The organism is Allobosea sp. P4_E12, from assembly GCF_056401655.1.
This window is the reverse complement of record NZ_JBFUIY010000042.1, coordinates 1-47940: the sequence shown is the minus strand read 5'-3', so window position 1 is coordinate 47940 and position 47940 is coordinate 1. Positions and strand designations below refer to the sequence as shown.

Genomic DNA, 47940 nt, shown 5'->3' with positions numbered 1-47940 from the left:
CCGGAGGACTGCTCGGTCGAGACGTTGGCAAGGGTCCAGGCGCTTTCCGTGGATGCAAGCCATCTTGCGAAGGAACTCCGGGAACTCGTTCCCGCCAAAGTGCTCACTCCGAGCAGCTCGTTGGGTGAGCGATCCTGGATCACGGTGCAGGATACTCTTGAACAGATTGCAGAGGGTAAGCTCTGCTCCATGGAAGGTTGGTGCTGGCCGGACGTTCACCCCTTCTGGATCGATGAGCACCTGCACGAGATTCTTGGATGGGCGCTGGGCCAGGAAATCCCGGAACTCGCGGGCCGAAAGCGTCCCGTGCCGAACGGTGGCGTCGCACTCGATCGCCATCCACTCAGTTCCGCATCACGGCCATCTGCTCCCTATCGGTATTCGGTACTCGAACTCTGCGCCGGTGCGGGTGGTCAGGCGATCGGGCTGCATGCAGCCGGTTTCCGCCACGTCGGCATTGTCGAGAGAAACCCGGAGGCTGCTTCGACCCTGCGCGCCAATCGCCCCAGATGGCCCGTCATCGAAGAGGATATGAACACGATTGATATCGGGCGTTTCGAAGGTGTCGATCTCATTGCCGGCGGGCTGCCTTGCCAGCCTTATTCGCAGGCCGGGGAACGCCGTGGCTCGGCCGACGAGCGGGATCTGTTCGATCGCGCTCTTGAGATCGTCCAGCAGATCCGTCCGAAGGCGGTGATGATCGAGAATGTTGTCGGGATCACTCAGGTCACTCACGCTGTCCGCAGGCTCAACGTCTTCTCCACGCTCGAACGACTCGGTTACGATACGGATTGGCGTGTCATCGAAGGGCCTGTGTTCGGCCTCGGGCAGAATCGCCGTCGCGCGATCCTCGTCGCGATGCGGCGCGGGATGATGCATCGCTTCCGGTGGCCGCTTCCGCCAGAGATGGCTCCGACAACGGTGGGGACTTTGCTGAAGGATCTGATGGGGGCCCGCGATTGGAAGGGCCTCGATGAGTGGGTGGCCCGAGCCGACGGCCTCGCGCCCACGCTGATCGGCGGCAGCGCCAAGAAGCTGGGAATGGATCTCGCTCAGCCGAATTCGCGCAAAGCCTGGCTCGACATCGGCGTGAATCCTCGATCCGTTGGCAAACAGGCGCCCGATCCGGATTATCTCGGCATTCCCTATCTTACGTTGCCGATGCTTGCCCAACTCCAGGATTTTCCAGCCGATTGGATCTTCTCCGGATCGCGCCAGGCGCAATTCCGGCAAGTTGCGAACGCCTTCCCTCCAAGGCTGTCCCGCGTCATGGGCCTCGCTATCCAGCGCGCCCTCTCAGGCGAAGAAATCAGCGTAAAGACTGCCATCCAAGCACCGCTTTTCAAACGAATCGATTTGGCGGAGCTGAACCTGCACATGCGTGAAGCTGCGGAGTGATATTGTGAGGCTTCGACGGCCTTGGGTGATGGGAAGCCCGGCATTGGGGTGGCACTGCCGTCCTTCCGGCTCGCGGACGGAGGGTCTTACCTAGTCGCAGCCCTCCTAAAGGTCGCAGATGGGGTCGAAAACGGAAGTTCAAGTGATGAAGTTCGCATTCGACTTGGTGAGCGAAGGAGACGTCCTCGATCATCCGATCATTGCCAGTCGAACGGGCAAGAAATCCTTGCACGGGGGTTCGATTCCCTCCGAGGCCTCCAACGGATTCCCCCATGAAATCAGGGGCTTAGGAAGGGGTGTCGTCGCCCCGACCGTGTCGCAGAGGCCCGGAGCCGCGTAACGGCTAATCCCTTGTAATTCCACGCTTTCCCAAATCGTCACACTTAGTCCTTGCGACACGGATGCGACACGATGTTCGACGTTGGGGCTCCTGGCGCGCCGCGGGTTAGCGGCGCTGCGAAAGGCGTGAGAGCGTTGGCGCAGCTTCAGGCTGACCGCAGGCGCTTGACGTCCGCAGCCGGCAAGGCAACCCGCCGGGCCGCGCCCAGCAGCGACAGCAGGATCAGCACCCGCTCGGACGGCGCCTGGCCGGCATACAGCCCAGCCAACCCTGCGAAGGGCCCGCGCTCGACCCGCACCCGATCGCCAGGCAAGAAGCGCGGCGGTAGCTCGATCAGGCCGTCGACCTCGCGCCCGCGCAGCTCCCCGATGACGTCATCGGCGACCCGCGCAGGCCCGCTGCCGTTCATGATCAGCGACCTGATGCCCGGCGACCAGCGCGCTCCATGCCATTGCGCCGTGATCCCGACGAAGATGTAGCTCGGAAAAAGCAGTGGCGTCGCTTCGACGACCCGGCGGCGCAAGAAACGGCGCTCGACGATGCGCGGCGCATAGACCTCGAAGCCGCTGCGCTTCAGTTCGGCGAGCGCCAGCGCCTCACGGCTGACCCGGGCCACGACCCACATTCAGCGGGTGCCGTAAGCGCGGCCGGCGTGCGGCATGAGGCTGGGCATGGGTTCCCCGAGGCAAGGGATGCCGGGCATGTGACCGCGAAGGCCGCCCCGCCGCAAGGCTGGTCTTCCCAGCAGTGGCAAAACCACGGGCCGATGATGTGCCCCACCTCGCCCCGGTCCATTTTCATGGACGGATCCCACGGCTCGCCGACGTCGAGCTTGTTGGCGCTGACCCAAGGGTCTTGGCTGAACTTTACGGCGCGACGCTCGCGAATGCGCGGCGCATGGATCAGCCGGTTCAGATTAGGTGACTTCGCCCCGGGTAGTGAGCCCCCCCAAGGGACGACGGGGACTGTGGCTGCGAACGCCGCCACGCCGCAAGCGGCATCGTCTCGGTAATGGATTGACGGTCAGGGGGCATTACTACAGTTGTAGGTCGCTACCGTAGAGATAGGATCATTGGCGCAAGTAAGCGGCATCAAGAGCCGCATTGCATCGCGCGGAAACCACGCGCCTTGCCGTTGTAAGGCATGCGAGAATATTGCCCTGACCCGCCACGATTCCTTTACAACGTTGATTGGCATCCGCGTTGCAGCTCTTCAAAACATTAGCCGCGCGTGCCGCACATTTTTTTGCTAACTTGTCTTTTTCTTGGGAAAGGCAACTAAGGAGGTCTGTTTTGACCCACCCAGCCGCGTCTGTTTGTACCGGCACTCCTTTGCCACTGCACCGCTCTTGTAGTTCTTTGCCGCAAGCAAGATCCTCCGCCCGCGCCTTCTGTGCCTCAGCAACGTTGAAGTGGGCATCAGAGATAAACATTGCAGCAGAGAACGCGATAGCTGTGATGACACCACAACGGCGGAAAGCACCTCGCAGCATTTTCATTTTCCTTCTCCCGATTTTGCGAGCGTAGCACGTATCGGCGCACTGCGCATCTCGTCGCCCGCCGTCGAGCCACGCGCCCTTCATAAGATATAGGGCGCGTCCCGCTTGATCCGATCGGACACCGCTGCGACGCGCACTGTGCCCGCTCCAGCCGACCAGCCAGCTTACGATACAACTTGAGGCGGTCACTGCGGGTGAGGATGGGCGTCCATTTCCTAGCATTCCGGCCCTCGGAGCCCTAATCCCAAGCCTCACAAGACGCGCCGGCCAAACTCAAACGGCCGCCACGGGCCTCCTGAGGCTCGACGGGGCCTCCAGGCCCAACCTTCGCTTTCAGGGGCCAGGGGGGCATTCCTAAAACAAGGCTTCTCTCCGGGGCCGGGCGCGGCGGCGCTCGAAAAGGCACATAGTCGTTCAAAAATTTCCAAATCAAATCAATGGCTTAGCTGGTGATCTGGGGGTATGGGAGGCAGCCGGGATCCCTGGGGTCAGCCCCTTGGAATTGTTGCATAATTTGACTAGTCGCGCGGTCCTGCCGTGCAGGAATGTCGTCTTGCCCCGCCTCGATCGCACAACCGGGACGCGCTAAGGAAAGCGAGGGTTATCAAGGGGTTACGCGGGGTGAGGGGGAGGTGGCGGGCGGTCGGCCGGGGTTTAGGCGGGGTCGCCACGGGGTCGGGCAGGCGTCGAAGCTCGGCGGATCCCGCCTGTCCGCACCTATCCCCGCCGATTTGATGCGGACGGATCCCGGGACGGCTTTACTGGAGGGTGTGCGCGGCCTCGACCGTGATCTTCGCGCCCCTGCCGCCGTCCGGGGTGATGAGGGTGACCGTGATCGGCGTCGCAAGGCCACCGTCGACGATGTGGTCGCACAGGGGCTCGACGTCCCGGTCCGCCGCATGGCGGGCGACCGTGACCGAACCATTCGAGCCGATCATGACGACGTGAAACGGCGGATCGACCGCGCAGTCGCTGACGAACTCGGCGATGGAGGTCCGGACGCGCGCCTGATCGTGCGGCGTCATGAATTCAACTGCTGAGATGTGGCAGCGGCCGGTCATCGAAGTGCTCGAAAGAGCGCTGCAAGGTGCGCTCCAGCTTGTCCGCCAGCGTGTCGATCCGGTCGAGCCCGCGCTCGATGCCGGTCAAGTTGTCGACCGGCCTTTGCTCCAGCGCGTCGAGTCGCCTCGTGAGATCGGCGACGGCTTCGCGGAGTCCGGTGTTCTCCTGACCCAGGTCCGAGATGGCGCGCGCGCAGGCTTCCAGGGCGAGCTGCACATCGTCAGCCGGAAGGGTCTCGGCGAGGCGCTTGCGCTCGGCCTCTTGCTCGCGCTGGGCGGCCCGCTTGGCCTCCTGCGCGGCGATCTCGCGCCGGTCGCGGTCCGTCGGGTGCTCGATCTCGCGCGCCAGCGCCAGGGCGAGAGGACCGGGCTCGACGTGGGCAGGGCGCGCGAGCGTCTCGCGTGCCGCCGCCATGATCCCCCGGGCTCGATCATTCATCGCCGTACGCCTCCCCGTCGTCTCGGTGGCGGCTCCTGGTCGTATTCGTCGGCTTCGTCGGCGGCGTCTCTGGTGGCCGCTGGTGCGCCGCCCCAGGTCGCGCCCGAGATGACCTGCGCGCCGCCCGGGGCAGCGACCGCCCACGTCAGCTTTGCGGCGGCTTTGATCGCGATCACGTCGTGCTGGAAGGCGTTTCGGGTCGGGGCCGCGACGGTGGCCGGTGAGCCCGGCGAGCCGATCGGCAACGGCGCTGCGTCCTCATAGTGCAGCGCAACATGCTTCGACGTTTCGACCTCGGGCGCGCCTTCGAAGGCGGCGGCGATCGCGTCCGGCACAAAGGCTGCGATCGTCCCGGCGGGCAGCGCGCTCGTCGAGAGAACCGGGAGGGAAGACACTCTTGGCCGTGTCGTCCAGGCCGCTGTCGCGGAAGCGCTCGCCAGTGAGGGAGCGCTGAGCCGCGCGGTCGAGGCCGCGGTCGCAAAAGCGCTCGCCAAAACGAAGCTCACAGTCACCGGCCGGGCGGAAGCGGAATAATCAAATGGCAACGGTTCAGAAGCGGAAGCTGCCCTCTGGCGCGATTACTTGGCGGGCGACGTACAATGATCAGAGAGGCACCCGGCGTAGCCGCCATTTCCTTCGGAAGTCAGACGCCGACGCCTTCCTCGTGCAAGTCCGGCACGATGTTTCGCGCGGGCTGCACGTCGCCGACTCGCAGTCGATTACCGTGGCTGAAGCTGGCAAGCTCTGGATCGAGCGAGCCGAACGGGACGGGCTCGAGCGCTCCACGGTCAACCAATACCTTGCTCACCTGAAGCATCACATCGTCCCCGAGATCGGGATCGTAAAGCTGAGCGCCCTCACGGCGCCAAGGGTCAACCAGTTCATCGATACGCTCCTGGAGACGCGCTCTCGCGTGCTGGCTCGCAAAGTGCTCACGTCGCTCGGCTCTCTCGTCGACGAAGCGATGCGGCGAGGCCTTGCGGCTCACAATCCCGCCCGTGCGGTGAAGATCCGGAACTCGACTCGCGACGAGGATGGGGGAGCGATTGAGATGCCAACCCGTGCCGAGCTGCGCGCGATCCTCGCCACAGCCGCGGGGCGCTGGCGGCCGCTGATCGTGACGGCGACGTTTACCGGCTTGCGCGGCAGCGAGCTCCGAGGCCTGACCTGGTCAGACGTGGACCTGAAGGCAGGAATGTTGAGGGTCCGCCGTCGTGCCGATCAGTGGGGCCGCTTCGGGCCACCCAAGAGCAAGGCGGGGAAACGGGATATCCCCATGGCACCGATGGTCCTGAAGGCCCTCCGGGAATGGAAGCTGGCCTGTCCGGTCACGAAGGACGGCCTGGTCTTCCCGGCGCCGTCTGGGCGCGTTCTCTCTCACGCCTGCATCCTGAAGGACGGCTTCGGCCCGCTCCAGGTCGTCGCTGGCGTGGTGACGGGAGCGGGCGCGGCGAAGTATGGCCTGCATGCGCTCCGACACGCCGCCGCGGCGATGTTCATCGAACAAGGATTCGGCCCGAAGAAGGTGCAGGCCCTCATGGGTCATGCATCGATCCGGCTCACCTTCGATACCTACGGCTATCTGTTCAAGACCGACGAAGAGGACCTGGCGGGTATGGCGCAGATCGAGGCGCGCCTGCTGAGCTAGTTGCGACACGAGCGCGACACATCGGGCCTAAGTCCCTGATTTCTAAGGGGCTGCCGTGGACTGCAAATATCGCCACCGCCGAATTCAGAATGCCCAAAAGAAAACGGCCGGTCGAACCGGCCGTTTTCTGTCTCATTGGCGCTAGGTGTCAGCCCTTGGTAACGATCGGCGTAGCCACGGGCGGAGGCGCCTTGCCCTTGCCCTTGCCGAAGCCATAGTCAGCACACCCACCGACGCCAACCAACGCCACAGAAACAGCCAAGACCAGCAGTTTTTTCATCGTTTAGCCCTCGTTGAGAACGCGCCCACTATGGATGACCGCAGATCGGCGGCCAGTGCAGATGGGCAACACTGGGCGTATTTCCGCGCTCTGAATTAACGTTTGGTCAGGGATCGACGCAAAATCTTCCAGAGATACTGGGAATATAGGCTTCCCGTTTCATATAGAGGGTGTTGTTCCCAGATTCTGAGCGGGATCAATCTGGATCACTACTGGATATATCGAACCACGAATCGCAGCGGTGGGGGAACCAGCGTACGGCTCGCGCGGCCCGACGAGAGGGATCACGGCGACCGACCAAACAGTATTGATCGTTGATCGGGACAATTTAACCGAAACGCCCGCAACGGGCCCATTTATCAGCAGCGGGTCGATTAGGCTCCTTCCTTCCAGGCTCATAAGCTGACATTCGATCACGTTAGCGGATTACGTACGGTGCTTCAGACGCCGACACGCCCAATCCGCAATAAGGCCCCGCCGAAACGGGGCCTTTCGATGTGAACGTTACTATTCCCAAGTTTGACGGCCGTACCAGGTGTCCACATCGGTCTTCACCTGATCCTTCGCCAGACCATAGCGCTCCTGGATCTTGCCCTCGAGCTGATCACGCTTTCCGGCGATCACGTCCAGATCATCGTCAGTGAGTTTACCCCACTGCTCCTTGACCTTGCCCTTGAACTGCTTCCAGTTTCCTTCGACGCGGTTCCAATCCATCGGACATCCCCTGCGGTTGCGTGATTTTCAACCAACGCACGCAACACCGGATTGTTCGGGATCTGTCTGCTGCCAGTTGCGATCGCCGCTTGGCAGGACATCGATGGCCTGATCCTACCTAAGATCGCCGCGCTTCGCGTTGGAAACGACGCCAGTGTTGGAAACCCCAATGAATAAAGCAGAGGATTCTATACTCCGGCTCGCTCGCGAGCACGGTGTAAAGCGCGAGAGCTGAAACAGGGGAACATGATGACGCTTCAGCCGTATATATCGTGACCTCACCGGAGCCCAAATCGATGAAGCCCGTTGGTTTGATGACTGCCTTGGTAGTCCTCCTCGGCGTCGGTGCGGCGCCGGCGTCGGCTCTTACCGCCGAGCAGATCAACACGGCGACATTCGCGGCGCGACCCCCGCAGAAAGCGAGTGGGCCCAATCCCTTGATCGTGAAGGCCCAGGTCTTGCTCAGCCGGCGCAGCATCTCACCGGGTGTGATCGATGGCGTCGATGGGGAGAACTTCCGCAAAGCCGTGGCGCAGCTCCGGCGCCAGGAAAAACTTAGTGAAAGCGACGAATTGGATGAGGTCGCTTGGCGCGGTCTTGGCGGCGATACCGTTCAGGATGTCGTGGTCGAATACAAGCTGTCCGACAAGGACGCGGATTACGACTTCGCTGACGATATTCCCCGCGACTACGCGAAGCAGGCCAAGATGAAGCGCCTCTCCTATACCAGCCCGCAGGAGATGCTCGGCGAACGCTTTCACATGAGCGAAAAGCTCTTGATGGAGCTTAACCCAGGGCAGCCCTTCACCGAGGCCGGCAGCAGAATTTACATCGTGTCTGGCGGCCGCTCGCTTCAGAAGGGGGGCGCCAAACGGGTCGATGCCGTCAAGAGTACCGGGATGGTCGTTGTCTATGGCGAAGGCGACACTATCCTGGCGAGTTATCCGGCAACGATCGGGAGCAAAAACACGCCATCGCTGTCCGGCCAATACACGGTCACGCGCATCGCGCGGAACCCGAACTACACCTACGACCCCGAGAAGAACTTCCAGCAGGGCAAGAACGACGAAACCCTCGTCCTGCCGCCCGGGCCTAATAACCCGGTCGGAACCGTCTGGATTGCACTGTCTGAGCCAACATTCGGGATTCACGGAACGCCCGAACCCTCTCAGGTCAGCAAAACGACGTCGCATGGCTGCGTGAGATTGACGAACTGGGATGTGGAGGAGCTTGCCGACGTCGTGCGCCCGGGCGTGCCGGTGCACTTCCTGGATTAGAAACCGGGAGGGGCAGAATCGGCAAGAACTTGCAGGGGGCGCGCTTTCCCACCTTGCCCGGGCACAGGCTCGCACCGCTCCAAGTAGAATACCGTCCGGCCTTCGGTGAGCACCACGGTCTTCCCGACGCAGGCAGTGACCAGCGCGGGGAGTTCCTGACACGTCTGAACGACCCCATCGCCAATATAATGCGGAGTGAATCTGATGGGGCGTCTACGAGTTCTCCTTCTCGGGGCGCTGATCGGATGGGCCGGCGTCCACCTGTTCTACGCTCTCAAGCTGTATGTGGGGTTCTGACCGTGCCCAAGGCTGATCTCCCGGCGCAACTGCGCTAGCTCGATCACATTCCGACTGAGCCATCTTTATCCTGCTGTCCGAGGCTGCCGACGCCCTCGATGTCGCCCTCGATGCGATGCGCAAGGCTCAGGACGCCATCGAGATCCGCGCCGCGAGGGTTGTGCAGGCGCACGATGAGGGAGGGCCGCAACGGTCGCCCATCTGCCACCCACCAGCATCGCCAACCGCCGTTTCATCGGCCAACGCCGCGAGCCCGTAATCACCAGAACTGACAGCATGGTCGGAACTAATCCGGCTGCCACCTGTTTGAAGTTTAAGAGATATGCTTGGTTGAGATTGAACAAAAGGGAACGGGCACGATGAATTTCTTCGGATCGGCAGTAACGCTAACGTTCGTTGCGTTTATGCCCCTAGCCGTCACGGCGTCAGAGCCAAAATCTACTCAATCCGACGCACTATCGATCGTTGAATCTGGCACCTCGTTGAAGCCGCAGCGTGGGAGTGACAATGTCAGCTCGTCACCGGAGGCCTCACCGCCAGCGGTCGAGCCAACTGCACACGCCCCGAGGAAGGTTCGCGTCGTCTATCCAGCCCCTCTTACAAAAAATAACGGCAGTTAAGCGCCGCGGTGTTGGCTCTTCAAAATCCGGTTGGCCCTCAATTCGCTCCAGGGGCCGCCCACTGCACTATCGAGACATGGCGCGGTGCGGTCATGAGCAACGCCGCTCATTCGGCTGCGTTTTGGTCACCGTCTTGCTGGCACATGCTATTTAATGGGCCCCTTACTGCGCTTTCATCTCGTTTTGGGAACCGCGCGGCTGCGTCTTGCGTTTAATTGCATCGGCTCCAGCGGGGATTGGTTCTCAGGAATTGCCCCATCCTGGCCATCACAGCACGAGGTGGAGGGTGCCATGAGGAGACTTGCATCCTTGGCCACTGCCGCTTTGATCATGACCGGCAGTGTCGGAACCGCCGACGCGCAGTATTGGCGCGGCGGCGGCTATCACGGCGGATATTATCGTCATCATCACGGGTGGGGCGGCGGGGCCGTCGCTGCCGGGCTGGTCGGCGGGGCGCTGCTGGGAGGACTGGTTGCCTCGGCTGCTACGGCCCCTGCCTATGGCTACGGGTATCCTGCCTATAGCTACGGATATGGCTATCCCGCCTATGGCCCGCCGGTTTATTATCGGCCTCGCTATTATTATGCACGGCCCGTCTATTATGCGCCTCGCTATTACGGCTGGAACCGGGGTTATTACGGCCACCGCTACCCACATGCGGTTTATCGGGGATGGCGAAGATAGTCGTACCGGCAGTTGTCCTCCCCGAATCACTGGTGAACGGGAGCACGGTGGCGACCAACATCGCCACAGCGGGTCTTTGAAGGGGGCATCTGTCGCAGGTCGTCCGCCGGCCAAACGACGGAGTTCTTCAGCGCCTCGGAGCCAGGGCCAGGCCAAAACACGTCGCGCGCGCACAACGGCTATTCCGCCACGCGGTTAGAACGGAGACGAAGTAGATCGTTCCGAAGCTGCGGAACACGCAGGCATCGGATTCGGTTGGAGCCAGGCATCACTATTACGGTGTCACAATGGGTTCGTTGCCGAGACCCTATCATCCGAGATGGAGACCGAGCCGGTCGTCGGATCGCAGGGCGCCGGCAGGGGCGGGCCCGGTCGACCGAGAAATATCTCACTTGAATAGATTGCGGACTTGATGCGACCTGAAGCAAAACGTCAGCTCATTACTCTTGTGCTGAGGTTTGAAGCGGTCGCTCGATCAACGACCGTGCTTTCCGGATTTCTTCCTGGCGCTCGCTAACGATGCCGCTTCCGACTCCAGTGAGGTTGCCAGCGCCTCGTATTCCACAATCCGCTCAGCGCGCTTGGGCGCGTCCGAACTGATCCAGAATGCGAGCCCGTTGCATGTCAATTCGTACGCCTCGAAGAGATCTAGAAACGCTGGATCGAGGGCCTGATCAAAAACGACACGCCAGTGAGGCAACCGCACCATTAAACGCGCGCGTCCGCCCCGCACGCAGATCATGGGGAGTCCAGCGAACTGCGAGCGTGGAACAGCCTCGGGCACCAAGTCCTCAGGCGTCCTCGTTGCCCGGGCCGATAGGCATCTGTTGCTCGCGCGCCTCTGGCTCGCGTCTGCACACGCCTCGCGTATGAGTCTCGATCGCGGCGAGCGCCGCGTCTAACGAGCAATATGGCCCCGGCGAGAGTGTTGCCATCGTAGCCACAGCTCGGGCCGCCGGAAGTATGCGAAAGCTTCCGGACAAGGCCAGCTCGACATGCCCCGCGTTACGGCCGAGCAAGTCGATCAGGTCCCACCTTGTCGAGCTCGATTGCTTAATGATGAGATCCATGAAGGCTTTCCCCTCCAACGGTCGCTACAGATAACAATCCCACCTCGAACAGGTTGCGCGGAGGCGACCGGGACACCGTCTTCCCGCTGCCTCATGGCCACGGGGACGAGGTCCACCATGGTTCGCCTTCGCCTGACCCGAGAGGCCTTCCGCCAAAGGGCCTTCGAACTCCCGACATCTACATTCCTGACCTGCATCTTGATACGATCAAGGTGAAGACGCGCGATTTCCGCTGAGCCAGATGATGCCCTCGGAAGCCAAAACACGGCAGGCGTCAGCGGTGCGTGGGACCGCGTTTAACCCCGAGCTACTAGTGAGTTTTCGTGTTCAAAGTCCGTTATAACGATAAGTCAGGAGAGATTTAGATTGTTTTGGAGGGAGGGCATACAGTAATAAAAAGAAAGAAGAAAGCCAAAATGATTTAATTCTGTTATGGTCGTGTAAAAATAAATGTTTGATGATAGATATAATATTATGAAATCGATTTCTTTTCCCTGAAATTACATTCAAATAAATTTTTTGTTGAAGTATAAATAGATTTGATATTACTTCAACCGAATTTCGTTCGCCCATAGTTTTTAGTATGATGTTGAGATGATCGATGCGTTGAACGTACCGATTAAGCCCTCTATTGATCTTATCTTTGTCTATCGCGGTATTGAACCCCGAATCATTTCTATCATGGACTCGATATAAGCCAAGGGGCTTCGAAATACTGATGATGTCGCCATAAAAAGGAGCGGCAAACAAGATAATTCCATCGACCGCGGTATCATAATCAGCATCTTCGACAAGACTGCAGAGGTCGCGTCTAAATACATTCCCAGATGTCGGGGGCGTCGTATAGACTCCGCTGCATAAAATCTGTTCCTTTATCTTCTCGCGTCCCCTCCAATCGCCCAACTTCGGAAATGCGTCTCCAATCCGATTTCCGGCGGAGTCGATCTTGACCAGCGGATATTGAATCTTGGCGATTGAATTATCCAGCTTGCTTATGAGAGTCTCTATCGAGTGCGGGCAAAGCTCATCGTCGGCGTCGAGAAACAATATGAAGGGGGAGCTTGTCTTTTCCAGCGCAAAGGCGCACGCGCGCCTCTGCCCCGAGTTCTCGATCCTGTAGGCGCGGACCCCCTTGCTCAGGATGACATTCCAACTGTCGTCGATCGATCCGTCATCCACGACGACCAGTTCGCAGTTCGGAACATTCTGGGACAGGACGCTGTCAATGGCCAGCCCCACGAACTCAGCATAGTTCCAGCACGTAATGATGACCGCAAGGCTGAACGGAGCCGTCTGCGCGACAGGCGGCTCATTCTCAGCGATCACCAACGGTCGGCGAGCGGATCGCCTTTCCACGTCAGGCTACTCCTATTTTGCAGTGCAGCACTATGAAGTACCTTCCCACGCACGGCAATCGCGATCGCCCTGAAGGATCGGGCTAGCGCCTTCCACGCATCCTTGGATACGCATGCTTTCCGGCCTCCCGGCAGAGCGATGGGCGCCGTCCGATGCGCCATTTTACTGGCGCAGGTTGGTAAGCCTACGCGGTGCCTGTCGCCAGCGGCACGGCCGCACGTGTCCTAGCACGGCAATTGCTTGCTCCGTCTGATTGGGGTCGGGCCAAGGATATGGTTGGTGCCAGTGGGGCACGCAAAGTCGAGAGAATGCTCCACATTACCGTCGAGAGGTTTCGGATATGCCGGGGCAATGCAAGTCCGTGTCGGTTGTCATGGCGACCCATAACGGCGCCAAATACATCGAAGAACAGCTGCTAAGTATTATACGCCAGACATTTCGGCCCTTGGAGATTATCGTTTCGGATGACGCGTCCAACGACGGAACCCTTGAGATCGTCGAGCGGCTTACTGCGGGCTGCGGCATAGAGACAAAGGTGCTGCGAAACGAAAGAGCGCTCGGGTTCCGAGACAATTTTCTACGAGCATCGCTCGTCGCAAGGGGGGATTACATCGCCTTTTGCGATCAGGATGATGTTTGGGACCGCAGAAAACTGGAAAAATGCGCGAAGTTTTTTGCCGATCCGAGCATATCAATGATTGTCCACACTGCCACTACGGTGGACAAGAATGCAAACAAGATTGGGAATTTTCGACAGGGAATTCGCAGATCCGGAATCCGGAAGCCGCTCAGTTACGATCCATGGCTTACCTTCTTTGGCTTCTCAATCGTTTATCGTCGAGAGCTGCTCAGCGTGGCCGACATCAATGACAGGTTCATCGACTACATCGTTCCCACCGAGATGATTGCTCATGACCGGTGGATCATGTTTCTGGCACAAATGGTCGGCTCGACCGCGGAGCTCGCCGAGCCTCTCGTTAAATACAGGCAGCACGAAAGCAATACATTCGGCAGCCGAAGTAAAAAAAGGGCCAAGGCCGAGCGTGATATAAAGGAGGAGACCAACGCTTATATCGCTTCTACGGCAAAAATGTTGGAAATCGTATCTGGTTTCCCGGTAGGGGTGGGTTATGATTTCCCGCTTTTCGATAGGGAAAGAAGTAAAAACTATTTGGAAAAAGCTCTTAGTCAGCTTGAGACTCGAAAGTATATATATAACTCAAATTCCCGACTCTCTTCGTTGGGTAAAATATATGAGTGTATCAGATCTGGAAACTATAGATCTGTGCATAGCGGCCGCAATCGCTGGCGCTCTCTTGGTCGCGATCTTCAGTTCGCCTTCTTGGGTCGATAAGTTTCGCCTTTTCAAGCTCGACGGCAGGTGTGGCGCCTGCGATCCTCGAAACCGGCACCCCGTCGCTGGCGTGACGCTCGCGGTCGGTCGGCGATCGGACGGCTGATGCGACGTGTTTGCAGTGCTCCTCTCGCTGGCCGTCGATTGCCTCTCGGAACGCGCTACTTTGGCGTGCTGAATCCGACATGAGCGCTACGGCCCGATGGCCCGGGCTGCGATGATACCGACAGTTCTGCTGCCAGCTCGCCCGATTCGGCGGATCGGTGCCCGTCGCAGAGCGGCGACAACATGAGATGGCATGTTTCCTGCTGACACCATCACAGCGGGTTCGTGCGTCCCACCCCCCGGTCTGTCGGTCGGCAGGTGGGACGCTCTCTACCGCTCGCATGGGAGCGCAGATGCCGGGCCAGATCGAGCGCTACAGGGCGGAATTGTTCGAAGATGTCGACCTCGTCTCGACGGACGTCTTCGATACCCTGTTGTTACGGACGCACCGGTCGGAGCGCTCGCGCATCTTGGCTGCGGAGCAGCTCTTCGCCCTTACGTTGGAGCGCGCCGGTCACTCGGTTTCGGCAACCTTGCTGGTGGAAGCTCGTCTTGAAGCTCAACGTCTCGCCTATCGCTCTCACGACATGGCAGGCGGCGGGGAAGTGAGATTGGTCGACATCATTCGGCGCCAGCTCGCCATTCTCGGTCTGCCCAGCTCGTTCATGGCTGCGAGACTGGTGATCGAGATCGAGATCGAGCAAGAATCGCTGCGCCCGAACCTGGCCCTCGCAGAAGCCCTTCGCCGCTGCAGGAGCGGAGGTAAACGCGTCGTCGCCGTCAGCGACATCGCTTTGCCGACTGCCGCATTGGAGACCCTGATCACGGCGTTCCACGGAGCGGACCTGGTCGATCGTGTCTATTCGAGTGCCGACATGGCAGCCACCAAGCGGCGCGGTGATCTTTTCGGCCTGGTCATGCGCGAGGAGGCCGTCCGGGCCGGCCGAATCCTCCACATCGGCGACGACGACGCGGCGGATCATCGCATCCCCTCGATGTTGGGAATCCGAACATTGTACCTGCCACGCCCGAAGCTGCGGCGGTATCTGACCCGTGCGCATGGCGGCGTGACCGAACTTGTGCGCCTCGCCCGGAAACGAGATCTTGCAGGCCGGATCCGCGCCGGCACGAACGCGGACCCGACCGCCTTCGGCCGGGAGGTTCTCGGGCCAATCGCTGCCGAGTTTTGTCTGGCGATCTGGCTCTATGCCGACGAGGCGCAACGGAAGGGCAATGCGACCTTGCTGTTCTGCGCCCGCGGAGGTCTCGGAATCCGGGAGGTGTTCGAGCGCATTCTTTCACGCCTGAACCTGCCGCTAGCATTGCCCCGCGAGAATCTGGCCGTCTCCCGTCTCGTCGCAGCACGAGCTGCCATGATTGCGCGCAGTCCCGCGGCGCTTGACGAGCTCGGGCGGGAATTCGGAGACGGCAGCTTCGCCGATGTCGCGCAAGTGCTGGCCGGGCGCACACACGAGCTACCGGCAGCGTGGTCGCAACGCTTTTCGGGCGACCAGTTCTATTCGCTTCTCGATAGCGCGGCGGGCCAGGACGTCGTGGCAGATGCTGCGGTCCAGGATGCACTCTTCCGGCGCCACCTCGCAGATGTGAGCGGAAGCGCGGAGCGCATCATTCTCTGCGACACCGGGCTCTACGGGAGCACCCAGCGGCTGCTTTCCGCCGGAATTCCCGAGCGCTCGTTCGAAACGATCCAGTTCGCGCGATGCAACTACAAGCGCTTCGATGAGAGCCATTTCCCCCGGGTGGCAGGTCTCGCCGTCGAGCGCAATTGCTACAGTTCTTTCGACGTGCGCTCGACTGTCTTGCGTTACTGGCACCTGATCGAGAGCCTTTTCGAGCCGCGTATCCCTTCGGTAAAGACCTTCACCGACTGCGCTGAGACGGTCAGTTCGAATGCAGGTGACATTCGCTACGGTTCCGTTCCGAAGGAAGTGTTCAATTCCAGGTTGACGGGCGTGTTGGAATACATCGACACGCTTTCAAGCGGCATGATGGTAAAAGCAGACGCCCCGCGGGCCTGGGCTCAGCTCAAGCGAGCCATCGTCAGGCCAGCCCTGGCGGACCTACATGCGCTGGCGATCGGAACGCGTTCGGTCGATTTTGGGCGGCCCGGGATGATCGGAGACCGAACGGACCCTCAAACTGGCGCGCTCTCTCGCCTGTCGTCAATTAACACCCAGCTCTGGCGGGAAGGGGCAGTCGCACGCGAGTTTCCGCGTTCCCGCGCCGCGCTCCTCGGCAGCATCGAGACCTTCCACGCCCTGCGCGGATTCTCGTCCTGGATGCGCCATTGAAACGCTTCTGCACGAGGTATCGAGCCCACACTTCCACACGCTTCCAGCAAGCTAGCCAAGGCCCCCGCGTTTGGACTGAGGAAGCATTGGCATGTTGGCGCTAAAGGCGTTCACGGGCGCAGGCTGGCTGGTGGGCTCGCGCTTTGTGGGACGGCTGATCGACTTCTTCACGCTTCTCGTGATGGCTCGCGCGTTGACGCCGGCGGATTTCGGACTGGTCGCACTCGCCATGGCCCTTGTCGCGATCATCGATATGGTCCTGGAAGTGCCCGTTACTCAGGCGTTGGTTCGCCTGAATCAGATCGACGAGAGTCATCTGGATACCGGCTTCACGCTCGCCGTCCTCCGCGGGGTGGTCGTTGCGGTGGTGGTCATTGCTGCCGCATGGCCGTTCTCGCAGATCAACAATGACAGCCACCTCATTCCGGTCGTGCTGGCGCTCGCGATCGCGCCGATTATGCGTGGGCTGGCCAGTCCGGGCCTTATCCACTTTATCCGCGACCTCGGCTTCCGGCGCATTTTTCATCTCGAGATCACCGGCAAGATCGTGGCGTTCTGCCTTGCAATGGCGGCCTTGTTCCTCGGCGGCTCCTATTGGGCGCTGGTCGTCAATTTCGTCGCCTCTCCGGTTGCGGCGGGTATCGGCTCCTATCTGCTGGCACCGTATCGCCCCAAGTTCTCGCTCAGTCGGTGGGCAGATTTCGCAGGTTTCGCAGGCTGGTTCACCGGCTCACAGCTCGTGTCAGCCATAAACTGGCAGTTCGATCGCATCCTGTTGGGCGCGCTGGCCAGCAAGGAGGTGCTCGGTCGATATTCCGTCGCCAACGACCTTTCGGTTATCCCAACGCAGAGCCTCATCGGACCTGCGCTTCAGCCGATCATGGCAGCCTTTTCCCGCATCCATGGCGACGACGAGCGACTCCGGTCGGCATTCCTTAAAGCTGCCCGCTTCAGTATGCTGATCTCGATCCCGTGCTGCCTCGGAATTGCACTGACTGCGGATCTGCTCGTTGCAATCTTGCTCGGCGCCAAATGGCAGGCCGCCGCGGACTTTCTAAGGTTGCTGTCGCTCTCGGTTGCCGCCACACCCTACCTCCAGACTCTGTACTCCCTGGCCCTTGCGATAGGGCGGCCCGAATTCATCTTTCGGCTCAATCTGTTCGACCTCGTCGTCCGCTCGTTTCTCGTCGTGCTCGGCTTCAGTTACGGGGGTGCGCCCGGCGTCGCGGAAGGCCGGCTGCTCGCGGCCGGCTTGATGGCGGTTGCGGTCGTCATCCAGACGCGCAGACTGATTTCGATCGGCATCGTCAAGCAGCTTCTCAACCTCTGGAAGGTCGGGGCCGCGGGAGCCGCCATGTGCGTCGGCGTCGTCGCCCTGCGAGCCGAGCTTGCGGGAAAGGTCTCCGCCATCCCGGAGCTTGCCCTGATCGCCGTAACGGGGGCTGTGCTGTATGGCGGGGGGCTCGCCTGTTCGGGCCTGTGGCTCCTCATCGGCCCTGGACGCCTTGAACTTGTCGACCGGTGGTGGCGCCATTAGGCGACGTCAAACCGTGCTCGTGTACCACCCGTCCCATTGGGAGAATTCTGGAAATTTCCGCCGGTATCCGTGGCTAGCCAGCAATGCGTCGATCTTTGGCTCCTGCGGGCTGTTGCTATGTTCCACGGAAAGAAGCCGCACGCGCCAGCGCGCAAAATCGAAGGCCTCGAGGATTGCGAGTTCGCTCCCCTCGGTATCGATCGACATATAGTCGATGATTGCAGGCGCACGGTACTGCTCAAGCAAATCGTTGAGCGATATCGTCTCTACGTTGCAAGTGGGAGATGCTTCGCGGATGGGTGCAAAGTGATCATATAAGGCGGTTGCGGCAATCCCGCCGAGCTCGGGGTCCGGGGTTGTTGCGAACGATAGGACCTCCCCCGATCTGACGAAGACGCAACGCTTGTCGATTTCACAGTGTCGATTGCGTTCAAGAGCGTCATGCCAAATCGGATTTGGCTCGGCCAGGATTCCCGTCCAACCGAAGCTTCGTTCCAGCAACCAGGTATTGCTGTTCGTAACCCCGTTCGTCGCGCCGAACTCCACGAAGAAGCCATCACGCTTCTCTCCGAGTTCATAGCAGACCCAGAGATCCTGAAGAATCTGTGACCGGGAACCGCCGATGCGATCGAAGGCAAATCCCAGGAACCGAACGGGATCCATGTCCCGCAGTTCCATGATCTCTGGACGCCGCAGCCGCAAGGCGTTGAAGGCGAGGCGGCGCATATTGGGCCGATCGGCCATTTGCCGGAGAAAATGTGCCGCGGATTTCTTGACAACTGCGTTCAGCATCATGGCTGGCAGCGATCGAGGACCACGCCGAGCACGTTGGTGCCGCCACGACGCAGTTTTTCAGAAGCATCGTTCAAATCCTCGAAGGTCGTTGAACCCTCGGCCGCAACCAGGATGACGCAGTCTGCATGTGTCGCCAGAGCGAGGGCGTCTGCGGAGTCGTCGAACGGCGGCAGGTCGATCAGCACGTCCCCGAGTTGTTTGGCATGCGCGACGAGACGCGCGGCCCTGGGTTCGCGAAGATCGGCGAAGCGGTTGAGTTGGGGAATGGCCGATCGAATCGGAAGCAGTCGCATTCCATCGAACAGCAGAAAGGCGACGCGCTCGGGCGGCAGATTCTCGGCGATAGCATCAACCATGGTGGAGGGGCGCGCGGCGTCGGGCAACTCCGTGAGGAAGGCGTCAAGATTCGCGCTCAGAATGCTGACGGAGCGGCCGCCGAGATGCATCAGTTGGCCAAGATTCATGGCCAGCATCCTGGCTTCTTCCCCGTGCTCCCAACTACCGATGGCGATGACAAAATTGCCGCCCGTGCGATCCGCAGGGCGAGCGATTTCTATGGCCGTCCGCAAATCTCGTATCCCCGCAACATAGGCTTGGGACCCCTCGCTCGCGACGAGCGACGCCATCTCTTGGGCCGAGGCGTGCTGCGCGCCGTCCCGCGAGTCGAACTTCGAAATCGCGGCAAGACAGGGTAGTCCAGTTTCACGCAAAATGTCCTGCCCCCGCCAGATCTTGCGATCGAGGGCTGAGGCGATTGCGCCGACGAAAAGTCCGCTCAACAACCCGAAAACACCGCCGAAAGCGAGGATGAGCCCCCTCCGGGGCGCAGAGGGTCCAAGCGGTGTCTGCGCTGCACCGATAATCTTGGCATCAGCGTCGGGGGTCGAGCTCGAAGGAAGCTCGCCAGCCTCTACAGCGAGACGAGCGGCGTCGACCTGGGCGGAAAGAGAGTTGAGGCGTGCCTGAAGGAATTCGCCTCCGCTGCGCGCGGCATCGGCCTTGAACGCCACAGATTGCAGGAGATAGGCGGAGGCGGCGGCGTTCGCGACCCGGGCCGGCAGATTAGGATCCGCCGAGTCGTAGGCGATCTCAATCGCATAGGACTGACCGACGCGGCGCGCCGAGAAGCGGCGCGCGAAGTTCTCGAATGTAACCCTGCTCGGGTCCGGGCCCAGCTCCGCCCCTCCGTGGGGGGCGACCGGTTCCTCACCGGGCTTCGATGCGAGTGCTTCGCTTAGGGGCGTGACGCCCGAGAGATCCCGCCAAAGCCGCTGGATCGCACTAGGCCTTCGAGATTGGAATTCTGGATGATCGGCCAGCCGCAGAGCGGCAAAGACCGTGCTCAATAACCGCTCCGAGCGGACTACCTGTAGTTCGCTGTCGGCCCGGTTCAAGTCGAGCGTCGAGGGCGCAACCACCTCGCGCGCCGTGGTTAGCACTTGCCGACGCGGCTCGAGCAGCAAGGTTGTCGCCGCCGTGTAGGTCGGCGGGGTTGCGCGAGCGTAGAGGAACGCGGCGGCCAAGCAGATGACGATCCATCCCGCCAGTTTCACTCTATGACGCAGCGCAGTGGCGCCGACCGCCCGCAGCATTGAAACCGGGCCGTCATCTGGGGGAGGGGGCACTGCATCGGGCAGGGGCATGATCCGGACAGGGCGCGCGAGTGGAAACTCTCTGAGCATCATTGTGGCTTCGTCCCCAGCTGCGGAGCGGCTGCACGTTCAGGCTGCATCCGCCCACGAAGGACATCGATCACCCCGAGGATGTTGCCCCGGAGGCGCCCTCGACGGTCGATAAAGGGCTCTGGCCACAGGGCTCGCCCCAGGTTGCTCGCGATATTGCGAAAGAGATGGTCCGCCACCTGAGCAATTGTCATTGTCCCCTTGCGCAGCATGTAAAGAGGGTTGACGATCTGCGAGTAACCGAAGCGTTCACCCGCCACTCTTCCGGTTTTGACCCCCATATGGACGCCGAACGCATCGGCGCATTTCACGAAGCGTCCGCCTTGCGCAGCGAGTGCCGCAGAGAAATCCCGATCTTCGAGCCAGCCATAGAGGACGAGACGTTCGTCGAAACGCACGGTGCCAATTTTTGCGTGGCGGAAAGCCATGTTGCACCCATATGGACTGTACGGTTCGACCCAGGACCAGTCGCTTGGCGGCGCCTCCGCCACCATTCTTACGGCCTCTGCAAACTTGATGCCGGGGCCGGTGATGCCGTCCACTAGGACCCGACCGGTGAACCCGACGACGCTCGCCTCGTCCCGGAAGGTCTGCGCGGCGACAGCTAGCCAATCGTGGTGCGCGACGAAGTCGTCGTCAAAAAAGGCGACGATGTCGATGTTCGGCGGGAGATGCGCGAGGGCGGTGTTTCGCTGCGCTGCCAGGCCAGGCGGCCCGACGACCACTCGGATGTCGTTTCGACCGTCAAGGTCGCCCGCATCTACGGTGTCGATGCACGATATGATGACGGAATCCGGCTTGAGGGTCTGATGATCGAGCAGATAACGGACGGATGCGCTGACGACATCCGGCCGGCCGCGGGTGGCGACGACGACGCCGATGCGAAGACGCTGTCCGCTGGTGATGGAGGGGGTCGGCCGCGCGGCAAGCGGCGATGCCAGCAGATCGAGATAGCCTTCAGCCGTATTACGCCAGGAGAACAATGGCAGGCGATCCCGTCCGCGCCCGACCAACTGGTCCCTCAAAGCCGCGGACCCTGCCAGCGCGCGAATATGGGCTATCCACTGCGCCGGGTCGTCGGGCGCGGCCAGCAGCGCTGCATCGCCGCAGACTTCCGGCATGCTGGCACAGTCCGAGCAGACGACCGGACATCCGCGCGCCATCGCCTCGATGATCGGCAGGCCGAACCCTTCGGTCCAGGATGGGAACGCCAGGCAAAGCGCGTGTTCGAACAGGTAAGCGAGGTCGTCGTCGCTGACTCTGCCAATCATGCTGACGCTCGGCGCGTCTCCCAGCATTGGGTTGGTGAAGATCTCGCCGCCGCCGCCAGCGACCACGACGTCGATGCCTGCCGCAGCGAGGCTGGGGGCAATCTCGATCAGAAGCTCGAGGTTCTTGTGCCTGGCGCGGGAGCCCAGGGCGAGGATGAAGGGGCGATCGCCGCGTTCGCGCCGAAGCTCCTGGAACGCGCGGGCCATCCGCGCCTTGGTCGGATCCCAGCGGAGGGCATGCTCGTGGCCGTTGGGCAGAACCGCAATCTTGCCGGCTGGCACCGCCAGGTAGCGTGCAATCTGGCGCGCCGATGCCTGGGATACCGTGGCGAGACGGACTCCGCGCCGCGTGAGAAGCGGCTGCAGGGTGCGATAGAAGGCGCGGAAGCCGAGACTGTAGCTCTCCGGGGCGGTGAAGACGTTGGCGTCGTGAATGCAGACGATCTGATCGGCCTTCATTCCGGGCGCCGTATTGCAGAGGTTGAGCAGGCGCCCACGACAAAGGCCGGGCAACTCGACCTGCTCCCAGGCATGTCCGGCGAGCCTTCCGCCGCGAACGAGGCCCATTCTCTGCAGGCCGGGGTCAATGGCGCTCCTTGGCGCGATGATCGTACTCGTGCTGTCTCCATTCCCCAGTGCACCATCCAGCGCCTCGACGACATTAAGGGCGTAGCGCTGCACGCCCGTCAGCGCTTGTGTCAGGAAGCGGCCATTGACCGCGAAGGTAGCGAGGCCGCTCATGCGCGCGCGCCCAGGGGCTGGAGAAGCCGGAGCGCACGCCGGCGCGGTCTCAACGCTGCCGCCGTCGCCGCGAGCGCGCAGAAGAACAGTCCCTGGTCTATGACCGTGCCGACGAGTAGGTCGCCGAACAGCAGGCCTAGTGCGCCGTTTCTTGCCGCGACCGCGACATTCGCGTCCAGGCTGCGGGCCTCACCGCGCGGGCGAGCGAAACACTCGATTGCGAAGATAGAATAGAAGAAGAGTCCGGGTATTCCGGTGGTTGCCAGCAGCGCAATGACGAAATTCGAGGCCCTGGCGGTGCCCAGGCCGACACCTAATCCCCAGCTGTCCAGAAAGTTCTGGAAGGAAACGACGTTCCAGGAGCTTCGTTCGATGCCGGAAGTGGAGCCTGCCTTATCGAGGACTGCCATGTCGACATAGTCGCGTATCGTCGTCGCGACTGCGGGGTCGAGGAGCACAAGGAGCAATCCTGCGATAGCGAGCGGGGGCGCCCAGAAGACGACGGCAGCGGCATGCCGCGCCGATGATCCATGGCCCAGGCGAGATATCGCCGTCGCGTAAAGGATGCACAGGACGATTGGTGCGCCCGCAAGCCCCGTCGATGACGTCGACAGGATGATCAGAAGCAGCGACAGTGCTGCAACCGTGCCAGTAAGCACCGAGCGATGGCCGCACAGCCAAAGCGTACCCATGAAGCCGAATACGCCGAGCGTGGACCGCGCGAAAACCGAGGCTTCCGTGAAAGAACCGACGATCCGCTTCATCCCGCCGACTTCGGAATTGGTATGCAGCGTGTAGCGGGCATTGCGCATGAACCCGAGCAGGTCCTGGGTGCCGGTCGCGTAGGTCGCGAGATCGGCGAAGGCGAAGACCGTGTTCGCGACGCAGTAGCCGATGAGCCCACTCAAGGTGGCCGCAAAGCCGCCGCGGCTCGACGCGACGCCGACAATCATGACGAAGCACAGCAGATTGGATGCCATATAGACGCTTTGCGCCAGATTGCTCGACCCGGGCGCTAGTGGGACGGTCGAACCGGTATCGTCGAAGACCGTCGTGCCGAGCGGAAAGATCTCGGTGATTCCGGCCAGAACACGCGGCATCAGAAAGGCGCTGGCAATGCCATAGATCGCGAGGCACGCGAACCAGAAGCCGGGTTCGTTGGGGTGGAGCGAGCGGATCGCGGCGACCGACTCGCGACGGCGGGTCATCGCTCCGAGCGCGAGGACGCCGAGCATGACATGACCTGGCGGAATGTTCGCAGGGCCGATGAACAGAGCCGACGATGCGCCGAGGACCGACGCGGTAACAGTGCCCCTCGTCAGCGCGCCAGTGCCCAGATACAGGCAAACGAGGCCGATCAGGATCGTCAGGACGCCAATCGGTTCCAAGCTCATGGCGCAATGTCTCCGCCCAGTCGGAGGTTAACAATCCGCCGACCCTGATGATCAGCGGTATCCAGGCCAGCTTTACCGACCGCGGTCACAACATGAGCACCGGTAGAAGACGTTCTCCGCGTTCGCGCGGGGTGAGGGCGAGCTCGATCGCGAATGCGAAGCTTGAAAGGCGCGGCCATGGGGCGGCTATGCGACCGTTGGTTCGGCCATTCGGCAGGCATGGCTGCGCAAGCGCGCCCGATGAGCGCGGGGAGGTTGCCTTCGATCATCTCCAATGGTTCATCAGACAAGGCCGGCCCCTCGAATACCCGCTCGGAAACCGCTCGCTCAAGCCGTGCTCAGGAGCACCGGTCGCTCACGCTGCGCGGAGGGAACCAGGGTGAACGTACCGGCCAACGGCTTGAGCAACTGGTCAATATGCGCCCGCATCTTCCCCTCGAAGACGCTGCTCGAGAACATGCGGGCGTGGTTCGCGATCTCTGTAGGCTGCCACACGATCGCCCGCGCTCTCTCCTCTGCATCGATGATCGCCTCGACGCTCTGTTCGTCGAAGAACAGGCCGGTAAAACCATCGACGACCGTTTCCGTGGCTCCGCCGCGTCGGAAGGCGATGACCGGTCGGCCACTCGCCATCGCCTCGACCGGAACCATTCCGAAATCCTCCTCTCCCGGAAAGATCAAGGCGTGGCAGCGGGAATAGTGGCGGCGCAATTCGGCAAAGGGTTGCGGCCCCAGGACCGTGACGTTCGGCTTGGCCATCCGTCGTAGCGCGGCGAGCATCTCGCCGCCGCCGATCACGACGAGCCGTCGGCCGGACCGATTGAAGGCTTCCACGGCGAGATCGGGGCGCTTGTAGCCGACAAGTTCCCCGGCCATGAGGCAATAGTCCTCGACCTGCTCCGGCGGCACCACCTCGAACGCGTCGACATCGACCGGCGGGTTGATCACCGTGGATGCGCGCCGATAGTAACGGTGCAACCGCTGGGCAACGGTCTCGGAGTTGGCGATGAAATGATCGACGCGGTCGGCAGAAATGCTGTCCCAGTTCCTGACGTAATGCGCGAGAAAGGGCATAAAGAAGCGGGTGAATACGCCGGATCGATTCCGGTATTCATGGAACATGTTCCAGATATAGCGCATCGGCGAGTGGCAATAGCAGATATGCATCGAGCCGGGCGGGGGAATGATCCCCTTGGCCGGTCCGGACTCACTGGAGATGATGAGATCGTAGCCCCGCAGATCGAGTTGCTCGAGCGCGAGGGGCATTAGGGGCAAATATTTCTGATAAAAATTAGAGGCTCGTGGCAGTCGGTTGATAAAACTCGTCGTCACCTTGTGGCGCCGGATTTCGTCCGACACCGCTTCGGGAACGTAGACATGGGTGAACAGGTCGGCCTCGGGATACATGCGGCAGAGAGCCTCGATAACCTTCTCTCCACCTCGCATTCCGACCAGCCAGTAATGGACGATCGCGACCTTCATAGGGGGAGGAACTCCCTGACGCAGTCTTGGGCCTTAGCCTGGCCTGGGGACGGCTGTTGCATTGAAGGCTTTCCCTTCGTTTGACGAGTTCGGATAGCTCGCGCGTCTAGCGGCTGCCCCGTTGCAGCAGAACCGCGGGGAGGGTCTTCGCGAGAATCTTCGCGTCCAATAGCAAGCGCCATTCGCTGGCATATTGGCTGTCGAGCGCGACGCGGGTTGCGTAACTGCAGTCACTTCGACCGCTAACCTGCCATAGCCCGGTGAGGCCCGGTGGAACCGAAAAGCAATGCGCAAAGGCTTCGCCGTACCGCTCAATTTCGGCCCCAACGATAGGCCGGGGGCCGACAAAGCTCATGTCGCCGACGATGATATTGAAGAGTTGCGGAAGCTCATCGAGGCTGCTCCTGCGCAGAAACCCACCAAACCGCGTGATACGTGGATCGCGCGAGAGCTTCTGAGAGTCGGCCCATTCTTTCGCAGCGGCCGGGTCCGAACCGATCAGGCGCTGCAGTGCCTCATCGGCATCGCAGACCATGGTTCTAAACTTCCAGCAAGCGAAAGATCTGCCCCCCTTACCGATGCGCATTTGGCGAAACAACGCTGGGCCCTCATCGGACGATCGGATCAGAGCGATGAGTACAATGATCAACGGCGTTAGAAGGATGATCAGTACCGACGCCATCGACACATCGAACAAGCGTTTTGCCGTGTATTCTGCTGTGCGAAGTGTCTTACGCCTTCGTATAGGTGACGAAAGCGCTAATGCGAAGTATCGTGACTTCAATGATCGATCCATCGCCTCGCCCTACACCACGGGGAGAATATAAATATATTATTAATCGAAATTGGTTATATAACAAGACGCTTATTGTGCGTCGCACCATATTTGACCACAACGTCAAAAAACTGATCCAATAACGACCATTGTCAGTAAAATTCCCGACAGAACTATCGATGAATCGCCGCATTATTGATCGCTTAGGTCCGTAGAGACTGTCGCGCACGCCGATTAAGATGGCCGCGGCTCTACGAGCGACCCGGTATCCGATGAATTGAGGGGCATTTGATTGAACGGGGCGCCAGATGCCGCGAGCCCGCGGGAACTATTGGAACCAGCCCTGGATGATAGCGTACTGCACGATCTTTCGCCTGTTATCGATGCCGAGCTTCATGCTTGCCCGCGCCTTGTAGGTTTCCGCCGATTTAGCCGCGATGCCAAGAGTGTCAGCTGCCTCTCGAACACTGAATCCGAGCGCAATCAGTCGTAGGACCTCGCGCTCGCGGCTAGTCAACGTGGCTTGGATTGACGACCCATTTATGCGCTCAAAGGCAATGCGTTCTCGGGTTTGAGCGTCCGCTGCATCGTTGAAGTACTCGCCGCGGCGCACGGCGGCGATTGCTTTGGGTAAGATCTGAATTGGGGATTGCCTGAAAACGAAGCCACGCACGCCCAGTGCCAACATGTGTCGGGCCTGAGCCGCCTCCGCCTGATCAACCAGTACGATCACCCGCAGGTATGGCACGCTCATCAACAGCGCTTCCATCGCCGAGACGCCGTTGAAGCTCGCGCTCACAATCAGGACGTCCGGCATGGCGCCATTCACAGCGTCGATCAGTTGGCCGACCTTGTTCGTCTTACCCACGATCTCAATGCAGGGATTCCCTTGAAGGCAGGAATGCAACCCGACCAGAAAGATTGGATGCTCGTCAGCCAAAAAGACGCGAACCAGGGGCTCGCCCGACAATGCCATGCCCTGTTCCTTCGGTTGATTGGCGACTGTAGCAGGCACGATTCGCCGCGATGTCTCTGGTTCTCCCTGGGCGAAAGGCTCCGGTTAATTCTGCACGCCTGGCGAAGCGCCGGTGGGCGGCCGCGCGGCGATCGACCGCAGCCCCGCCCGTTCGATCTTCACCACATCACCGGGCTGGATCGTCGAACTTTCCTCTATCTGGATTTCCTGAACCGCTTCTCTATCCTGGCGCAGGATGCTGAACCGCATTCGGCCCAACGTCCGCTCTTGCTCTGTCTGAAGCGCCGGCGCGACCGCGCTGGATTCATAGATCAGCGCGCGCAAGGAGTTGATCCGATCAACGGTCTGCTTCAGGGAGAGCTGGGTCTCGCGGAGCTCACGCGCAATATCGATCTCGCGCTCATTCGAGACCTCCAGGATCGAAGCTTCGAGCCGGCTGATCTCCTGCTTTGTCCGCGCTGTAGCTAGTATCAAGTCCAGGGCCTGGCTTTCGGATTGCGCCAGATTTTGCTCAACCGCGAGTTGGCGCGGATTGACCGTCAACCCCCGCCGAATGAGGCTATTGATATTGTCGAGTTCGCGCTGGATGAGATCCTGTTGGCGCTTCTGAGTGATTTCCTTCGCACTAAGCGTCCTCAGTTCCTCGTCCAGCATCCTGCGGGATTCCCGCAGGAGTTCGATGCGCGACACGATTGCCTTGCGACGCGAAGTGAACAGGGCGCGCTCCTCGCGCATCGCGTCAGCCGCGCCGTCCCCGCTATAGCGCTCGATCTCGCTTGCGAAGCGAATGTCGTCTGCCTGGCGAGCCTCGGCTTGAAGGCGGTCTCGACGCAGCAGAAGCGAGACGAGTTGCGACTGCTGTACGCGGATTTCGCCTTCGGCGACGATCGTCTCGCGCTCGAATCGACCTAGCGCCGTTTCCGCGCGCTGATAGCCACCCGCGATGCTTACCGCATGCAAAGCCGTCATTGCAGGGCGGTATGCGTACTCTCCTGGGCGCTCGACCGCCCCAACGACATAGATCGGGCGGTACTGAGCCATCTCCACTGCGGTTGCTGGTGCCGAGACGAGCCCTGCGGCCACTTTCAATCTGTCGGATATCGTTGCTGCGATATCCGCCATCGTCATGGTCTCGACGGAGAATGCGCCGATGACTGGGAGCGACAGCATGCCTGCAGGGCTGACTGTAAATTCACCGCTCAGAGCCGACCATTCGAAAAGCTCGCGCGTGGTCGGTCGCCATTCGGATACCTTGATCCGGAGACGATCATGCGGACCAACGTGATACTCCGCTGCAATGGCAAACCCACTCGGGAGAGCCGCGAACATGCAGACCAGCGCCAGAAGTCCCCCACGAGCAGCGCCGATGCACTTTCGGCCGAAATCACCCCGTTGAGACGGGCGATAGATCTGAACGCATTGCTTCACGGAACACTCCAAACGGATTGGCCGTAAGTACCAAAGCAAAACAGCGGCCAATTCTCGCGCTGCCGTTAACATTCCCTTAAACGGTGCTCCTCCAATCTTTCGGGAGGGGCGGGATCCGGCGTGCTTCTCCGGGACGGCAATTAAGGCTAAGGTCCTGTTGGGATGAAGCGCTGCGGAAGCGAAAACCAATGCTGATAGTCCTGTTCATCGTCGCGCTCGCAAGCGGAGGGCTGACGATCTGGCTTTTTTGGGCGCAAGGCGCCCTCTTGGCGATGGTCTTGGGAACGGTCGCAGCCAGCGCCACGGTTGGCCTTCTCAGCGTTATCCTCAGCGCCAGGCGCTCCCGCAGCGCGGCAAGGGAAGCAGAAACGCCTCGTGTCATTCCCCGTACCTTGGACACGGGGCCGCGCCCCTGAGCCGGCGACAGTACGGCCTGCCTGTCTGCTAAGCCCATTTGGCACATGAATTGCTGAGCCACCTGCTGGTGAGGCGGCAGTCGCCGTCTCCGCCGTCTGCGGACAGGGGATCGGCATTGTCACGTCCACTGCGCTTTCGAGGCGAAGACCGGGACTTTCAAACCGATATCCATCGGATGCGTCCCATCCGAAACGTTCTGGTCACTACGCTCGCGTCGATCAATCGTGAAGTGGACGGACTTACGCGCCGCCTGGAGGCGGCCCGCATGCAGGCCGCTGAACTTATGGGGAATGAGGACGGCATCTATTACGAACGCGAGGCGGAGGATGAGGCTGGCCTTGTCGAGGCCGAAGCCCAGATGAGCAATTGCCAACGGCGTCTGGCCGAACTCCAGACCCAGCGTGCGATGCTCGGAGATTGGCGGGCACAGATCGAGGGATCTAAGTTAGGCTCCGCCCTGCTAAAATCCGGGATTTCGCCGGCGACGGGCGCGCGCCCATGGCTTCGAGCATTCGGGAAAGTAGTAGCGTCCCGGAAACTCTGCCGTGTTCTGGGCTGGGTGCTGGCCGGCATCATCGTCTACGCAACCCTTTCGGGGATCGAGCAGCGGCCAGCCATCCCCGGAGGCTTTCCGGATCTGGAGCGGATCCTGGCGTATCTATTCACTGCCGCCGCGTTCGCGATCGGGTACCCGAGGCATCGGTTCGTCATTTTCGCGGCTGGTTTCGCCTCGGTCGCGCTGCTGGAGGTGGCGCAGAACTGGATACCGAGCCGTCACGGCACCGTCCACGACTCTATGGTCAAGGCGGCCGGGTTGGGGATCGGCATTCTGCTCGTGCTGCTGACGGAGCGCCTCAAACGGCACGAAGGCTATTCGTGAAGCTTGCCCACCATTTCCATAGCTCGGCGCCGCCCCAAGCCGGGGTAAGTGGGCCATGACCGGCGGCCAGACCAACAGAGCCCTTGGCCCGCCAGACCGGCGATGGGCGCGAGGAGTTGAAGATGTTGCTATCGGATGAGACGAAATGCACTGCTCGGGGCGCAGCAGTCGGCGGCCGCGGTTGGGAAGCTCACAACGACCCGCCGATCAGCGTGTTTGCCCATTTAGCTTACGACAAGGACGCGGATGGCTGGCGTGAGGCCTGGGCGAACGGGACCCTGGTCGGACGGAACGATATGACGCCCTATGGTTATGGAAGAGCCGGATTGATGGGCTGCCGCGTGAGGTTCTCACGATCCCGGAACGAAGGCATGCTCGGTCGCCTGGTGCGCCTCGGTGCCAGGGTGATTTTGGGATTCGACATGGCCCATGCCGTGTCCCAGAGAGATGCGATCTTTCGATCCGATGTCGTGTGGACACATACTGAATCGCAGTTCCTGGCGGTGTCGGCGCTGCTCATCGTGCGAGGAAATGGCCCCAAGCTAATAGGCCAGAGCGTATGGCTGTTTGACCGCTGGCCGCGCTTTGGACCGATCAGGAGGGCGCTTTACCGCTTCTTGATCCGCCGCGTGGATGTTCTGACGACGCTGTCCACCGCCAACGCCGAGATCGCCCGAAAGCTCTTTCCTGACAAGCGAATTGAAATGTTGCATTTCGGAATCGGGTGCGAAGATCTCGCCAAACCAGTCCAGGCGACGGGAGCGAGGGCTTCGGTTGTTGCCGTCGGAAACGACCGCCATAGAGACTGGAAGACGCTGATCGCCGCAGTCAACGATCTCAAAGGCGTCGAAGTCGATATTCTCTCTCATACGGCCGGGAGGCACAGGGGGCTCGCACGATCGCATGTCCGGATGTGGCCCGCCAAGACGAACGACCAATTGCGTGCCGCATACGGACGCGCATCAGTCGCCGTCGTCCCGCTTACAGAAAATGCCCACGCCAGTGGAATCACCGCCATCCTGGAGGCCATTCTGGCCGGCGTCCCCGTCATCGCGTCCGATGCCGGAGGCCTGCGCTCCTATTTTACCGACAACGAGGTAATCTTTGTTCCGGTCGGAGATGCTGGCGCCTTAACGGCCGCAATCGCGCGTGTCATTGCGCAGCGCGAAACTTCTTTGGCGATGACAGCTCGTGCTCAGGTGCGGGTCGTCGAGGGGCCGGCTAACCTGGATGCCTACATTCGCAGACATGTCGAGATCAGTCGCGAACTCGTTCGCGCCGAGACCCGGCAGCCCGGCACGGTGCACGAACGCTGAGATACAGCCCTGTCGCCAGTCGCCGCGCAACATGGAGATCGCAGGTGAACTCAAATCTTGTATACGACTTTGGCCTGCACCGAGGCGAAGATACCGAATTCTACCTGAAGAAGGGCTTCAGTGTTGTCGCGGTCGAAGCCAATCCGCAGCTGATCGAGGAATGCAGGCTCAAGTTTCGCGATGAGCTTGAGGTAGGTCGCCTCCACATCGTCGAAGGAGCAATCGCGCCGCCTTCAGCCGGTGATACGGTGACCTTCTACAGGAACCCGCGCGCGTCCATCTGGGGGACCATCGAGCCCGATTGGGCCTATCGCAATGCGGCCCGTGGCTTTGAAAGCGAAGCCATCCAGTTGCCCAGGATCGACGTGCCGGATGTATTCGCGCGCTTCGGGGTCCCTCATTACGTCAAAATTGACGTCGAAGGGGTCGATATTCTGGTTCTGGATGCATTGCGGGAGTTCCCGGAGCGGCCGAACTATCTTTCGATTGAATCGGAAAAGGTCGATTTCGACGAGCTCATCAAGGAATTCGATCTCCTTGAACGGCTCGGCTATACGAAGTTCAAAGTCGTTCAGCAACGGAGCATTCCCGGACGGACCGTTCAGGTGCGCACCGTCGACGGCAAGCCGATTGCCTATACCTTCATGGAATGCGCCTCGGGCCCGTTCGGAGAAGACATCCCTCAGCCCTGGCTGACAAGGGACCAGGCGATCGCATCCTACAAGGCGATCTTTGCCAGATACCGGATGTTCGGAGATCGCTCGGTCTATTCGAAACTCCCGCGCGTCGCGAAGGGGGTGATATCGACGGCCTACAAGGCTGCAACCGGCTACCGGGGCCCGCTTCCGGGCTGGTTCGACACCCACGCCTCGCTTTAGGCCGCTTTATTGCCCGGCATTCGGGCAGCACCTTCGCCCATTGGCGCCACAAGCCGATGACGACATGGCAGACCGGTAGCCTTGTCCGCACCCCGCGCTGCGGTGCGAATGCGCTGCCTGTTGCGCTGTTTAACCCCCTATCGCGGCAGTCCGACAGGACAGCCTTCAGGCGGCCCGGAACCCCGCTCATAAACATGCACATAATCGACGTAGAGCTTTGAAGGGTTGGGCGTCTTGTCGATCGGCCAGCCGCTTCCCAATGCGAGATTGACCAGTGGGTACATCTTGCTGTTGAGCTCAGGTGGCGATGGGTAGGACCAAACCTCATTCCGATCCAGGAGGAAGGTAATCTTGCTCGGGGATATATCCACTCCGAACGTGTGAAAGTCCGCGACAAGCGCTCCGTCCTTCACATCGATGACCTTGGCCTGACCTCTCTTCCTTGTGAGGTCCTTGTACCAAACATGTACCACGGACTGGAAAGCAGCCGTGAACTGCCCATAATATTCAATGACGTCGATCTCAACATCCCCGTCAGAACTGTTGGCAGGCTTGAGCGGCGCCAGCCAGAACGCCGGCCAGGTGCCCGGGCCCGGGGGCATCTTCATTCGCACTTCGAAATAGCCGTATTGAGCGCCGACACCGGCTCCGCTCGCGTCGGCCCCAGCGATCAGCCCGGATTTCCACTTCCCGTCGGGGGTCTTTGAGGCCGTTATGACGAGCACGCCGTTTTCGATCTGGAATGGCCCCTGCGGCCCGGGATCCATGAACTGCGCGTCTCCAAAGTCGCCGTTCCACGGCGTGTGGGCAGTCCAGCGCGCGGGGCCGAGCGTGCGGGCCGCGATGCTGAGGGTGTCGAACTCCTCGAGCAGAACCGGGCGCAAGGCGCAGCTGTCCGAGCGAGGCTGCGCCCAAATGATCTGCTGGCTGCCGAATGCGGCGAGCAGGAATGCGGCAGAACTCATTTTCAGTAACGCGGCCATCGCGAAGCCCTCTATTTGGTTAGGGCACATGGTCCGCCCTTCGACGGGGGTCCGGGCCTCGCCCTGGCAGCCGGGCTCCTGCGCAAAACCGTGCCAGCCGAGGCGATCTGCAAACGCAGTGCCAGTGAAGCGTCACAGTTCCGCTGACGGTCATGCGGATCTTCGCCCGTCCCACGGATTCCCTACCTCGCGACGGGGGGCGCCAGCGACTGGGCGGCCGGCGGCCTTCGTAAGAGCCAGCGCGTGCTCCGCCGCCACTTTTGCGACATCGAAACGCGCGACGTAAGCCGAACGAAACTCGGCGAATGCACGCTCGGCAACGATGTTGTCGTGATAGTAGAGCATCGCCTCGACCGCACCGGCCTTGTCGTCCGTCCGGACGAGTCGGCCCAGCCGCTCGTCGGTCAGAATATCGCTCGGGCCGAATTCACAATCCGACGACACCACCGGTAATCCGACACGCAAAGCCTCGCAGATCGCAAGGCTCCAGCCCTCCCAGCGCGACAGCGAGACGTAGACATCGGCAGCCGCCAGCGTACGAACGGGATCCTGCGGGTGATGTTCGAAGCTCACCGAATCCGCGATCCCGAGGGTACTGGCCTGAGCAAGCAGCCCAGCCTTCTCCTCGCCGTATCCGACCAGGACGAGTCTGGCCTTCGGACGTAGGCGAACGACGTCGGCGAACGCCTCAATAATTAGGTCCTGCCCCTTCTGAAAGCAAAAGCGTCCAACGTTCACAAAGACGACGGGGTCATCGTCATCGCGTGCCTCGCGCTCCATGGCCGGGAATTCGCGGACGGGATTTGGGGTCCAGTGGCTCGCCGCTCCCGGGAAATCCCGTCCGAAGGCCATGAGTTGCTTTGGGCTGGTGCCGAAGACGTAGGCCAGACGGTCCAGCACGAGCATTCGGAAAATGCCAAAGAGGATATTGGCTTTGGGATGAGTGTTCTCGTGCCGCGGGTTTCCGTGCAGGTGGAGAACCAGACGCGGACCGAGGCCGAGGCACGCGACCCAGACGATCGCTGTCGGTTCGATTTGGGGCACGACGACCAGATCATAGTTCCCATGCCCGATCATCCGGCGCAGGACGCCCATCTGATGCATACGTCCGCGGATCGAGCCCTTCAGATACGTGTACGCGCGTGGCCCAATGGCATAGTCGCCGTAGTCCGACAGATGCAGGACCGCAATCTCGAACCGCGATCCGTAGTCGACGGCTATCGTATTTGCGATCTCGTCGACCACCCGCTCGATTCCGGCAAATTTCCCTGTCGGTGGCAGGACATAGAGAATCCGAGCTCTGGTCATGTGTCTGTCATTTCTCTTACGTCCGCAGCTGAACCGCTAAACCTGGTGCGCGGCCGTGCTGGTGCGCCTGCAAGAGTCGCTCCAACCGCATGGATCGCTTCTATTACAGCGCGATTGATCTTGTGGTTTTCGCTAGCAGGGATCGATAGTCGAGCATCGTAACTTGCGTGCCTTCAGGAGAGGCAAAATTTAAAAAAAACTGGATGGCTGGTCGCGATTCAGCGCGAATCTGCCTGGCGATTGAGCAAGCGGTGCTAGATTGATTTGCTTTTAGGGGTATGGCGCCTTGCCTATACTGTGCTTTTCCAGCCCTTTAACCGGTCATCACTATGCAAGGGTCTGCGCTCCCGAATCCCCCTGCCGTGACAGAACGATGCGATGCGGTCGTGCTTGGCGCGGGGATTTCCGGACTGGTATCTGCTTCCGTTCTTCTGGAGCAGGGCTGCGAGCGGGTAATCATCGTCGATGAATATCCGCATATCGGCGGAAATCACATCGACTGGTCGTCAGACGGGTACACCTTCGATATCGGCAGCATCATATTTCAGGACGATTCACCGCTCCTTAAGCATTTCCCGGAGCTACTTGAACACTATGTGCGGATCGATCCCAGCTGGAGCAGGCTGACACCGCAAGGGATCGTGACCGCTTATCCGATTTCGGTCAGGGATGACATCCTCGCGGCCGGGCCGATCGAAATTTCGAAGATCCTTGCCTCTGTGCTCTATGCGCGCATCTTCCGACGGAAGATGCGGAATGCCAAGGAATTCGCGCAGTTCTGGATCGGCGACCGGCTTCTGCAAAGATCGGGGCTCGATTCGTATATGACGCGCTTCTATGGCGTTTCGTCCGACCAGATCGACATCGAATTGGCTAGGAAAAGGATGCTCTGGATCAGCGAGCACAGCTCGCTGAGGTCCCTGCTGGCCCGTCTGGTAAAGCGGAAGCAACCACCACCCACGAACCGCCAGCTTGCGCGTCCGCGTGAGGGATATGGCCACCTGTACGCTGTTGCTGCTGCACGATTGGCGAAACGCGGCGCATCCATCGTCACGCATGCCAGGATGCTTCGGTTGGAGAAGCGCGACGGTCACTTTTGCCTCGCCCTGGACGACAAGGTCATCCTGGCCGAACGCGTCATTTCGACGATCCCCCTCATGAGGATCGAAGCGCTGTGCAATCTGCCGATCTCGGACAAGCTCGGAACGATCACGCTTCTGACTTTGTATTTCAGCTTCTCGGGTGAACGCGGTTTCGGAGAAGCGATACTCTATAATTTTTCTCACAAGGGGGCCTGGAAGCGGTTGACCGTGTACTCGGATTTTTATGGGCGACGCGGGRATCGGGAGTACTTTGCCGTCGAGGTCATCGCCAACCACATCCAGGGATCGGTCKTTAAAGCCGAAAAGGACTTCCGAGATCATGTGGCGGCTAACGGGCTTTTCGCCGGAGATCTCAAGCTCGAAGGAAGCCATTTCCTCGAGAATGCCTACCCGATCTACAAAGGGCGAGCGGATCAGAAGGCCGCAAAGGCCATCCAGGCACTGAGGGCAATGGGGATCGAGTCGTTCGGGCGGCAAGGGGGCTTCAATTACCAGCCGACGGCGCGCGTCTCTACTTTGGAAGCCGAGGCCGCCTTGCGACGCACAAGCGGGCTTTGACCAGCTTTCGGATGGTCTAAGAGCCCATGTCTCTAAGTAATTAGGCAGCGGGCTCGACGTCCTCCATCGAGGTGTTTGATGCCGACTTGACCATCCCCGACGATCTCAGACGTCGAAATCCTGGGATGGATGGCGGAAATCGGTCGAGATGCCCGTAATATCTGTCCCGGCTCGCTTGTTGCCGGCTATGTGCGTCAACAAGAGCCATTCCAAGCCGAGGGCATGTGCACCCACCAATGGAATGCAAAATTAGGGAAATTCACGCGGACGTGAGCAGCTCACTGAGCAACAATCGGCGTTAACCTGAGCCTGCTTTCCGTTCCATAACGAGTGGCAGGACGATACTCGCGCTCTCTACGCGCGGCGCAGTGAAAGTTAGCACCGCCCCGCTGTAAATGGTCACGGAAACTGTGAGGGTGAGTCCGCCGACGCAGTGAAGTTCCATTTCGCTCGACATCCCACAGCGATCGATGTGGCTAATGTTCCCGGTAAAGGATCCCTCCCAGATGCCTTCTCGCCGAGCGGCCTCGAATTGATAAAGGCCAGGGATAGAATAGTTGTGGCGCAGCATTAGCCGGCCTCTGCCTGAGGGCATCAAATGTTCCTTTGTGGCGTAGCTTCCTCGATGTAGGCACTCGGCGGTTCTTGATGTTCGAGCACGCAGCTCGACTGTGCTGGGCCTCCATCAAAAAAGTAAAACCGGGAGGCAAGTCCTTTGTTCCCCCCAACCGCTCTCATGCCCATTGTTCAAGGGTCCAGATCAGCGGGACGGCTCGTGGGTCGTGCCCGAGTTTGGGAGCGAGCCAGCCCCGACGACCAGCAAGCGGCGTGAAGGTGTTCGAAGCAGATGGGGGGAGGAGTGGAGGGAGGGGCTGACTTCGGACGTAATCGATAGACTGGTCCAAGAGTGGGCCGGAGACCTTACGCCTGAGTCCGTCGCTGCCTTACATGTGTTGGAACCAAGGCGGATTTGGGGCGTTTCGTCGTGAGCTCAGTTCGAATGCACTGATGGCATCCTGGAGGTTTTGGCTTGCACATCCGCAATTCTACCTCTGCCAGCTGCCTTGAGCCGTCGCTCCCGTCGCTCATGGCCGTAGCCTTGAAGCTTCAGTCATCTAACAATCGGTCGACGTGCTGTAGCAGCAGTCCGCTCGATCTATTTCTGGGTGCCGCCGGTTCCGCTCAAAGGGCTCTGTGGAGGGGCGTGAGGTACGCGCAACGTTGCCGCCACCGACCCGGCTGTCGGGGCGTGCCGAGCGAAGCGCCGCTCTCGCGTACTGCTGAGCTCACACGTTAAGATAGCCTCCCAAATCCGTGCTGAGCGTGCTGTGCGACCCGGATTGGAAATGTGGCGCCTAGATCACTTTGTGGTTGATACCGAGCGGAGCCAACTCCCATGAACCATGCTGGAAGTGACAAGGATCAGGCTCTGTCCAAGCAGCGGCAGACCACCTTGCCGGCAGCCAATCCTGAATTCGGCGCAACATCGGCCACGGACGGCTCGGTGGTTGACCTGGATGAACTTCTGAATGCCTTCCAATCGATGCGCCGCGGGGAATTCTCCGTCAGGCTGCGGGGCAACCAGATCGGTCTAGCCGGCAAGATCGCCGATGCCTTCAACGACATCGTCGCTGCCAATGAAAGAATGGCAGAACAACTGGAACATGTGGGTCAAGTTGTCGGCCGGGATGGAAAGACGCGAACCCGGGTGCGTTTTGGACTGTCCGCCGGCGCCTGGGCGGATATGGAAAACTCCGTCAACGCGCTGATTGACGACCTTCTGTGGCCGACCGCCGCGGTCAACCGCACGATCTCCGCAGTCGCGAAGGGCGATCTCCTCCAGACGATGCCGCTCGACGTGGACGGGCGTCCGCTCAAGGGAGAGTTCCTGCGCTCGGCGACCATCGTGAACACGATGATCAAGCAACTCAGTGTCTTCACCTCGGAGGTGACGCGCGTCGCAAGGGAGGTCGGCACAGATGGCAAGCTGGGTGGCCAGGCGCAGGTCCGGGAAGTCACCGGGGTCTGGAAGGATCTAACCGAGAGCGTCAACTCGATGGCCTCGAATCTGACGGCTCAGGTCCGCAATCTTGCCGAGGTGACCATCGCAGTTGCGAATGGCGACCTCTCCAAGAAGATCACCGTCGACGTGCGTGGGGAGATTCTGCAGCTGAAGGAAGCCATCAATACGATGGTGGACCAGCTTCGTTCCTTCGCCTCGGAGGTGACGCGCGTCGCTCGCGAGGTGGGAACCGAAGGCAAGCTCGGAGGGCAGGCCCTCGTCCCCGGCGTCGCAGGCACCTGGAAGGACCTGACCGACTCCGTCAACGCCATGTGCGGCAACCTCACTGCTCAGGTCCGAAACATCGCTCAGGTGACGACAGCGGTGGCTCGCGGCGATCTTTCCCGCAAGATCACCGTGAACGTCTCGGGAGAAATCCTGGAACTCAAAGAGACCATCAACACGATGGTCGATCAGCTCAACGGCTTTGCCGGTGAAGTCACGCGCGTCGCGCGCGAGGTCGGCACTGAAGGGCGTCTTGGGGGACAGGCGCAAGTGCCGGGTGTCGCGGGAACCTGGAAGGACCTGACCGACAACGTCAACTCGATGGCGTCCAACCTGACGGCCCAGGTTCGCAATATCGCCGAGGTCTCGACGGCGATCGCCAATGGCGACCTATCGAAGAAGATCACAGTGACCGTGTCGGGCGAGATCCTGGAACTCAAGGAAACCATCAACACGATGGTCGACCAGCTCAACGCCTTCGCCTCGGAAGTGACGCGCGTTGCGCGTGAGGTCGGCACGGAGGGGCGCCTTGGTGGCCAGGCCAACGTGCGCGGCGTCGCTGGAACCTGGAAGGACCTGACCGAGAACGTCAATTCCATGGCCGGCAACCTGACGGCCCAGGTTCGCAATATCGCCGAGGTCTCGACAGCGATCGCCAATGGCGACCTGTCGAAAAAGATCACCGTCGATGTGAAAGGTGAGATCCTCCAGCTGAAGCAGACGATCAACACCACCGTGGACCAGCTTAACGCCTTCGCATCAGAGGTCACCCGCGTGGCTCGGGAGGTTGGCACCGAAGGCAAGCTCGGTGGTCAAGCCCAGCTAAAGGGTGTCGCGGGAACTTGGAAGGACCTCACCGACTCTGTGAATTCGATGGCTTCGAACCTGACCGGTCAGGTCCGCAATATCGCTGAAGTAGCGACCGCCGTGGCGCAGGGCGACCTTTCGAAGAAGATTACCGTGACGGTGTCCGGCGAAATTCTGGAGCTGAAGGAGACGATCAACACGATGGTCGACCAGCTGAACGGCTTCGCCGGCGAAGTCACGCGCGTCGCCCGCGAGGTCGGTACGGAAGGGCGGCTCGGCGGCCAGGCCAACGTTCTCGGTGTCGCTGGAACCTGGAAGGACCTGACCGACAGCGTGAACTCGATGGCCGGGAATCTCACGGCGCAGGTCCGCAACATTGCCGAGGTCTCGACTGCGATCGCCAATGGGGACCTTTCGCGCAAGATCACCGTCGACGTGAAAGGCGAAATCCTTCAGCTGAAGGAAACGCTGAACACAATGGTGGACCAACTCAATCGCTTTGCGTCGGAAGTGACGCGTGTAGCGCGCGAGGTGGGCACGGAGGGCAAACTCGGTGGCCAGGCCCAGGTGCCGGGCGTCGCCGGGACCTGGAAGGATCTAACCGAGAACGTCAACTCGATGGCGTCGAACCTGACGGGCCAGGTCCGCAACATCGCTGAGGTTACCACTGCCGTGGCGCGCGGCGATCTCTCGCGCAAGATCACCGTCGATGTAAAAGGCGAGATCCTCGAACTGAAGAATACCATCAACACCATGGTGGACCAACTCAATGCGTTCGCAGGGGAAGTCACGCGCGTCGCACGCGAGGTCGGCACGGAAGGAAAGCTGGGTGGCCAGGCCCAAGTGCCCGGCGTCGCCGGAACCTGGAAGGATTTGACCGACAGCGTGAATTCGATGGCGGGCAACCTGACCGCTCAGGTTCGAAATATTGCGGAGGTCGCGACCGCGATCGCCAATGGTGATCTTTCGCGCAAGATCACTGTCGACGTCCGCGGCGAAATTCTGCTGCTCAAGGACACTCTCAATACGATGGTCGACCAACTCCGCTCCTTTGCGGGGGAGGTCACCCGCGTAGCGCGCGAAGTCGGAACGGATGGACGGCTGGGCGGTCAGGCGGTGGTTCCCGGCGTGGCTGGTACCTGGAAGGATCTCACTGACAACGTGAACCTGTTGGCCGCAAACCTGACCACGCAGGTTCGCAACATTGCCGAGGTCACGACTGCAGTCGCTCGCGGCGACCTCTCGCGCAAGATCACCGTCGACGTGAAGGGCGAGATCCTCGAACTGAAAAACACCATCAACACGATGGTCGACCAGCTCAATGCCTTTGCCGGCGAGGTTACCCGCGTTGCGCGTGAGGTGGGTACGGAAGGCAAGCTTGGTGGCCAGGCCCAGGTGCCTGGCGTTGCCGGAACCTGGAAGGACCTGACCGATACGGTCAACGTCATGGCTGCAAACCTCACCGAACAGGTCCGTGGCATCGTCAAGGTGGTGACGGCCGTGGCCAATGGTGACCTCAAGCAGAACCTGACGGTCGCCTCGAAGGGTGAGGTCGCCGCCCTCGCCGAGACCATCAACAACATGACGAACACGCTCGCGACATTCGCGGACCAGGTGACCACGGTGGCGCGTGAGGTGGGGGTCGAAGGGCGCCTGGGTGGTCAGGCCAATGTCCCGGGCACCGCAGGGACATGGAAGGACCTGACCGGCAACGTCAACCTCTTGGCCGCGAACCTGACCACGCAAGTCCGCGCAATCGCCGAGGTGGCGACTGCGGTGACCAAGGGCGATCTGACGCGCTCGATCCAGGTCGAGGCACGGGGGGAGGTCGCCGAGCTCAAAGACAACATCAATACGATGATCGGCAACCTGCGGCTGACTACCGAACGCAACACCGAGCAAGACTGGCTGAAGACCAATCTCGCGCGTTTCACCAGCATGCTCCAGGGACAACGCGATCTTTCCACCGTGGGACGCATGTTGCTGTCGGAGTTGGCGCCGCTGGTCGGGGCTCAGCACGGCGTCATCTATCAGGTCGGGGCCGAGGCGGATCAGCCGGTCCTACGGCTTCTCTCGACCTATGCAGACGATCCCGCGAACGGCCATCCCGCGCGGCTGCAGATGGGTGACGGCCTCATTGGCCAATGCGCGCAGGACGCACGGCGGATCCTCGTCACTGACCTGCCAAAGACGATCACTCCGATCGGCTCAGGGGTGTTTAGGGCGCGGCCGCGAAACGCAATCGTGTTGCCGGTGCTGTCCGAAGGCCAGGTGAAGGCCGTCATCGAGCTTGCCTCGATCGCAAGCTTCACGGAGCTCCAGCTCTCCTTCCTCGACCAACTCACCACATCCATCGGCATCGTTCTCAATTCCATCGAGGCTACGATGCAGACCGAAGGGCTCCTGACCCAATCGCAGCAGCTCGCCACGGAGCTCCAGACCCAGCAGCGAGAGTTGCAGCAGACCAACGAGCAGCTCGAACAGAAGGCCCAGCAACTCGCCGAACGGAATGTCGAGGTCGAGGCCAAGAACCAGGAGATCGAACAGGCCCGGCGCGCCCTCGAGGAAAAGGCTACCGAACTCGCACTGACCTCAAAATATAAATCCGAGTTTCTGGCGAACATGTCCCATGAGTTGCGCACGCCGCTCAACTCGATTCTTATCCTCGGACAGCAGCTCGGAGAAAATCCCGAGGGCAATCTTTCTGACAAGCAGGTCGAGTTTGCGCGGACGATTCACGGTGCTGGCACAGATCTGCTGAACCTGATCAGCGACATTCTCGATCTGTCCAAGATTGAATCGGGAACTGTCTCTGTCGATGCCGAAGAGATTTTCTTCAACAGCTTGCTCGATGTTCTGACACGGCCGTTCCGGCACGAAGCGGAAGCTCGGAAGCTTTCCTTCAATGTGGAACTCGCCCCGGACTTGGATCGCAGCATCATCACGGACTCCAAACGCCTTCAACAGGTCCTCAAGAACCTGCTGTCGAACGCTTTCAAATTCACAGACCATGGGGGAATCCGCTTGCGAGTCTCGCCCGTGCTGAGTGGCTGGAGCGTCGATCATCCGTCACTCCGGCACGCCCCTTCCGTTGTCGCCTTTGAAGTGTCGGATACGGGCATCGGTATCCCGCCCGAGAAGCAAAGGATCATCTTCGAGGCCTTCCAGCAGGCGGATGCGTCGACAAGCCGCAAATATGGTGGGACCGGTCTCGGGCTCGCCATCAGCCGTGAACTGGCAAATCTCCTGGGCGGAGAGATTCAGTTGCAGAGCGCTCCGGGAGCGGGCAGCACGTTCACGCTGTATCTGCCTCTGAATTTTGTCGGCGCCGCGCCGATCGCAATGAGGCCTACCCTCACGGATGCCRCCGCGGTCTCAATCGCCGCACTCACGACCGGGCGTCTTGGGGACAAGGCGGCCGAGCAGCTCCTCGATGATCGCGACAAAATCCAGGACGGAGACTCGATCCTGCTTGTGGTCGAGGACGATCCGCATTTTGCCAGCGTTCTGGTCGACCTGGCCCATGCGAATGGGTTCAAAGTGCTCATCGCTATGCGGGGCGCCGACGCGCTCTCGCTCGCGCGTGAGTTTTATCCCACCGCAATCACACTCGATGTTTTCTTGCCGGACATGTTGGGCTGGACGGTGCTCAGCCAGCTGAAGCAGGATCCGACGACACGCCATATTCCCGTGCAGATTGTGACCCTCGACGAAGACCGTCAGCACGGGCTGGCGCGCGGAGCCTTCGCGTTCATGCACAAGCCGGCTACGAGCGAGGGCCTCGACCGCGCGCTTTCAAGACTGAAGTCATATGCCGAGCCTCATCGGAAGCGCCTGCTTCTTGTCGAAGATAATGACAGCGAACGCCTTGGCGTGACTGAGCTTCTGGGGCACGCCGATATCGATATCACCAGTGTAGACACTGGTGCGAAGGCGCTTGACGTACTGAGCGAGGGCTCGACCGACTGCGTGGTTCTGGACCTCAAATTGCCAGACATGTCCGGATTTGAAGTTCTGGAGCGAATCCGCGACGACGCAACGATTGCTGACGTGCCAGTGGTTGTCTTCACTGGTCGCGAACTCTCACCCGAGGAAGATGCGCAGCTTCATACGATCGCGCGCAGCGTCGTGGTGAAAGGCGTCGAGTCACCTGAGAGGCTGCTCGACGAAACAGCGCTCTTCCTCCATCGAGTCGTGTCCGACCTTCCTCCCTCGAAACAGGCGATGCTTGAGAGACTGCATAGCTCGGACGAAGACCTCGAGGGCGAAACAATTTTGCTCGTGGACGATGATGCGCGAAACATTTTCGCACTCAGCAGCGTTCTAGAGCGTCGCGGGATGAAAGTACTTACGGCGACGACCGGGACGGAAGCGATTACAATAATCAACTCTCAACCTGAGATAGCTCTCGTTCTCATGGATATCATGATGCCCGGCATGGATGGATACGAAACGATCCAGGTCATTCGCTCGAATCCATCGCTGCGGCGCCTGCCCATCGTTGCCCTTACCGCAAAAGCGATGAAGGGGGATCGAGAAAAATGCTTGGAAGCCGGGGCCTCGGACTATCTCGCGAAGCCGGTGAATACAGAGCAATTGTTGTCAGCTCTTCGGATGTGGCTCCATCGCTGATGAGAATCCCAACCATGGATCCGGTCAATATCCTGCTGGTTGACGATCAGCCCGCGAAGCTTCTGAGCTATGAGGTTATTCTTGAACACTTAGGCGAGAACCTCATCAAGGCTAGGTCTGGCCGTGAGGCGCTTGAGCATCTTCTAAAAACTGATGTTGCCGTCATCCTCGTTGACGTATGCATGCCGGATCAGGACGGATTCGAGCTCGTCGCGATGATCCGCGAACACCCTCGTTACCAAAAGACAGCGATCATCTTCGTCTCCGCCATCATGATGGCCGAACCTGATCGGCTACGTGGCTACGAGGCCGGTGCAGTCGATTATGTTTCGGTTCCCGTGGTCCCGGAGGTCCTGCGCGCGAAGGTCAAGGTCTTTTGCGAACTCTACCGCAAGAACAGGGAACTCGAACGCCTCAATGCTGAGCTCGAACGCCGTGTCGCTGACCGAACCGCCGCACTAGAGGCCTCATCAGCCGAGCTTCGCCTCCTCAACGAGAATCTGGAGCAACGCATTGAGGAGCGCACACGCGAACGCGAAGAAGCTCTGGCACAGTTGTTCGAAGCGCAGAAGCTCGACACGATCGGTCAGCTCACGGGTGGCGTGGCCCATGATTTCAATAACCTTCTGATGGCAGCTCTCGGAAGCTTGAACCTGCTCAAGAAGCATATTCCGAAGGAAGACCGAACCGAAAGATTACTTGGCAACGCGATCCAAGCAGCCGAACGTGGCGCTGCTTTGACAAAGCGTCTTCTTGCGTTCGCGCGCAGACAAGAATTGAAGCCGCAGGCAGTTGATATTGTTAATCTTGTCAATGATATGGAGAATCTGCTTCAACGCGCGGTTGGTCCTGGCATTAAACTGTCAAGCAGGCTGCCAGAGAATTTATCTAAGGTACTGGCTGATTCAAATCAACTAGAACTTGCCTTGCTAAACCTTGTGGTAAACGCACGTGACGCAATGCCTTCTGGTGGCGCAATCTTGGTCCATGCCGAAGATAAGATTATTTCGCCCAGTAATCAGTACCTGAATCTCAAGCACGGTGCGTACGTTTGTATCAGCGTTTCCGATACGGGGCTTGGTATGGACGAGGTCACTCTCGCTAAGGCAGCTGAACCGTTCTTCACGACTAAGGGGCCGGGCAAAGGTACCGGGCTAGGCCTATCAATGGTCCACGGCCTTGCAGCCCAGTCGGGCGGTACGTTGGCACTATCAAGCGAGGTCAATCGAGGCACGCGCGTCGACCTGTGGCTTCCGGTTTCCGCTGATGGCTCAGTTGAGGAGGTCGAACCCGGGCCGGCCACCACTCCCCACCGTAGCTCAAAATTTGTTTCCCGCACGATTCTCGTCGTGGACGATGACGCCCTGGTTTCAATGGGCACAGCGGCCATGCTGGAGGATCTCGGCCATACTGCAATCGAGGTTATGTCCGGCGCGAAGGCCTTAGAAGTGCTAGCTTCAAATCAGCAGATCGAGTTGATTATCACTGATCATGCGATGCCTGGCATGACGGGAGCAGAACTCGCGCGCTGTGTGCGGTCCTCTCGGCCCAGGTTTCCAATTGTCTTGGCTTCTGGATATGCCGAACTGCCCGACGACGAAGGTTTGTCCAACCTGCATCGGCTCGGGAAGCCTTTCGACCAGGCCCAGCTTGTTGCCGCAATTGAGCGGGCAATGAAAGGCGACTGAAACGTCTTGATCACTGGCGTCGCGCTCAGCCTTCTACAATCGTTGAGTTCTGCCGCCGTCGGCCAAAGGCCGCCGGAAGCTCCGTCTGCATGTTTGCGGGTTGGAGGCTAAGCCCCTTCGAGCATGCTTGTTATTTTCCGACCTAACGTAAGCGCTGTTCCGACCGCACCTTCTTCGCAGCGCGTTGAGCGCCCACTCTGACGATCCTGATTTGGAGGGTCGTTTTGTGTCTAGGCTTGACCATAGACTTGAGCCTGAGGGCGAGGTTCGCCGCTTCGAGGTGATCACCGGCGCGATAGGCCGGCGGCGTTGGAGTGCCGACGACCGGGCGCGGATTCTTGAAGAGACGCTGGTTCCTGGAGCGGTCGTCTCCGAGGTCGCGCGCCGGCATGGCCTGATGCCGCAGCAGTTGTTCACCTGGCGCCGCGAGGCGCGCAAGGCCGCGCAGACGCTGCCGGCCTTCGTACCGGCGGTTGTCACTCCCGAACCGGTTCTCGCAGCGGAGCCGCCGGCTGCATCGCCGCGCCGAAAGCGGCGCAGTCGACAACATCGGCGCGCGGCGGCGATCGAGATCGACGTCGCTGGTGTGAAGGTGACGATCGAGAACGGGGCCTCTCCGGCGACGATCGCCGCGGTGCTCGGTGCGTTGAAGGTCGGCTCGTGATCGGCCCGACCGGCGCGGTCCGCGTCATGGTGGCGACGAAGCCGGTCGACTTCCGCAAGGGCGCCGAGGGCTTGGCCGCGCTGGTGCGCGAGAGCATCGGCGCCGATCCGTTCTCGGGCACAGTCTATGTGTTCCGGGCCCGGCGCGCCGACCGGATCAAGCTGGTTTACTTCGATGGGACCGGCGTCTGCCTGTTCTCCAAGAGGCTGGAAGACGGCAAGTTCCAGTGGCCCGCCATCGCCGACGGCGTCGTGCGGTTGAGCGCTGCTCAGCTTCAGGCTTTGCTGGAAGGCCTGGACTGGCGCCGCGTGCACGAACGGCGCGAAACGCTGGTTCCGGTCGCGGCGAGCTGATCCGGTTCGTGCTGGCAAGCTTCTGTAATCTATGCTTGAATCGGCTTCGTGAGCGACGCAGCCGAACCTGTGACCAACGATCCGATCGCGCTTCGGGCGATGCTCGCGGCGGAGCGAGTTGAGAACGAGCGGCTGCGCCAGATCATCAAGGAGTTGCAGCGCCATCGGTTCGGCCGCCGGGCTGAAAGCCTGCCGGTCGATCAGTTGCTGCTGGGGCTCGAGGAGGCCGAGCAGATCGAGGCCGAGGGCTTTGCCAGCGAGGAGGCTGCCGATCCAGAGAAGCACGCCGAGCGGGCCAGGAAGCGGCGCACCAACCGTGGATCGTTGCCGGCACACCTGCCGCGCGTCGAGCAGGTCGTCGACATCCAGGACAAGACCTGCCCCTGCTGCCGCGGCGCGCTGCATGCCATCGGCGAGGACATATCGGAACGCCTCGACGTGGTGCCCGCCCAGTTCCGTGTGATCGTGACGCGTCGGCCGAAATACGCCTGCCGGGCGTGTGAGGAGGTGGTGGTGCAGGCGCCAGCGCCCGCTCGCCTCGTCGAGGGCGGCATCCCGACGGAGGCCACGGTCGCCCATGTCCTCGTCTCGAAATATGCCGATCACCTTCCGCTCTATCGCCAGGCCCAGATCTACAGCCGGCAGGGCGTGAACCTGGATCGATCGACCTTGGCCGACTGGGTGGGCAAGGCCGCTTTCCTGCTGCGGCCCGTCCATGCGCGGCTGTTCGAGCGCCTGAAGGCGTCGGACAAGCTCTTCGCCGATGAGACCACGGCGCCGGTGCTCGATCCGGGACGTGGCCGGACCAAGACCGGCCAGCTCTTCGCCTATGCCCGCGACGACAGGCCCTGGGGCGGATCGGATCCACCTGGGGTTGCCTATCTCTACGCGCCCGATCGCAAGGCCGAGCAGACGATCCGGCATCTTCAAGGCTTCGTGGGCACGCTGCAGGTCGATGGCTACGCAGGCTACAAGGTCCTGGCCGAACGCAACGCCGTGAGCCTGGCCTTCTGTTGGAGCCATGTCCGGCGGAAGTTCTACGAGCTGGCCCAATCAGGCCCGGCGCCGATCGCCATGGAAGCCCTTGCGCGCATCGCGATGCTCTACCAGGTCGAGGCCGAAATCCGCGGCCGCCCGGCCGAGGAACGTCGTGCCGCCCGGCAGGCCAGGAGCCGTCCCATCGTCGCGGCGCTGGAGTCGTGGCTCAAGGAGAAGCTCGGCCTCGTCAGCCAGAAGAGCAAGCTCGCCGAGGCAATCCGCTACGCCCTCTCGCGCTGGCAGGGCCTCTCCCGCTTCCTCGACGACGGCCGCGTCGAAATCGACTCCAACGTGGTCGAACGCGCAATCCGGCCGATCGCGCTCAATCGCAAGAATGCGCTCTTTGCCGGCTCCGACGGCGGCGGCGAGCACTGGGCCGTCATCGCCTCGCTCGTGGAGACCTGCAAGCTCAACGCCGTCGACCCGCAAGCCTATCTCGGCGACGTCATCGCCCGCATCGTCGCCGGCCATCCGCAAAGCCAGATCGACGGCTTGCTGCCCTGGGCCTACGCACCCCAGCCGCTCAAGGCCGTGGCCTGAAAACAGCGGTTACG

Annotated in this window: 34 protein-coding genes; 16 read left to right on the top strand and 18 right to left on the bottom strand. The window is 60.8% G+C overall.

Going from position 1 to position 47940, the window contains the following annotated elements:
- Positions 1 to 1398 (top strand): DNA cytosine methyltransferase (locus AC1DW9_RS31850; protein WP_476855298.1); only part of this gene is annotated, 1398 nt, incomplete at its 5' end.
- A gap of 485 nt (positions 1399 to 1883) precedes the next feature.
- Here the strand turns inward: AC1DW9_RS31850 and nusG are convergent.
- The 5 genes from nusG to AC1DW9_RS31825 all read right to left on the bottom strand — a co-directional run bounded on the left by nusG (position 1884) and on the right by AC1DW9_RS31825 (position 5131).
- A complete protein-coding gene (gene nusG, locus AC1DW9_RS31845; protein WP_476777215.1) occupies positions 1884 to 2363 on the bottom strand; it encodes a transcription termination/antitermination protein NusG in 480 nt (159 codons plus the stop codon).
- 444 nt (positions 2364 to 2807) lie between these two features.
- Entirely contained in the window at positions 2808 to 3236 is a 429-nt protein-coding gene (locus AC1DW9_RS31840) for a hypothetical protein (protein WP_476777214.1), read from the bottom strand.
- 758 nt (positions 3237 to 3994) lie between these two features.
- A complete protein-coding gene (locus AC1DW9_RS31835) occupies positions 3995 to 4261 on the bottom strand; it encodes a hypothetical protein (RefSeq protein WP_476777213.1) in 267 nt (88 codons plus the stop codon).
- 4 nt (positions 4262 to 4265) lie between these two features.
- The gene (locus AC1DW9_RS31830; RefSeq protein WP_476777212.1) at positions 4266 to 4712 is read right to left on the bottom strand and encodes a hypothetical protein; all 447 of its coding nucleotides are present in this window, start codon (positions 4710 to 4712) and stop codon (positions 4266 to 4268) included.
- 20 nt (positions 4713 to 4732) lie between these two features.
- Positions 4733 to 5131 (bottom strand): hypothetical protein, encoded by a 399-nt coding sequence (locus tag AC1DW9_RS31825; RefSeq protein WP_476777211.1) that lies wholly within the window; start codon positions 5129 to 5131, stop codon positions 4733 to 4735.
- Positions 5132 to 5274: 143 nt separating this feature from the next.
- Between AC1DW9_RS31825 and AC1DW9_RS31820 the strand changes: the two genes are divergently transcribed.
- Positions 5275 to 6384 carry a tyrosine-type recombinase/integrase gene (locus AC1DW9_RS31820; protein ID WP_476777210.1) on the top strand — a complete coding sequence of 370 codons (1110 nt, stop codon included), beginning with the start codon at positions 5275 to 5277 and terminating at the stop codon, positions 6382 to 6384.
- A 148-nt stretch (positions 6385 to 6532) separates the two neighbouring features.
- Here the strand turns inward: AC1DW9_RS31820 and AC1DW9_RS31815 are convergent, their stop codons facing one another.
- Together AC1DW9_RS31815 and AC1DW9_RS31810 are read right to left on the bottom strand one after the other, a co-directional pair.
- Positions 6533 to 6664, bottom strand: coding sequence for an ABC transporter (locus AC1DW9_RS31815; protein ID WP_141740160.1), 132 nt, complete (start codon positions 6662 to 6664; stop codon positions 6533 to 6535).
- A 507-nt stretch (positions 6665 to 7171) separates the two neighbouring features.
- Entirely contained in the window at positions 7172 to 7378 is a 207-nt protein-coding gene (locus AC1DW9_RS31810) for a CsbD family protein (protein WP_441508377.1), read from the bottom strand.
- A gap of 296 nt (positions 7379 to 7674) precedes the next feature.
- Between AC1DW9_RS31810 and AC1DW9_RS31805 the strand changes: the two genes are divergently transcribed.
- Both AC1DW9_RS31805 and AC1DW9_RS31800 read left to right on the top strand, forming a co-directional pair.
- Positions 7675 to 8655: a L,D-transpeptidase gene (locus AC1DW9_RS31805; RefSeq protein ID WP_476777209.1), complete on the top strand. Its 981-nt coding sequence runs from the start codon at positions 7675 to 7677 to the stop codon at positions 8653 to 8655.
- Positions 8656 to 9881: 1226 nt separating this feature from the next.
- Positions 9882 to 10256: a hypothetical protein gene (locus AC1DW9_RS31800; protein ID WP_476855297.1), complete on the top strand. Its 375-nt coding sequence runs from the start codon at positions 9882 to 9884 to the stop codon at positions 10254 to 10256.
- 1397 nt (positions 10257 to 11653) lie between these two features.
- Here the strand turns inward: AC1DW9_RS31800 and AC1DW9_RS31795 are convergent.
- Positions 11654 to 12682: a glycosyltransferase family 2 protein gene (locus tag AC1DW9_RS31795; RefSeq protein WP_476777207.1), complete on the bottom strand. Its 1029-nt coding sequence runs from the start codon at positions 12680 to 12682 to the stop codon at positions 11654 to 11656.
- A gap of 373 nt (positions 12683 to 13055) precedes the next feature.
- Between AC1DW9_RS31795 and AC1DW9_RS31790 the strand changes: the two genes are divergently transcribed.
- The 3 genes from AC1DW9_RS31790 (at position 13056) to AC1DW9_RS31780 (ending at position 17930) form a co-directional block, all read left to right on the top strand.
- Complete coding sequence (locus tag AC1DW9_RS31790; protein WP_476777206.1) at positions 13056 to 14036, top strand: glycosyltransferase; 981 nt, start codon at positions 13056 to 13058, stop codon at positions 14034 to 14036.
- A gap of 398 nt (positions 14037 to 14434) precedes the next feature.
- Positions 14435 to 16393: a hydrolase gene (locus tag AC1DW9_RS31785; protein ID WP_476777205.1), complete on the top strand. Its 1959-nt coding sequence runs from the start codon at positions 14435 to 14437 to the stop codon at positions 16391 to 16393.
- A gap of 91 nt (positions 16394 to 16484) precedes the next feature.
- The gene (locus AC1DW9_RS31780; RefSeq protein WP_441508383.1) at positions 16485 to 17930 is read left to right on the top strand and encodes a lipopolysaccharide biosynthesis protein; all 1446 of its coding nucleotides are present in this window, start codon (positions 16485 to 16487) and stop codon (positions 17928 to 17930) included.
- Positions 17931 to 17936: 6 nt separating this feature from the next.
- Here the strand turns inward: AC1DW9_RS31780 and AC1DW9_RS31775 are convergent, their stop codons facing one another.
- The 8 genes from AC1DW9_RS31775 to AC1DW9_RS31740 all read right to left on the bottom strand — a co-directional run bounded on the left by AC1DW9_RS31775 (position 17937) and on the right by AC1DW9_RS31740 (position 28474).
- A complete protein-coding gene (locus tag AC1DW9_RS31775; RefSeq protein WP_476777204.1) occupies positions 17937 to 18725 on the bottom strand; it encodes an FkbM family methyltransferase in 789 nt (262 codons plus the stop codon).
- Positions 18722 to 20410, bottom strand: coding sequence for an exopolysaccharide biosynthesis protein (locus AC1DW9_RS31770; protein WP_476777203.1), 1689 nt, complete (start codon positions 20408 to 20410; stop codon positions 18722 to 18724). Before AC1DW9_RS31770 ends, AC1DW9_RS31775 begins: the two co-directional genes overlap by 4 nt.
- Positions 20407 to 22419 carry a glycosyltransferase gene (locus AC1DW9_RS31765; protein WP_441508386.1) on the bottom strand — a complete coding sequence of 671 codons (2013 nt, stop codon included), beginning with the start codon at positions 22417 to 22419 and terminating at the stop codon, positions 20407 to 20409. Before AC1DW9_RS31765 ends, AC1DW9_RS31770 begins: the two co-directional genes overlap by 4 nt.
- Positions 22416 to 23813 carry a hypothetical protein gene (locus AC1DW9_RS31760; protein ID WP_476777202.1) on the bottom strand — a complete coding sequence of 466 codons (1398 nt, stop codon included), beginning with the start codon at positions 23811 to 23813 and terminating at the stop codon, positions 22416 to 22418. Before AC1DW9_RS31760 ends, AC1DW9_RS31765 begins: the two co-directional genes overlap by 4 nt.
- A 327-nt stretch (positions 23814 to 24140) precedes the next feature.
- Entirely contained in the window at positions 24141 to 25295 is a 1155-nt protein-coding gene (locus AC1DW9_RS31755) for a glycosyltransferase (protein WP_441508388.1), read from the bottom strand.
- Between the two features lie 106 nt (positions 25296 to 25401).
- Complete coding sequence (locus AC1DW9_RS31750; RefSeq protein ID WP_476777201.1) at positions 25402 to 26091, bottom strand: sugar transferase; 690 nt, start codon at positions 26089 to 26091, stop codon at positions 25402 to 25404.
- Positions 26092 to 26398: 307 nt separating this feature from the next.
- Positions 26399 to 27046, bottom strand: a complete 648-nt coding sequence (locus tag AC1DW9_RS31745; RefSeq protein ID WP_476777200.1) for a LuxR C-terminal-related transcriptional regulator — start codon at positions 27044 to 27046, stop codon at positions 26399 to 26401.
- An 84-nt stretch (positions 27047 to 27130) separates the two neighbouring features.
- Entirely contained in the window at positions 27131 to 28474 is a 1344-nt protein-coding gene (locus tag AC1DW9_RS31740) for a polysaccharide biosynthesis/export family protein (protein WP_476777199.1), read from the bottom strand.
- Between the two features lie 532 nt (positions 28475 to 29006).
- Here AC1DW9_RS31740 and AC1DW9_RS31735 point away from each other — a divergent pair.
- The 3 genes from AC1DW9_RS31735 (at position 29007) to AC1DW9_RS31725 (ending at position 31965) form a co-directional block, all read left to right on the top strand.
- Positions 29007 to 29771, top strand: a complete 765-nt coding sequence (locus AC1DW9_RS31735; RefSeq protein WP_476855296.1) for a hypothetical protein — start codon at positions 29007 to 29009, stop codon at positions 29769 to 29771.
- Between the two features lie 83 nt (positions 29772 to 29854).
- On the top strand, positions 29855 to 31087 hold the full coding sequence (locus AC1DW9_RS31730) for a glycosyltransferase family 4 protein (protein WP_476855295.1): 1233 nt from the start codon (positions 29855 to 29857) through the stop codon (positions 31085 to 31087).
- Between the two features lie 44 nt (positions 31088 to 31131).
- Positions 31132 to 31965, top strand: coding sequence for an FkbM family methyltransferase (locus tag AC1DW9_RS31725; RefSeq protein WP_476777404.1), 834 nt, complete (start codon positions 31132 to 31134; stop codon positions 31963 to 31965).
- Between the two features lie 137 nt (positions 31966 to 32102).
- Here AC1DW9_RS31725 and AC1DW9_RS31720 read toward each other — a convergent pair whose 3' ends face one another.
- Entirely contained in the window at positions 32103 to 32948 is an 846-nt protein-coding gene (locus AC1DW9_RS31720) for a glycoside hydrolase family 16 protein (protein WP_476777403.1), read from the bottom strand.
- Positions 32949 to 33098: 150 nt separating this feature from the next.
- On the bottom strand, positions 33099 to 34193 hold the full coding sequence (locus tag AC1DW9_RS31715; RefSeq protein ID WP_476777402.1) for a glycosyltransferase: 1095 nt from the start codon (positions 34191 to 34193) through the stop codon (positions 33099 to 33101).
- A 392-nt stretch (positions 34194 to 34585) separates the two neighbouring features.
- Between AC1DW9_RS31715 and AC1DW9_RS31710 the strand changes: the two genes are divergently transcribed.
- The 6 genes from AC1DW9_RS31710 to tnpC all read left to right on the top strand — a co-directional run bounded on the left by AC1DW9_RS31710 (position 34586) and on the right by tnpC (position 47926).
- Positions 34586 to 35917 (top strand): NAD(P)-binding protein, encoded by a 1332-nt coding sequence (locus tag AC1DW9_RS31710; RefSeq protein WP_476855294.1) that lies wholly within the window; start codon positions 34586 to 34588, stop codon positions 35915 to 35917.
- A gap of 1504 nt (positions 35918 to 37421) precedes the next feature.
- Positions 37422 to 43643 carry a HAMP domain-containing protein gene (locus AC1DW9_RS31705; RefSeq protein WP_476855299.1) on the top strand — a complete coding sequence of 2074 codons (6222 nt, stop codon included), beginning with the start codon at positions 37422 to 37424 and terminating at the stop codon, positions 43641 to 43643.
- A gap of 14 nt (positions 43644 to 43657) precedes the next feature.
- On the top strand, positions 43658 to 45331 hold the full coding sequence (locus tag AC1DW9_RS31700) for a response regulator (RefSeq protein WP_476777400.1): 1674 nt from the start codon (positions 43658 to 43660) through the stop codon (positions 45329 to 45331).
- 226 nt (positions 45332 to 45557) lie between these two features.
- Entirely contained in the window at positions 45558 to 45995 is a 438-nt protein-coding gene (gene tnpA, locus AC1DW9_RS31695; protein WP_476776686.1) for an IS66-like element accessory protein TnpA, read from the top strand.
- On the top strand, positions 45992 to 46348 hold the full coding sequence (tnpB, locus tag AC1DW9_RS31690; RefSeq protein ID WP_476776687.1) for an IS66 family insertion sequence element accessory protein TnpB: 357 nt from the start codon (positions 45992 to 45994) through the stop codon (positions 46346 to 46348). The genes tnpA and tnpB overlap by 4 nt, the downstream gene beginning before the upstream one ends.
- 99 nt (positions 46349 to 46447) lie before the next feature.
- The gene (gene tnpC / locus AC1DW9_RS31685) at positions 46448 to 47926 is read left to right on the top strand and encodes an IS66 family transposase (RefSeq protein ID WP_476776734.1); all 1479 of its coding nucleotides are present in this window, start codon (positions 46448 to 46450) and stop codon (positions 47924 to 47926) included.
- Positions 47927 to 47940: the final 14 nt, after the last annotated feature.

What these genes read in the sequence shown, in the direction of transcription:
- AC1DW9_RS31840 (WP_476777214.1), bottom strand. Translation starts at nt 3,236, where the DNA reads ATGAAAATGCTGCGAGGTGCTTTCCGCCGTTGTGGTGTCATCACAGCT.
- AC1DW9_RS31820 (WP_476777210.1), top strand. Translation starts at nt 5,275, where the DNA reads ATGGCAACGGTTCAGAAGCGGAAGCTGCCCTCTGGCGCGATTACTTGG.
- AC1DW9_RS31755 (WP_441508388.1), bottom strand. Translation starts at nt 25,295, where the DNA reads ATGAAGGTCGCGATCGTCCATTACTGGCTGGTCGGAATGCGAGGTGGA.
- AC1DW9_RS31720 (WP_476777403.1), bottom strand. Translation starts at nt 32,948, where the DNA reads ATGGCCGCGTTACTGAAAATGAGTTCTGCCGCATTCCTGCTCGCCGCA.
- AC1DW9_RS31830 (WP_476777212.1), bottom strand. Translation starts at nt 4,712, where the DNA reads ATGGCGGCGGCACGCGAGACGCTCGCGCGCCCTGCCCACGTCGAGCCC.
- AC1DW9_RS31810 (WP_441508377.1), bottom strand. Translation starts at nt 7,378, where the DNA reads ATGGATTGGAACCGCGTCGAAGGAAACTGGAAGCAGTTCAAGGGCAAG.
- AC1DW9_RS31765 (WP_441508386.1), bottom strand. Translation starts at nt 22,419, where the DNA reads ATGAGCGGCCTCGCTACCTTCGCGGTCAATGGCCGCTTCCTGACACAA.
- AC1DW9_RS31835 (WP_476777213.1), bottom strand. Translation starts at nt 4,261, where the DNA reads ATGACGCCGCACGATCAGGCGCGCGTCCGGACCTCCATCGCCGAGTTC.
- tnpC (WP_476776734.1), top strand. Translation starts at nt 46,448, where the DNA reads ATGCTCGCGGCGGAGCGAGTTGAGAACGAGCGGCTGCGCCAGATCATC.
- AC1DW9_RS31760 (WP_476777202.1), bottom strand. Translation starts at nt 23,813, where the DNA reads ATGAGCTTGGAACCGATTGGCGTCCTGACGATCCTGATCGGCCTCGTT.
- AC1DW9_RS31770 (WP_476777203.1), bottom strand. Translation starts at nt 20,410, where the DNA reads ATGATGCTCAGAGAGTTTCCACTCGCGCGCCCTGTCCGGATCATGCCC.
- AC1DW9_RS31775 (WP_476777204.1), bottom strand. Translation starts at nt 18,725, where the DNA reads ATGATGCTGAACGCAGTTGTCAAGAAATCCGCGGCACATTTTCTCCGG.
- nusG (WP_476777215.1), bottom strand. Translation starts at nt 2,363, where the DNA reads ATGTGGGTCGTGGCCCGGGTCAGCCGTGAGGCGCTGGCGCTCGCCGAA.
- AC1DW9_RS31805 (WP_476777209.1), top strand. Translation starts at nt 7,675, where the DNA reads ATGAAGCCCGTTGGTTTGATGACTGCCTTGGTAGTCCTCCTCGGCGTC.
- AC1DW9_RS31700 (WP_476777400.1), top strand. Translation starts at nt 43,658, where the DNA reads ATGGATCCGGTCAATATCCTGCTGGTTGACGATCAGCCCGCGAAGCTT.
- AC1DW9_RS31815 (WP_141740160.1), bottom strand. Translation starts at nt 6,664, where the DNA reads ATGAAAAAACTGCTGGTCTTGGCTGTTTCTGTGGCGTTGGTTGGCGTC.
- AC1DW9_RS31750 (WP_476777201.1), bottom strand. Translation starts at nt 26,091, where the DNA reads ATGGATCGATCATTGAAGTCACGATACTTCGCATTAGCGCTTTCGTCA.
- AC1DW9_RS31780 (WP_441508383.1), top strand. Translation starts at nt 16,485, where the DNA reads ATGTTGGCGCTAAAGGCGTTCACGGGCGCAGGCTGGCTGGTGGGCTCG.
- AC1DW9_RS31790 (WP_476777206.1), top strand. Translation starts at nt 13,056, where the DNA reads ATGGCGACCCATAACGGCGCCAAATACATCGAAGAACAGCTGCTAAGT.
- AC1DW9_RS31745 (WP_476777200.1), bottom strand. Translation starts at nt 27,046, where the DNA reads ATGGCATTGTCGGGCGAGCCCCTGGTTCGCGTCTTTTTGGCTGACGAG.
- AC1DW9_RS31785 (WP_476777205.1), top strand. Translation starts at nt 14,435, where the DNA reads ATGCCGGGCCAGATCGAGCGCTACAGGGCGGAATTGTTCGAAGATGTC.